The organism is Pseudomonas sp. B21128 (genome assembly GCF_044218865.1).
GTDB classification, from domain to species: Bacteria; Pseudomonadota; Gammaproteobacteria; order Pseudomonadales; family Pseudomonadaceae; genus Aquipseudomonas; species Aquipseudomonas iridis.
The window spans coordinates 345,036-402,706 of sequence record NZ_CP162590.1 but is presented as its reverse complement, the minus strand read 5'-3'; the positions used below and the strand labels follow the sequence as shown (position 1 = coordinate 402,706).

45 protein-coding genes and 2 pseudogenes (2 of these 47 cut by a window edge) are annotated in these 57,671 nt (G+C 56.3%); 31 read left to right on the top strand and 16 right to left on the bottom strand.

Annotated elements, in window-relative coordinates; all coding sequences use genetic code 11:
* Together AB4P91_RS01780 and AB4P91_RS01775 are read left to right on the top strand one after the other, a co-directional pair.
* Window positions 1-711, top strand: the 3' portion of a protein-coding gene (locus AB4P91_RS01780; protein WP_395604197.1) for an NAD-dependent epimerase/dehydratase family protein. Its footprint begins 183 nt before the window's first position; 711 of the gene's 894 nt are visible here — the last part of the coding sequence; the start codon falls outside the window, past its left edge; the stop codon is at window positions 709-711.
* 139 nt (window positions 712-850) lie between these two features.
* A complete protein-coding gene (locus AB4P91_RS01775; RefSeq protein ID WP_047299665.1) occupies window positions 851-1,468 on the top strand; it encodes a Fic family protein in 618 nt (205 codons plus the stop codon).
* A 9-nt stretch (window positions 1,469-1,477) separates the two neighbouring features.
* On the opposite strand, the gene AB4P91_RS01770 is transcribed toward AB4P91_RS01775, so the two are convergent.
* The gene (locus AB4P91_RS01770; RefSeq protein ID WP_273878320.1) at window positions 1,478-1,639 is read right to left on the bottom strand and encodes a hypothetical protein; all 162 of its coding nucleotides are present in this window, start codon (window positions 1,637-1,639) and stop codon (window positions 1,478-1,480) included.
* 350 nt (window positions 1,640-1,989) lie between these two features.
* Here AB4P91_RS01770 and AB4P91_RS01765 point away from each other — a divergent pair, with 350 nt between their 5' ends.
* The 4 genes from AB4P91_RS01765 to AB4P91_RS01750 all read left to right on the top strand — a co-directional run bounded on the left by AB4P91_RS01765 (window position 1,990) and on the right by AB4P91_RS01750 (window position 6,161).
* Window positions 1,990-3,339 (top strand): GntP family permease, encoded by a 1,350-nt coding sequence (locus tag AB4P91_RS01765; protein ID WP_395604196.1) that lies wholly within the window; start codon window positions 1,990-1,992, stop codon window positions 3,337-3,339.
* 15 nt (window positions 3,340-3,354) lie between these two features.
* A complete protein-coding gene (locus AB4P91_RS01760; RefSeq protein ID WP_047299666.1) occupies window positions 3,355-4,215 on the top strand; it encodes a MurR/RpiR family transcriptional regulator in 861 nt (286 codons plus the stop codon).
* A 1-nt stretch (window position 4,216) separates the two neighbouring features.
* A complete protein-coding gene (locus tag AB4P91_RS01755) occupies window positions 4,217-5,674 on the top strand; it encodes an amidohydrolase family protein (RefSeq protein ID WP_395604195.1) in 1,458 nt (485 codons plus the stop codon).
* Between the two features lie 118 nt (window positions 5,675-5,792).
* Window positions 5,793-6,161: a glyoxalase superfamily protein gene (locus AB4P91_RS01750; protein ID WP_395604194.1), complete on the top strand. Its 369-nt coding sequence runs from the start codon at window positions 5,793-5,795 to the stop codon at window positions 6,159-6,161.
* A gap of 254 nt (window positions 6,162-6,415) precedes the next feature.
* On the opposite strand, the gene AB4P91_RS01745 is transcribed toward AB4P91_RS01750, so the two are convergent.
* Entirely contained in the window at window positions 6,416-6,781 is a 366-nt protein-coding gene (locus AB4P91_RS01745) for a DUF6124 family protein (protein ID WP_395604193.1), read from the bottom strand.
* A 512-nt stretch (window positions 6,782-7,293) separates the two neighbouring features.
* On the bottom strand, window positions 7,294-8,310 hold the full coding sequence (locus tag AB4P91_RS01740; RefSeq protein WP_395604192.1) for an AraC family transcriptional regulator: 1,017 nt from the start codon (window positions 8,308-8,310) through the stop codon (window positions 7,294-7,296).
* Window positions 8,311-8,519: 209 nt separating this feature from the next.
* Between AB4P91_RS01740 and AB4P91_RS01735 the strand changes: the two genes are divergently transcribed.
* From AB4P91_RS01735 to AB4P91_RS01710, 6 genes are all read left to right on the top strand, one after another.
* Window positions 8,520-10,115, top strand: coding sequence for an FAD-binding oxidoreductase (locus tag AB4P91_RS01735; RefSeq protein ID WP_395604191.1), 1,596 nt, complete (start codon window positions 8,520-8,522; stop codon window positions 10,113-10,115).
* Between the two features lie 5 nt (window positions 10,116-10,120).
* A complete protein-coding gene (locus tag AB4P91_RS01730; RefSeq protein ID WP_395604190.1) occupies window positions 10,121-11,713 on the top strand; it encodes a glycerol-3-phosphate dehydrogenase/oxidase in 1,593 nt (530 codons plus the stop codon).
* 20 nt (window positions 11,714-11,733) lie between these two features.
* Window positions 11,734-13,302 (top strand): FGGY-family carbohydrate kinase, encoded by a 1,569-nt coding sequence (locus AB4P91_RS01725; RefSeq protein ID WP_150688988.1) that lies wholly within the window; start codon window positions 11,734-11,736, stop codon window positions 13,300-13,302.
* A 239-nt stretch (window positions 13,303-13,541) separates the two neighbouring features.
* A complete protein-coding gene (locus AB4P91_RS01720; protein ID WP_395604189.1) occupies window positions 13,542-14,831 on the top strand; it encodes a phospholipase in 1,290 nt (429 codons plus the stop codon).
* A 48-nt stretch (window positions 14,832-14,879) separates the two neighbouring features.
* Window positions 14,880-16,838 carry a DUF1302 domain-containing protein gene (locus AB4P91_RS01715; protein ID WP_395604188.1) on the top strand — a complete coding sequence of 653 codons (1,959 nt, stop codon included), beginning with the start codon at window positions 14,880-14,882 and terminating at the stop codon, window positions 16,836-16,838.
* 149 nt (window positions 16,839-16,987) lie between these two features.
* Window positions 16,988-18,361 carry a DUF1329 domain-containing protein gene (locus AB4P91_RS01710; RefSeq protein ID WP_395604187.1) on the top strand — a complete coding sequence of 458 codons (1,374 nt, stop codon included), beginning with the start codon at window positions 16,988-16,990 and terminating at the stop codon, window positions 18,359-18,361.
* 198 nt (window positions 18,362-18,559) lie between these two features.
* On the opposite strand, the pseudogene AB4P91_RS01705 reads toward AB4P91_RS01710, so the two are convergent.
* The 6 genes and pseudogenes from AB4P91_RS01705 to AB4P91_RS01680 form a co-directional block, all read right to left on the bottom strand.
* A pseudogene (locus AB4P91_RS01705) lies at window positions 18,560-19,156 on the bottom strand (methyl-accepting chemotaxis protein); the annotation flags it as partial.
* A gap of 309 nt (window positions 19,157-19,465) precedes the next feature.
* Window positions 19,466-20,446: pseudogene (locus AB4P91_RS01700) on the bottom strand (methyl-accepting chemotaxis protein); the annotation flags it as partial.
* Between the two features lie 224 nt (window positions 20,447-20,670).
* Entirely contained in the window at window positions 20,671-21,258 is a 588-nt protein-coding gene (gene rimJ / locus AB4P91_RS01695; RefSeq protein ID WP_395604186.1) for a ribosomal protein S5-alanine N-acetyltransferase, read from the bottom strand.
* A gap of 305 nt (window positions 21,259-21,563) precedes the next feature.
* Complete coding sequence (locus AB4P91_RS01690) at window positions 21,564-21,935, bottom strand: DUF6124 family protein (RefSeq protein ID WP_395604185.1); 372 nt, start codon at window positions 21,933-21,935, stop codon at window positions 21,564-21,566.
* A gap of 254 nt (window positions 21,936-22,189) precedes the next feature.
* Window positions 22,190-23,116 carry a PliI family lysozyme inhibitor of I-type lysozyme gene (locus AB4P91_RS01685; RefSeq protein ID WP_395604184.1) on the bottom strand — a complete coding sequence of 309 codons (927 nt, stop codon included), beginning with the start codon at window positions 23,114-23,116 and terminating at the stop codon, window positions 22,190-22,192.
* A 1,718-nt stretch (window positions 23,117-24,834) separates the two neighbouring features.
* The gene (locus tag AB4P91_RS01680) at window positions 24,835-25,608 is read right to left on the bottom strand and encodes a hypothetical protein (protein ID WP_395604183.1); all 774 of its coding nucleotides are present in this window, start codon (window positions 25,606-25,608) and stop codon (window positions 24,835-24,837) included.
* Window positions 25,609-25,819: 211 nt separating this feature from the next.
* On the opposite strand from AB4P91_RS01680, the gene AB4P91_RS01675 reads away from it, so the two are divergent.
* The 4 genes from AB4P91_RS01675 (at window position 25,820) to AB4P91_RS01660 (ending at window position 28,989) form a co-directional block, all read left to right on the top strand.
* On the top strand, window positions 25,820-27,169 hold the full coding sequence (locus AB4P91_RS01675; RefSeq protein ID WP_395604182.1) for a hypothetical protein: 1,350 nt from the start codon (window positions 25,820-25,822) through the stop codon (window positions 27,167-27,169).
* Window positions 27,170-27,247: 78 nt separating this feature from the next.
* Entirely contained in the window at window positions 27,248-27,427 is a 180-nt protein-coding gene (locus AB4P91_RS01670; protein ID WP_177095231.1) for an AlpA family transcriptional regulator, read from the top strand.
* A 491-nt stretch (window positions 27,428-27,918) separates the two neighbouring features.
* Window positions 27,919-28,587, top strand: coding sequence for an inovirus Gp2 family protein (locus AB4P91_RS01665; protein ID WP_395604181.1), 669 nt, complete (start codon window positions 27,919-27,921; stop codon window positions 28,585-28,587).
* Between the two features lie 246 nt (window positions 28,588-28,833).
* Complete coding sequence (locus AB4P91_RS01660) at window positions 28,834-28,989, top strand: hypothetical protein (RefSeq protein WP_395604180.1); 156 nt, start codon at window positions 28,834-28,836, stop codon at window positions 28,987-28,989.
* 168 nt (window positions 28,990-29,157) lie between these two features.
* Here the strand turns inward: AB4P91_RS01660 and AB4P91_RS01655 are convergent, their stop codons facing one another.
* The gene (locus AB4P91_RS01655; RefSeq protein ID WP_395604179.1) at window positions 29,158-30,231 is read right to left on the bottom strand and encodes a helix-turn-helix transcriptional regulator; all 1,074 of its coding nucleotides are present in this window, start codon (window positions 30,229-30,231) and stop codon (window positions 29,158-29,160) included.
* A gap of 100 nt (window positions 30,232-30,331) precedes the next feature.
* On the opposite strand from AB4P91_RS01655, the gene AB4P91_RS01650 reads away from it, so the two are divergent.
* The 3 genes from AB4P91_RS01650 to AB4P91_RS01640 all read left to right on the top strand — a co-directional run bounded on the left by AB4P91_RS01650 (window position 30,332) and on the right by AB4P91_RS01640 (window position 32,710).
* On the top strand, window positions 30,332-31,213 hold the full coding sequence (locus tag AB4P91_RS01650; RefSeq protein ID WP_395604178.1) for a hypothetical protein: 882 nt from the start codon (window positions 30,332-30,334) through the stop codon (window positions 31,211-31,213).
* A 75-nt stretch (window positions 31,214-31,288) separates the two neighbouring features.
* The gene (locus tag AB4P91_RS01645) at window positions 31,289-31,651 is read left to right on the top strand and encodes a hypothetical protein (RefSeq protein WP_238547530.1); all 363 of its coding nucleotides are present in this window, start codon (window positions 31,289-31,291) and stop codon (window positions 31,649-31,651) included.
* A gap of 81 nt (window positions 31,652-31,732) precedes the next feature.
* Entirely contained in the window at window positions 31,733-32,710 is a 978-nt protein-coding gene (locus AB4P91_RS01640) for a hypothetical protein (protein ID WP_395604177.1), read from the top strand.
* Window positions 32,711-33,048: 338 nt separating this feature from the next.
* On the opposite strand, the gene AB4P91_RS01635 is transcribed toward AB4P91_RS01640, so the two are convergent.
* The 5 genes from AB4P91_RS01635 to AB4P91_RS01615 form a co-directional block, all read right to left on the bottom strand.
* A complete protein-coding gene (locus AB4P91_RS01635) occupies window positions 33,049-33,354 on the bottom strand; it encodes a hypothetical protein (RefSeq protein WP_010463627.1) in 306 nt (101 codons plus the stop codon).
* Window positions 33,355-33,440: 86 nt separating this feature from the next.
* Window positions 33,441-36,626, bottom strand: a complete 3,186-nt coding sequence (locus tag AB4P91_RS01630) for a UvrD-helicase domain-containing protein (protein WP_395604176.1) — start codon at window positions 36,624-36,626, stop codon at window positions 33,441-33,443.
* Window positions 36,627-36,628: 2 nt separating this feature from the next.
* Complete coding sequence (locus tag AB4P91_RS01625) at window positions 36,629-39,244, bottom strand: PD-(D/E)XK nuclease family protein (RefSeq protein ID WP_395604933.1); 2,616 nt, start codon at window positions 39,242-39,244, stop codon at window positions 36,629-36,631.
* Window positions 39,245-39,351: 107 nt separating this feature from the next.
* Window positions 39,352-40,443, bottom strand: a complete 1,092-nt coding sequence (locus AB4P91_RS01620) for a YafY family protein (RefSeq protein WP_275965736.1) — start codon at window positions 40,441-40,443, stop codon at window positions 39,352-39,354.
* Window positions 40,444-40,473: 30 nt separating this feature from the next.
* The gene (locus tag AB4P91_RS01615) at window positions 40,474-41,124 is read right to left on the bottom strand and encodes a hypothetical protein (protein WP_395604175.1); all 651 of its coding nucleotides are present in this window, start codon (window positions 41,122-41,124) and stop codon (window positions 40,474-40,476) included.
* 311 nt (window positions 41,125-41,435) lie between these two features.
* On the opposite strand from AB4P91_RS01615, the gene AB4P91_RS01610 reads away from it, so the two are divergent.
* The 5 genes from AB4P91_RS01610 (at window position 41,436) to AB4P91_RS01590 (ending at window position 48,106) form a co-directional block, all read left to right on the top strand.
* Complete coding sequence (locus AB4P91_RS01610; RefSeq protein WP_395604174.1) at window positions 41,436-42,713, top strand: DUF445 domain-containing protein; 1,278 nt, start codon at window positions 41,436-41,438, stop codon at window positions 42,711-42,713.
* Window positions 42,714-43,290: 577 nt separating this feature from the next.
* On the top strand, window positions 43,291-44,157 hold the full coding sequence (locus AB4P91_RS01605; protein WP_052915314.1) for a GTPase: 867 nt from the start codon (window positions 43,291-43,293) through the stop codon (window positions 44,155-44,157).
* 12 nt (window positions 44,158-44,169) lie between these two features.
* Window positions 44,170-44,625 (top strand): hypothetical protein, encoded by a 456-nt coding sequence (locus tag AB4P91_RS01600; RefSeq protein WP_395604173.1) that lies wholly within the window; start codon window positions 44,170-44,172, stop codon window positions 44,623-44,625.
* 6 nt (window positions 44,626-44,631) lie between these two features.
* On the top strand, window positions 44,632-46,491 hold the full coding sequence (locus AB4P91_RS01595) for a hypothetical protein (RefSeq protein ID WP_177095213.1): 1,860 nt from the start codon (window positions 44,632-44,634) through the stop codon (window positions 46,489-46,491).
* Window positions 46,478-48,106: a GTPase gene (locus AB4P91_RS01590; protein ID WP_177095211.1), complete on the top strand. Its 1,629-nt coding sequence runs from the start codon at window positions 46,478-46,480 to the stop codon at window positions 48,104-48,106. Before AB4P91_RS01595 ends, AB4P91_RS01590 begins: the two co-directional genes overlap by 14 nt.
* Before the next feature lie 155 nt (window positions 48,107-48,261).
* Here the strand turns inward: AB4P91_RS01590 and AB4P91_RS01585 are convergent, their stop codons facing one another.
* A complete protein-coding gene (locus AB4P91_RS01585) occupies window positions 48,262-49,134 on the bottom strand; it encodes a WYL domain-containing protein (protein ID WP_010463608.1) in 873 nt (290 codons plus the stop codon).
* A 119-nt stretch (window positions 49,135-49,253) separates the two neighbouring features.
* Here AB4P91_RS01585 and AB4P91_RS01580 point away from each other — a divergent pair, with 119 nt between their 5' ends.
* The 7 genes from AB4P91_RS01580 to pglX all read left to right on the top strand — a co-directional run.
* The gene (locus AB4P91_RS01580) at window positions 49,254-49,508 is read left to right on the top strand and encodes a hypothetical protein (RefSeq protein ID WP_395604172.1); all 255 of its coding nucleotides are present in this window, start codon (window positions 49,254-49,256) and stop codon (window positions 49,506-49,508) included.
* Between the two features lie 11 nt (window positions 49,509-49,519).
* Window positions 49,520-50,572, top strand: a complete 1,053-nt coding sequence (locus AB4P91_RS01575; RefSeq protein WP_395604171.1) for an ADP-ribosylglycohydrolase family protein — start codon at window positions 49,520-49,522, stop codon at window positions 50,570-50,572.
* Window positions 50,573-50,777: 205 nt separating this feature from the next.
* Window positions 50,778-50,981, top strand: coding sequence for a helix-turn-helix domain-containing protein (locus AB4P91_RS01570; protein ID WP_395604170.1), 204 nt, complete (start codon window positions 50,778-50,780; stop codon window positions 50,979-50,981).
* Entirely contained in the window at window positions 50,974-51,585 is a 612-nt protein-coding gene (locus AB4P91_RS01565) for a DUF1819 family protein (protein WP_395604169.1), read from the top strand. The genes AB4P91_RS01570 and AB4P91_RS01565 overlap by 8 nt, the downstream gene beginning before the upstream one ends.
* Window positions 51,582-52,238: a DUF1788 domain-containing protein gene (locus AB4P91_RS01560; protein ID WP_060765716.1), complete on the top strand. Its 657-nt coding sequence runs from the start codon at window positions 51,582-51,584 to the stop codon at window positions 52,236-52,238. The genes AB4P91_RS01565 and AB4P91_RS01560 overlap by 4 nt, the downstream gene beginning before the upstream one ends.
* An 11-nt stretch (window positions 52,239-52,249) precedes the next feature.
* Window positions 52,250-55,810: a BREX system P-loop protein BrxC gene (gene brxC, locus AB4P91_RS01555; protein ID WP_395604168.1), complete on the top strand. Its 3,561-nt coding sequence runs from the start codon at window positions 52,250-52,252 to the stop codon at window positions 55,808-55,810.
* 71 nt (window positions 55,811-55,881) lie between these two features.
* Window positions 55,882-57,671 carry the 5' portion of a BREX-1 system adenine-specific DNA-methyltransferase PglX gene (pglX, locus tag AB4P91_RS01550; RefSeq protein WP_060765714.1) on the top strand. 7 nt of this gene lie beyond the right edge of the window, so only the first 1,790 of its 1,797 coding nucleotides appear in the window; its start codon is at window positions 55,882-55,884; its stop codon lies beyond the right edge, outside the window.

Here is a 57,671-nt window from a genome sequence, read left to right as displayed (position 1 = left end):
GCCCGCGCTGCCGACGCAGTGATCAACGCCGCCAGCAGCGACCACCGCGCCGCGGTCGAAGCCTTGCTCGACGCTTTGCGCGGCTCCAGCAAAGTGTTCCTGCACACCAGCGGTTCGAGCATCGTCGGTGATGCATCCGGCGGCAAGTCGAGCGACGTCATCTACTACGAAGACAACCTCCCCGAGCCGACCGTCGACAAAGCCGCACGCGTGGCCATCGACAACCTGATCCTCGATGCCGCGAAGGACGGCGTGAATTCGGCCGTCATCTGCAACACCTTGATCTACGGCCACAGCCTGGGCGTCAACCGCGACAGCGTGCAATTGCCGCGCTTGCTGAAACAGGCGCGCAAAAGCGCTGTGGTTCGCCACGTCGGCACGGGTCAGAACATCTGGTCCAACGTACACATCGAAGACGTCGTTGCCCTGTACCTGCTGGCGCTGACCAAAAACGTCCCGGGCACGTTCTACTTTGTCGAAAGTGGCGAAGCGTCGTTCATCGACATGACCACCGCCATGGCACAAGCCCTCAACCTGGGCCAGCCACAAGACTGGCCACTGCAAGACGCCGAAGCCGAGTGGGGCTATGAAATGGCCAACTACGGCCTCGGCTCCAACAGCCGGGTACGCGGCAAACACGCCCGCGAACTGCTGGGCTGGACGCCGAAACGCACATCGGTGGTTGAATGGATTCGTAACGAAATGGTGTGATTGGCGTTTAGGCCCCGCCATGCTTTGTCATCAACCTTCAGAACGGCTGCCATCGGGCAGCCGTTTTTGTTTCAGGCTTTGCTCTTGTATTACGTCAGTCCTATGGTGCTCTGAACATTGCAGTTCAGCAGGTACAAGGATGATTAATCGTTACGACGCAGAAGGGGCTCAGAGCAGCTTTCAGGCCGGTTCGAATGAGCAAGTGCTGAGCAATAAGCTGGGAATTACCGATCCTGAAGACATGGATGATGCAGAACTTGTTCTGCTAGAAAAGCTTTACCAATCTGTACTCATAGAGCATTTGCCTGATCGGCCAATAACTGTCCAGGATTTGAAAGATTGGCATCGACACTGGCTGGGCAATATCTATCCATGGGCTGGCGAGATCCGCGCGGTAAATTTGGGCAAGGATGGCTTCTTCTTCGCCGCTGCGCCGCAGATCGCTCGATTGCTCGATGGATTTGAAAAGGACTGTCTTACCAAATACACACCGTGTAGACCTGATCTGGATGAAAATCTGATTCGGGCCATCGCTGTAACGCACGTGGAGTTCATCCTGATTCATCCTTTTCGCGAAGGTAATGGGCGCCTCTCGCGATTATTGGCGGATGTCATGGCCGTGCAGGCGGGCTACGTGCCGCTTGACTACAGCAGTTGGGAACGAAACAGGGAGGCTTATTTTGCAGCAATCAATCAGGGGCTGAACTGCAACTACGAACCCATGGAGTATTGGGTGCGGCAGGCGTTGTGGACTTGAGATAAAAGGCTATTTGGCCAGGGAAAGGTGCAGAAACTTGCTGGATCTGACTTTGAGCTTGCGCTCGATTGTCTCGACACTTTGACCGGTCTCTATGGCTGTCGAGCTGGCGATCGCGCGGATTAACGTTTCGGCAGTCAGCTTTTTTCTGGTGCGGCGCGCAGTTGTCATGGCGAGGGCTCGATAGAGAACGTCAGGCGAGTATAGCGCTTGCCTCAATTTTCAGAATACCCCTTAAACCTGTGGGAGCTGGCTTGCCAGCGATAGCGGCCGACCAGCCAGCATCGATGTCGAATGTGCAGCCGTCATCGCTGGCAAGCCAGCTCTCACAGGGTTTTGTGTTTGCCGCAAAGCCATGAAAATCCCGCCCCCAATTTTCATTAATCACGACAAGACATATCCATCCGCGACACCTTTTGCCTCTCCGCGAAAATTACTTTCATACGGTTTGAAATCTCGATCTCGAAATGATTTATGAGTTTCACAACCCATTCGAACGTGACCCTTTCGAGGAGTACCGCATGACGCCTTCTTTCGGCTATTGGCTGCTGGTGTATGCCGCCGTGGCCATCATCGCTTTGATCGTGTTGATCGCCCGTTATCGGCTCAATCCGTTCATTGTCATCACGCTGATTTCCATTGGTCTGGCACTGGTGGCGGGCATGCCGCCGTCGGGTGTGGTGGGTGCGTATGAGGCCGGGGTCGGCAAGACGCTCGGGCACATTGCGCTGGTGGTGGCGCTGGGGACGATGCTCGGCAAGATGATGGCCGAGTCTGGTGGCGCGGATCAGATGGCGCGAACGTTGATCGATAAGTTCGGCGAGAAGAACGCGCACTGGGCGATGGTCTGCATCGCGTTTCTGGTCGGGCTGCCGCTGTTCTTCGAAGTCGGTTTTGTGTTGCTGGTGCCGATTGCGTTCACCGTGGCGCGACGGGTGGGTGTCTCGATCCTGATGGTCGGTTTGCCCATGGTTGCCGGCCTCTCGGTGGTGCATGCATTGGTGCCGCCGCACCCGGCCGCCATGCTGGCGGTGCAGGCGTATCAGGCGTCGGTCGGGCAGACCTTGTTGTATGCAATCGCAATCGGGATTCCTACGGCGATCATCGCCGGCCCGCTGTACGCCAAATTCATCGTGCCGCGCATTCAGTTGCCGGCGGATAACCCGCTGGAAAAACAATTCCTCGACCGCGAACCGCGCGACAAACTGCCGAGCTTCGGCATCACCATGGCGACCATTCTGTTGCCGGTGGTGCTGATGCTGATCGGGGGTTGGGCCAACCTGATTTCCACGCCGGGCAGCGGTTTCAATCAGTTCCTGCTGTTCATCGGGAACTCGGTGATTGCGCTGTTGCTGGCGACGTTGCTGAGCTTCTGGACGCTGGGGATTGCCCAGGGTTTCAACCGCGAATCGATCCTCAAGTTCACCAATGAGTGCCTGGCGCCAACCGCCAGCATCACCTTGCTGGTCGGCGCGGGCGGTGGTCTGAACCGGATACTGGTCGACGCTGGCGTCACCGATCAGATCGTCGGCCTCGCTCATGAATTTCATCTGTCGCCGCTGCTCATGTGTTGGCTATTTGCCGCTCTGATGCGTATCGCTACCGGTTCGGCGACCGTGGCGATGACCACCGCGTCCGGCGTGGTCGCGCCTGTGGCCATCGGTCTGGGATATCCCCACCCCGAACTGTTGGTACTGGCGACCGGGGCCGGGTCGGTTATCTTTTCCCACGTCAATGACGGCGGCTTCTGGTTGATCAAGGAATACTTCAACATGACGGTCGCGCAGACGTTCAAGACCTGGACCGTGCTTGAGACGTTGATCTCGCTGGTCGCTTTCGGTCTGACCGTCGGCCTTTCTTACCTGCTGTAACCGGAGCCCGCCGCCATGGACATCCTCTACCAGATCCGCGCCCGTCAGGATTCCTTCAGCGCCGGCGAGGGCCGCATCGCTCGTTTGATGCTCGACGACGTCGGCTTTGCCGCCTCCGCCAGTCTCGAAGAGCTGGCGCAACGAGCGGAAGTCAGCACCGCCACGCTGTCGCGATTTGCCCGCACCGTTGGTTGCCGTGACCTGCGTGATCTGCGCCTGCAACTGGCCCAGGCCAGCGGCGTCGGCAGTCGTTTTCTCGACCCGGCGGGCACGCCTGAACAGTCGGCGTTTTATGGCCAGATTGTCGGCGATATCGAAACCACTCTGCGTCAGCATCTGGCCGGGTTCGACGAATCACGCTTCGCCGATGCGGTAAAACTGCTCGGCCAGGCGCGGATGATCCACGCCTTCGGCATGGGCGGCTGCTCGACCCTGTGCAGCGATGAATTGCAGGTGCGTCTGGTACGGCTCGGCTATCCGATTGCGGTCTGCCATGACGCGGTGATGATGCGCGTCACCGCCGCCAGCCTCAACGCCGAACAGGTCGTCATCGTCTGCTCGCTGACCGGCATCACCCCAGAGCTGCTGGAGACCGTCGAACTGGCGCGCAACTATGGCGCGCGCATCCTCGCCATCACTCGCGCCGATTCGCCACTGGCGGAACTGGCCGACATCGTCCTGCCGCTGCAAGGCGCAGAAACCTCGTTCATCTACAAACCGACGGCGGCGCGTTACGGCATGTTGCTTGCCATCGACGTGCTCGCGACCGAGCTGGCGCTGGCCAGTCCTGAAGACAATCAAGAACGTCTGCGGCGCATCAAACTCGCTCTCGACGAATACCGTGGCGGCGACGATCACCTGCCGCTGGGAGACTGACATGCTGTACGACACCCTGATTCGCAACGCCCTGATCATCGATGGCAGCAACACACCCGGCTATCGCGCTGACGTGGCGATTCTCAACGGTCGAATCGAGCGCATCGGCGACCTGCGCGATGCCCAGGCCACCGAAGAATTCGACGCTGCCGGCCGCGTGCTGGCGCCGGGGTTTATCGACGTGCACACCCACGACGACACCGCGGTCATCCGTCAGCCAGAGATGCTGCCAAAACTCAGCCAAGGCGTGACCACGGTGATTGTCGGTAACTGCGGGATCAGCGCTTCGCCGGTCAGTTTGAAAGGCAATCCGCCGGACCCGATGAACCTGCTCGGCAGCGCAGCGGCGTTTGTTTATCCACGGTTCAGCGATTACCGCGCGGCGGTCGAAGCGGCCAACACTACGTTGAACGTCGCAGCACTGGTCGGTCACACGGCGCTGCGCAGCAATCATCTCGACGACCTGTTTCGCACCGCAACCCCTCCTGAAATCACCGCGATGCGCGAGCAGTTGCGCGAAAGTCTTGAGGCTGGCGCACTTGGTTTGTCCACAGGTCTGGCTTACGCCAGCGCCTATAACGCCTCCACCGATGAAGTCATGCAACTGACCGAAGAACTGAGGGCATTCGGCGCGGTGTACACCACTCATCTACGCAGCGAATTTGCCCCGGTGCTGGAGGCGATGGATGAGGCGTTTCAGATCGGGCGCCACGCCAAATCGCCAGTGATCATTTCCCACCTCAAGTGTGCCGGTGTCGGCAACTGGGGGCGCAGTCCGCAATTGCTTGCTTCGCTGGAGGAGGCGGCGAAAACCCATCCGGTCGGCTGCGATTGCTACCCGTATGCGGCGAGTTCCTCGACGCTGGATCTGAAACAAGTCACCGACGCCCACCGCATCACCATCACGTGGTCGACGCCGCACCCGCAAGTCAGCGGTCGCGACCTGATCGACATCGCCGCCGAATGGAAACTGCCGCTGCTCGACGCCGCCAAACGCCTGCAACCGGCGGGCGCGGTGTATTACGGCATGGACGAGGCGGATGTACGAAGAATCCTCGCGCATCCGCTGTCGATGGTGGGCTCTGACGGACTGCCGGAAGACCCGTTCCCGCATCCACGCCTGTGGGGCGCTTTCCCACGGGTGCTTGGACATTTCAGTCGTGACGTCGGACTGTTTCCGCTGCACACGGCGGTGCACAAGATGACCGGTCTGTCGGCGGCGCGGTTTGGCTTGAAGGAAAGAGGCGAGATTCGCGAAGGCAACTGGGCGGATTTGGTGTTGTTCGATCCGGCGACCGTGCGCGATGTTGCGGATTTCCATGATCCGCAACGGGCGGCGCAGGGGATTGACGGGGTGTGGATCAACGGTGTTTTGAGTTACAGCGATGGTCAGGCAAATGGTCGAAGGGAAGGACGGTTTCTTGCGCGCCAAGGCGATTTGCGCGACGGCTTTCGTTGACGTTTCGCGCAGTGCGTCACAGTAGTGGCACATTGCAACTAAAGAAAACCACCAACAAGCCGAAGTGCTGACATCCAGCCCGGCTACACTCTTGGGCCAACCAGTCAGGGAGCACCCCATGAGCTTCGGCAAAACCACCCCGATCCTGCGGATTTTCGATGAAGTCAAAGCCGTAGAATTCTACGTCGACTTCCTCGGTTTCAAGATCGACTGGCAGCATCGTTTCGAAGCGAACTTCCCGTTGTATCTGCAGGTGTCGCGTGGTGAATGCGTGCTGCATTTATCCGAACACCATGGCGATGCCTCGCCGGGTTCGGCGTTGCGCATCGAGACCGATGAACTTGAGGCATTTCAGCAGCAATTGGTGGCCAAGGAATACAAGTTCTCCCATCCGCAGATTCAGGCGACGCCGTGGGGCAGTCAGGACATGACCATTGCCGATCCGTTTGGGAATCGGTTGGTGTTTACCAATGCGATTAGTGTGTGAGCTTGGAATCCCCTCACCCTAACCCTCTCCCAGAGGGAGAGGGGACTGATTGGGGGATGCTCGCGTATTACGCCGACCTGAATCTGCTTTGCTGAATCCATAATCGACTCGCACGTTCAGGTCGATGTACACCGCCAGACAACTCGGTCGGCCCCCTCTCCCCCCGGGAGAGGGCTGGGGTGAGGGTAAAAAAATCGCAAGCCAAACAAAAAGCCCACTGCCAAACCACTACGGTCTGCCAGCGGGCTTTTTCGCTACTCAGTCGGCACTAATCTGTCCAGTACCCGGTTAACCGCCAACTCTGCCAGCATCACCACTTGCGCGATGCCTTGCAGGGTTTTGCGGTGGGTGCCTTCCACCATGGCTACGTGGTTGTTAAGCATGACGGTGGCCGAGCCGAGCGTTTCACTGGCGTCCACCAGCAGGGATTCGTTATCGGACTCGGGGCTGGCCATATACAGCGCGTTGGGTTTGTAAGGCGCGGCCATGATCTCGGCGGTGGGCGGGCCGAGGTAGTGGTCGAGGGCGCGCTCGGCGGCTTCGTGGAATTTCTTTGAATCGGGAGATTCGTAGGGCGAGGCCGGGTCGGTGACCGGCGGGTTTGGCGTTACTTTGAACATTTACCAGATCCTCATTGGAGGCTGGCCAACGCTTCTCTACTAAAAGAAGTGGAGGCAGCTGTGCGCAGGTTAGTAGACCGGGGATCTGGGAAACCGGCGCGCCCGAAGGCGCCCTGCGCACAGCCACCATAACGTTCAGGCAAGGCCTGTCGATCTGATGAGCTATACGCCCCAAACATGCCGGGCTACTAAACCCGATCACTGGAAATCAGCGACGGAATCAAGTTACCGATAGGCTCCAGGGCGCACAAGCCGGCGGATTCTGGCTTAGGCGTAGGCAGCGGCGCAAGGATTTGTAGGCTCTTGGGCGTAACAGCGGGTGTCTTTAAACGGCTTCGGTATGAGAGGTTTATTGCGCTACAGAAATCGAGGGTTTGCCTATCGGATTGAGGTGCGGCGACGTACGCCTTCGCGAGCAAGCTCGCTCCCACAGTGGATCTGTGTGAACTCAGGTTTTGTGTACGGCACAACTCACTGTGGGAGCGAGCTTGCTCGCGAAGAGGCCAGTGCAATCACCGCCGATGCGTCTGCCGAAACTCCCCGGGCGGCATCCCGCGCCGGCTCTTGAACGTGCGATGAAACGACCTCGGTTCGGTAAACCCCAAATACTGCGCAATGTCCTGAATCGGCAACGTGCTGTTCAACAGATAGTGCTCAGCCAACTCCTGCCGCAGATCATCCAGAATTTGCTGATAAGACGTGCCCGCCTGATGCAATTGCCGCTGCAACGTGCGCACCGACACAGCAAGATGCTCGGCCACCTGCTCCTTGCGCGGCAGGCCCTCCTTGAGCAACTGACGCAAAATGCTCTTCACCTGTTGCGCAAGCGACGCATCCTCCAGTGTCGCCATCAACCCCATCGCATGCTCTTCCAGCGTGCGCAGCAATTGCGCATCGGCCTGACGCAGCGGCAACTGCAAATACGCCGGCGGCACAATCAACGCGGAATACGGCTGATCGAACAGCACCGGGCAATCGAAAAACGCTTCGTACTGCGCCAGCGTCACCTCGTCAGGACACGAATGTTCCAGCCAGACTGCCGCTGGCGACATCTGCGTATCAGCAATCCAGCGCGCATATTGCAGCCACGAACCGAGGACGTTTTCCACCAGATGCCGACGAATCCGTGGGCGCTGATAACGGCAGGTCCAGATCAGGTGTACCTGGCCATCCTGCACCTCGGCGCGGCTGACGCCCATGTCGCCCACCAGTTTCTCGAACGGCATGATGCGGCTCATCGCATCGCCCAGGGTCGCGCAGTTCATGGTGATGTAACCGAGCACACTCCATGAATTGGGCAGCACAAAATTCGCGGCGTTGAGCCCGAACAGCGGATCGCCCGAGTGCTCGCAGAAATAATCGAGCAACTTTTCATGCGCCTCACCCGGCAAGCGCAGGGTGTTGTCGCTCAACTGCTGCGCCTGCAATCCGGCCGCCGCCAACGCAGGCTCGATGGCCATGCCCAGTTGCTCGGCATGGCGCAGGTACTTGAGCAGCGGCGGAACGGAGGTGAAGCCGAGCGATTGCATGATCGTATTCCCTTGATCAAAGCGTGCATGAGCGGATGAATGCCTGAAAGGTAATTTGAAACCACGGCTAAAGTAAATGGCTGACGCTTGCGCGACGTTTGACTCAATTGGCTACACGAACTGGCCGGATACGACCGTGACACTTTTCGGCCGCCGACTAGTATGGACGCCTGAAATATCGCTGATAAGAACCGAAAAAGGACACACGCATGCGACGCTGGAACGGCTGGGGAGATGCAACCACGGTGGTCGAACTGCCGGCCCAGGGCGCGAGTTTTCTCGCCGAACGGTTGGGCGACGGTCGAGCGCTGCCCGATGCGACGCTGGAAACAGCGCTGGCCCGCGTGCCTGAATCACGGTTGCGGGCTCACACGTTGTACAGCGTCGATGCTCATGACCGGTTATTGCACGCTCGCGGCCAGAGCCTGCCGGATTGGCTGGCATTACGCGAAGGCTCGTTGGGCCATTATCCCGATGCGGTGGCATTCCCCGAGACAGCCGAGCAGATTCGCCAATTGCTGGGGCTCGCCCATGAACAGGACCTGTGCCTGATTCCCTACGGCGGCGGCACGTCGGTGGCCGGGCACATCAACCCGCCGGATTCCGCGCGGCCGGTGGTGACGGTGTCGCTGGCGCGGATGAATCGTCTGATCGACCTTGATGAACACAGCTTGTTGGCGACTTTCGGCCCCGGTGCCAGTGGTCCGCAGGTGGAAAGTCAGTTGCGGGCGCGGGGGTACACGCTGGGGCATTTTCCGCAGTCGTGGGAGCTGTCGACGTTGGGCGGTTGGGTTGCCAGCCGTTCCAGCGGCCAGCAATCGCTGCGTTACGGGCGGATCGAGCAATTGTTCGCCGGGGGCATCCTGGAAACGTTCGCCGGCCCTCTGCAAATCCCCACGTTCCCGGCCTCGGCCGCCGGCCCCGATCTGCGTGAAGTGGTGCTGGGCTGTGAGGGCCGTTTCGGGATCATTTCCGAGGTCAAGGTGCGGGTCAGCGCACTGCCCGCCGATGAACGTTTCTACGGCGTTTTTCTGCCGAGCTGGAGCAAAGCGCTGCAAGCCATCCGCCAATTAGCTCAGGCGCGGGTGCCGCTGTCGATGCTGCGCCTGTCCAACGCGGTGGAGACTGAAACGCAACTGGCGTTGGCTGGCCATCCGCAGCAGATCGCCTGGCTGGAAAAGTACCTGAGCTTGCGGGGAGCAGGCGAGGGCAAGTGCCTGCTGACCTTCGGCGTGACCGGCAATCGTCGGCAAAATGCGCTGTCGCTGAAGCAAGCGCGGCAGCATCTCAAAGCCTTTGGCGGCGTATTCACCGGCACCTTGCTCGGCAAGAAATGGGCACAGAATCGCTTCCGTTTCCCCTACCTGCGCGAGAACCTGTGGAACGCCGGTTACGTGGTCGACACCCTCGAAACCGCCACCGACTGGAGCAATGTTGACAACCTGCTCAACCTCATCGAAAACAGCCTGCGTGATGCCTTGGCCGCTGAAGGCGAGCGGGTGCATGTGTTCACTCATCTGTCCCACGTCTACGGCGAGGGTTCGAGCATCTACACCACCTACGTGTTTCGCCCAGCGGCGGATTACCCCGCGACGCTGGCGCGCTGGCAGGCGCTTAAGCACGCGGCCAGCCAGACCATCGTCGACAACCACGGCACCATCAGTCACCAGCACGGCGTGGGCAAGGATCACGCGCCGTACCTGCTGCGCGAGAAAGGTGCGCTGGCGATGGACACCTTGCAGGCGCTGAGCCGGCACTTCGATCCGGCCGGGCGCCTCAACCCCGGCACGCTGTTGCCGGAGTGACGGCCATGACTGCGCACTGGAACGCCGCGTGGCGCCAGCAGGTTTTGCCGACGCTGGCCGATGAAACCTGGGATCTGATTGTCATCGGCGGCGGGATCAGTGGCGCCGGAATCCTGCGTGAAGCCGCGCGCCGTGGCTGGCGCTGCCTGCTGTTGGAGCAGCGCGATTTTGCCTGGGGCACGTCCAGCCGATCGTCGAAAATGGTCCATGGCGGTTTGCGCTACATCGCCAAGGGTCAATGGCGATTGACCCGCGACTCGGTGCGCGAACGTCAGCGCCTGCTCGACGAAGCGCCGGGGCTGGTCGAGCCGATCAGTTTCATGATGCCGCACTATCGCGGCGGCTTTCCCGGGCCACGGGTGTTGGGTGGTTTGCTTTCGGTGTACGACGCCTTGGCCGGGCGGCGTAGCCACCGTTTTCATGACGCGCAGCAACTGCGATATCTAGCGCCGGGGGTGAAGGAAACCGAACTGCTCGGCGGCACCTGTTTTGTCGATGCGCTGACCGATGATGCGCGGCTGGTGATGCGTGTGTTGAGCGAGGCGCGGGCCGACGGTGCGGTGGTGCTAAACGGTTTGCGCGTTGAGCATTTGCTGCGTGAAGACGGGCGCGTGCGCGGGGTTCAGGTTGAGGACTGCGAGGCTGGCGCGTCCCTGCAATTGCGCTGTGGCGTGCTGGCCGTGGCCACCGGCGCCTGGGCTGAACGCCTACGACCCGCCGAGGCACCACGGCAGTTGCGCCCGTTGCGCGGCAGTCATTTGTTGTTGCCGGGCTGGCGTCTGCCGGTGGCGCAGGCGTTCACCTTTTTGCACGAGCGTGATCGGCGACCGGTGTTCGTTTTTCCGTGGGAGGGCGCGACAGTGGTCGGCACCACGGATTTGGATCATCACGAAAATCTGGATCAAAGCGCGAGCATCAGCGCTGAAGAACTCGACTACTTGCTGGCGGCTTGCACGCAACAGTTCCCCGGCGCCGAAGTGATCGCTGCCGATGTGCTGTCGACCTGGTCGGGCGTGCGTCCGGTGGTCGGTGGCGCCGGGGCGAATCAAGACAAACCGTCTAACGAAACCCGTGAGCACGTGCTGTGGCAGGAGCCGGGTTGCGTGACCCTGGCCGGCGGCAAACTGACGACGTTTCGTCCGCAAGCCATCGAAGTACTCAAGGCTTGCGCGGCGATGCTTGATCGGCCGTTTGATGATGACGCCGCGCCGGTATTCGCCGCCGTGCCGCCGCTGGCGATCCCCGGACTGGGCGCGCAGCAGTGGCGGCGTCTGGCCGGGCGGCATGGCCGGGACCTGCCAAGGCTGGCGCAACTGTTCACGGAACTGGGCCACGACACGGTCGGCAACACCGACACCTTGTGGGCTGAACTGGCCTTCGCCTGCGAAGCAGAAATGGTCCTGCACCTCGATGACCTGCTGCTGCGCCGTACCCGATTGGGCCTGTTGCTGCCATGCGGTGGCGAAGATTATTTCGCCGCCATCCGCCAACGCTGTCAGCCGCGATTGGGTTGGAGCGACGAACACTGGCAGCATGAGTTACAGCGTTATCAGGCGTTGTGGCAACGCCATCACGGTTTGCCGGATGCCACGCCTTGATGCCCCTTGAAGAGAGCTCCATGGATAACCACCCGAACAAGCGCTACCTGTTGGCTATCGACAACGGCACCCAAAGCGTGCGCGCGCTGCTCTTCGATTTACAGGGTAATTTGCTCGGTAAGGGCAAAGTCGAGTTGCAGGCCTATTACTCGACACAGCCGGGTTGGGCCGAGCAGGACCCGGAATATTACTGGGCGAAACTCGGCGAGGCCTGCCAGCAAGTCTGGCAACAAACCGGCATTGATCGCTCAGCGATTGCCGGCGTTTCCCTGACCACACAGCGCGGCACGGTGATCAATGTCGATGCCGAAGGCAAACCGTTGCGCCCGGCGATTCTGTGGCTCGATCAACGCCAGAGCGAGGTAGAAGGCGGGATAAAAGGGCCGTGGGGCTGGCTGTTCAAACTGGTCGGCGCGCAGGCTACCGTGGACTATTTTCGCGCCCAGGCCGAGGCCAACTGGATCGCCAAGCATCAACCTGACGTGTGGGCGGCGACTGACAAGTTTTTGCTGCTCTCGGGGTTTCTCACTCATCGCCTGTGCGGGCGATTTGTCGATTCGGTGGGGTGTTGCGTCGGCTACTTGCCGTTCGACTTCAAACGCCTGAAGTGGGCCGCGCCGAGTGACTGGAAATGGCAGGCCCTGGCCGTGCGCCCCGAGCAACTGCCGACCCTGCACAAACCCGGTGAAACCCTCGGCTACATCACCGCGCAAGCCAGCCGCCACACCGGAATTCCCGAAGGGCTGCCGCTGATTGCGGCGGGGGCCGACAAGGCTTGCGAGGTGGTCGGCTCCGGCGTGGTCGATGCGAGCACGGTGTGCCTGTCCTACGGCACCACGGCGACGATCACCAGCACCCGCTCGCGCTATCTGGAAATCGTCCCGCTGATCCCGCCTTATCCGTCGGCGGTGCCTGATCAATTCAACTGCGAGGTGATGATTTATCGCGGTTACTGGATGGTCAGCTGGTTCAAGAACGAGTTCGGTTTGCGCGAGATGCAGCAGGCCAAGGAGCAGGGCATCGAGCCCGAGCAATTGTTCGATGCATTGGTGGATGCGGTGCCACCGGGATCGATGGGTTTGATGCTGCAACCCTACTGGTCGCCAGGCATTCGCGAGCCGGGCGTGGAAGCGAAAGGCGCGATGATCGGCTTCGGCGATGTGCACACCCGCGCACATATTTACCGGGCGATTCTGGAAGGGCTGGCGTACGCCTTGCGCCAGGGCCTGGAGAACATCGAGCGGCGTTCGAAGGTGTCGGTCAAACGGCTGCGTGTTGCTGGCGGCGGTTCGCAAAGTGATGCGGCGATGCAGCTGACGGCGAACATTTTTGGCCTGCCCGCCGAGCGTCCGCACGTGTATGAAGCGTCCGGCCTGGGCGCGGCGATTTGCTGCGCGGTGGGGCTGGGGCTGCATGCGGATTTCCCGACGGCAATCGCGGCGATGACTCGGGTGGGCGCGGTGTTCATGCCGCAACCCGAGGCGCAAAAAATCTACGAGCAACTGTACAAAGAGGTCTACCTGCGCATGTATCGCCAGCTCAAGCCGCTGTACCAAAGCATCCGGAAAATCACCGGTTACCCCGCTTAAGAAAACACTGCAGACCCTGTGGGGGCGAGCGTGCTCGCGAAAGCGGTGTGTCAGTCAATGGCGATTTCAGTGACCCACCGCATTCGCGAGCAAGCTCGCTCCCACAATGGTCACCGGTGGTTTCAGGTCTTGCGATATGGCGCTATCGGAGAGCTTTTCTGGTGAGATTGGACAGTGTCAGCGGCGGGGTCGGTTGTTAGGCTCATCCCCCACGGCATCTCCAATAAGAATCACAAGCAATGAAGCTGACATTCCTCCTGTTGCTGCTTTGTGCAACGGCCCCGAGCGCTTGGGGCTGGTCGAACCATACGGTGGGCAGCTACCTGGCGTTGCAGAATTTGCCGGCGCTGCGTGACGCTTCAGACATTGAAGTCGAGCCGCTGGAGCAGTTTCTTGCGCAGCAATATCCGGCCGTGGTTGCGCTGCTCGAGCAACAGGAACGCTTCGCCCGCGAGCACTTCGCCCAATACCCTCTGCGCCCCGACAATCTGCAATTGCCCGCCGTGCCGGGGGACAACCTGCGCCACGATTTCCTCACCGCGCTGCGCATCAATCCACAGATTCATCTGGCGATGGTGATCCAGCCTTTGCCGGGCAAGGATCTGCCGGAACGCGAACACCTCAACGCCGAGCAAGTCATGGTCGAGCAGACGCTCTCGCCATGGAATCGCCAGCGCTTCATCGTTGTCGCTGAAGGCGAAAAAGTCGCGCCGCTTGCGGTGCTGGCCAGCGCTGCCGACGAACCGGATTACGGTCACGACATCAATCTGTTCAGCGACAATCCGGGCGAAGTCGGCGCGGTATACGGCTTCGGCCCGCAGCCTTTTGGCGATGCGCGGTTTCAGTACAGTTCCCAGGCTCCTTTCCACATGGGCTTCTTCCACGAGAGCCCGGTGGTGTATGCCGCTGCCAGTTTTCTCGAGCGCAGTTGGCCGCACTGGCGCGCGTATCAATACATGGGCCTGGCGCGACTGGCGTTTGCCAGCGGCCATCCTTACTGGGGCTATCGCTTTCTCGGCTGGGGCCTGCACCACGTCCAGGACCTGACCCAGCCGTATCACGCCAAGCCGTTGCCCGGCGTCGATCTTGCCAGCCTTCTGCTGCTGGAAGGTAAGGCGCTGGCCGGTTTTGCGGGCGACAAACAGGCGTCAATCGAGCGTGTTGCGACGCGGCATATGGAGGTCGAGAAATACCAGACGACCTGGCTGCGACGCTTGCTGCGCGCCGGGCAAGCGCATCCGATGCTCGACGCTTACACCGATTTTTCCCAGGACAAACAGTATCCACCGTACTCCGTGGACTACCTGCGCGAGGTGGTCAGCGCCGAGTCTGTTGATGACTCCGCCGCGTTCGATGAAGCCATCGGCCAGTGGCTGGAGGCGGCGCCGGTCACCAATGATTTCAGCAGCGGCAATCAGTTGCGCCGGGAAGATTTCGACCATCCGGCACTCAATCAACAGCTGTTCAGACTGCTCGGCCATTTTGGCGCGCACAGCCGGATTTATGTCAGTGCGGGACTAGCGCCCTAGCCATCGCGGCAGGACCAAAAACAATAAAAATCAGGGAAGGAGGAAGAGATGATCAACACTCGATTGCGCCTGTCTGGTGCGGTGCTACCCGGTGTCGGCCTGGCAGGGCTGCTGCAATTCTGCGCGGTCGACGGGGTGCAGGCCGCCGAGTTCAGTGTGCTGGATAAACAGGTCACCGGTTCGTTTGACACGACCTTGTCTTATGGTCGTTTGTGGCGGGTGCAGGGGCGCGACAAAACCAACGATGACGTCAATACCAACGACGGCAATCGCAACTTCGACACCGGGCTGGTTTCCGAGGTGTACAAAATCACCTCTGAGCTTGAGGCCAACTATCAGAACTACGGCCTGTTCGTGCGCGGCACCGCGTTCTACGACACCCAACTGATGGATAAACGCAACGATTACTACCGCAACAACAATCCGTCACAACCGAGCCAGAGCTACCCGCAGGACGACCGCTTCACCCGCCAGACCCGCGACATCGCCGGCAGCCGGATCGAGATGCTCGACGCTTACGTCCACGGCAGTTGGGACGTCGCGCAGATGCCGGTGACGGCGCGCGTCGGCCGTCAGGTGTTCAACTGGGGCGAGGGGATTTTCTATCGCGGCGGTATCAACACCACCAATCCGGTGGACGCGGCCAAGTACCGTTTGCCCGGCGCCGAGGTCAAGGAAGTGCTGGTGCCGGTGGAGGCGCTGAGCTTCAACATCGGCCTGACTGACAGCCTGACCCTGGAGAGTTTCTACCAGACCAACTGGAAGGAAACCCGCATCGATCCGGTCGGCACGTTCTACTCGCAAACCGATCTGTTCGCCGACGGCGGCAACACCGGCTACAACGATTTCAGCGGCACCGCTCTCGACACGCCCGTGCCAGGATTTGGCAACGTCATCGGTCTGTACAGCGCATTGGGCAACAACCCGTTGCTCGGCCCCGTCCTGCAATCCACCGGGCTGTACGCCAACGGCGTAACCCCGGCATACGGCAACACGCTCAAAGTGGCGTCCGTCGGCAAGGACTACAACGCGCGCAACGACGGCCAGTTTGGTTTTGCCTTTCGCTACATCGCCGAGCAGCTCAACAGCACTGAGTTTGGCCTGTACCTGGTTAATTACCACGCCAAGGAGCCGACCATTGCGGCGGATCTGGGGGGGTACAGCGGCATCGACATGAACGCCCTGACCAACCTGCTGGCCGGTGTCGCCGGCAGTCAGGCCGGGGCACTCGCCAATGGTCTGGCCACAGCGGATGTGATGGGCAACATCCAGGCGCATCGGCGCTATGCCGAAGACATCCGCATGTACGGTTTCAGCTTCAACACCACGTTGGGCGAGGCCTCGGTGTTCGGCGAAGTGGCTTATCGGCCGAACCTGCCCATCGGCGTTGCGGCCACCAACGACCTGATCGGCGATCTGGCCAACGGTGCGGCTGCGGCGGTAACGGGCCAGTCGATCAATGTCGGCGGGCAAATGGTCACCCTCGACAGCCAGATCAACAACGCCGAGCGCGTTGAAGCGTTCAATACCTCGTTGGGCACCATCTACAACTTCGGTCCGACCGGGTCGTTCGACTCGCTGTTCGGCATCTTCGAACTGGCCTCCGAGCACCTGCGCGGCAGCAACCTGCAATACACCGCTTTCGACGGCAGCAATCGTTATTACGCCGGCACCGGTAACTATTCCTATGTGTCCGGCGGTGAGCGTGACGATCAGGTCAACCGCGATTCCTACAGCTACACGGCGATGCTCAACGGCACGTGGAACGACGTGTATGCCGGGGTCAACGTTTCGCCGTACGTCGTCTACAAGGATGATTTCAAGGGCAACAGCTATCAGGCCGGTAACACCATCGAAGGTCGCAAGGCCTACACGCTGGGGATCAAGGCCAACTACCAGAACAAGCTCGAGGCCGAGTTGCAGTACACCGAGTTCTACGGCGGCGGGCAAAACAACGGCATTCGCGATCGCGACAACGTCGGGTTCAACCTCAAGTATTTCCTGTGAGTTTCAGACGCGGTTTCTGGGGCACTCATTTTCCCTGTGGAAGCGGGCTTGCCCGCGATGACGGCAGCACATTCGACATCAATGGTGGCTGACCCACCGCTATCGCTGGCAAGCCAGCTCCCACAGGTTTCTGCATTCTGGAGAAGATCATGTTTCACACTTCAAGGCTGACAAAAACATCACTCGCGTTGTGGCTAAGTTTGGCCGCCGGCACTGCACTGGCCGCCATCACCCCCCAGCAAGCCGAACAACTGAAAACCACCCTGACCCCACTCGGCGCCGAGCGCGCCGGCAACGCAGCCGGTACTATCCCGGCCTGGACCGGCGGCATCACCCAGGCCCCGGCAGGCTACAAACCGGGCCAGCATCACCCCGATCCGTTTGCGGCGGACAAACCGCTGTTCACCATCACCAAAGCCAATCTCGACCAGTACAAATCCCATCTCAGCCCGGGCCAGATTGCGCTCTTCAACAGCTACCCCGACACCTTCCAGATGCCGGTCTATCCTTCGCGTCGATCAGGTTCGGCGCCGCAATGGCTGTACGACAACACTTTGAAAAATGCGACCTCGGCCAAGTTGCTCGACGGTGGCAGCGGGTTCTCCGATGCCTACGGCGGCGTGCCGTTCCCGGTGCCCAGGGATGGCGTCGAAGTGCTGTGGAACCACATCACCCGTTATCGCGGCATCTACGTTGTACGGCGTGCCTCCGAGGCGCCGGTCCAGCGCAACGGCAGCTTCGCGCTGGTGACCTCGCAACAGGAAGCGCTGTTCAACTATTACCGTCCCGGTGGACAGTTCGCCGACCTGAAAAACATCCTCTTCTACTACGTGGCATTTGTGAAAAGCCCGGCACGGCTGGCGGGCGGTGCAGCGCTCGTGCACGAAACCCTGGACCAGCTCAAGGATGCGCGCCAGGCCTGGATCTACGACGCCGGCCAACGCCGCGTGCGCCGCGCGCCGAACCTTGCGTACGACACGCCGATCGCCTCGTCCGATGGCTTGCGCACCGCCGATGACACCGACCTGTTCAACGGTTCCCCGGATCGCTACGACTGGAAGCTCAAGGGCAAGCAGGAAATCTACATTCCCTACAACAACTACAAAGTCGGCAGCCCCGACGTGAAGTACGCGCAACTGCTTACCCCGGGCCACCTCAACCCGCAATTCACCCGCTATGAGCTGCACCGCGTGTGGGTGGTGGAAGGCAACCTCAAACCTGGTTCGCGACACATCTATTCCAAGCGCGTGCTGTTTCTGGATGAGGACAGTTGGGGGGCTGCGCTGGTCGATCAATACGACGGGCGAGGGGAGTTGTGGCGCGTGTCGATGGCCTATCTGAAAAACTTCTACGACCTGCCCACCACCTGGAGCGCCCTCGACGTTTTCCACGACTTGCAGGCACGCCGTTACTACGTGCAGAACCTCGACAACGAAGAATCGGAAACCGTGGACTTCGCCCAACCTGCGCCTGAGGATGCGTACTTCATGCCGTCGGCATTGCGCCAACGTGGCACCCGGTGAGGATCCATTGACTTGTGATCGAACACGGCCCCTGCATGATGCGAGTTTTCCGGGGCATTGAGTTGCAAGGCCTGACGCAATCGCGGGCAAGCCCGCTCCCACACGTTCTGAGTCGAACACAACATCTGTGAACGACTCAAAACCCTGTGGGAGCGGGCTTGCCCGCGATTGGTTTATTGCTTCAGCGCGAAATCAGGATCAAACGCGGAAGTGGCTCACCATCTGCTGCAGCTGACCACCCAACCGTGCCAGTTCAACGCTGGACTTGGCGGTTTCATCACTCGCTGCGGCGGTCTGCTCAGACACGTCACGAACGTTGATGATGCTGCGGCTGATCTCTTCGGCCACGGCGCTTTGCTGTTCGGCAGCGGCGGCGATCTGCTGGTTCATCGACTGGATGTTGGACACCGTACGAGTGATGTTTTCCAGCGATGCACCGGCCTTGCGGGTCAGGGCGACGCTGCTGTCGGTCAGGGCGCGGCTGTTGTTCATCACTGCCGAGACTTGCTGGGTGCCGTTCTGCAAACCGGCGACCAGGCCTTCGATTTCTTCGGTGGATTTCTGCGTGCGCTGAGCCAGGCCACGGACTTCGTCGGCGACCACGGCGAAACCACGACCAGCTTCACCGGCACGTGCCGCTTCAATTGCAGCGTTGAGCGCCAGCAGATTGGTCTGTTCGGCGACGGCTTTGATCACGTCCATGACGCTGCCGATCTTGTCGCTTTCCTGTTGCAGCACGCTCATGGCTTCGGTAGAACGCACCACTTCGCTGGCCAGACGCTCAATCTGTGTGATGGCCTCGTTCACGACCTTGTCGCCTTCACGTGCTTCGCCGTCAGCCGCAGCGGCTGCTTGCGAAGCCTCTTCGGCATTGCGCGCGACTTCCTGCACGGTGGCAGTCATTTCGTGCATGGCGGTGGCGACCTGATCGGTTTCGATCTTCTGGCTGTTCACACCGGCGCTGGTCTGCTCGGTAACGGCCGACAGTTCTTCAGCGGCGCTGGCGATTTGGGTCACGCCGTCGCGGATGCCGCTGATCAAGTCGCGCAGGGTGACGCCCATGCGCGCGATGCCTTGTTGCAGCACACCGAGTTCGTCGCGGCGGGTGATGGTGACGTTTTGGGTCAGGTCGCCGCTGGCGATGCGCTCGACCACGGCCAGGGTTTCTCGCAGTGGGCGGGTGATCTGACGGGTGATGATGACCGCGGCAATCACGCCAACCAGCAGGGCCAGCAGGGTGCTGATCAACTGGAAGGTACGCGCCTGAGCGCTTTCGATGTCGCGACGGTCAAGCTGAATCTGATACAGCTGCTCGCTCAGGGTCACGATGGTGGCGCCCTGATCGGTCATTTCCTTACGCGCCTGCACGGCTTCGCTGTTGGCGTTTTTATAGGCCATCAACGCGCTGCGATAATGGGTCAACGCCGTTTCCAGCTGACGCAGGGCATCTGGCTGAGTATCAGCGAAATGCACGTTCAGCTGTTTGAGGCTGGCGATCGCCACGTCGATTTGGCCGATGGCTTTTTGCTCGGTTTCGGCGTTGGTGGTGGCGGTGTAGCCGCGCACTTCGTAACGGGCGAGGATGAACGCTTCCTTGGCGGCACTGATGGCCTGGAACTGCGCGAAACGCTGCTCGCTCATTTCCATTTGCTGAACGCGCTTGCCGATCGACTCGATCTGGTTGTACGCGCTCTCGGCGTTGACGCTCATGGTGTCGCGCGCGGTGTTGCCGGTGCGATAGGCGTTACGCATTTTGTTCAGGGATGTCTGGTATTCGGCGATGGTCGCCGCCTGCTCCTTGAGCAGTTTGACGTTTTCCGGGCTCTTGAAGCTGCTGATGAGCTTCTGCTGTTGCGCGGCGAAGCCGTCGAGGGTGGTCTGTACATTCTGCGCAGCGGTTTCGTCGCCGTTGGTCAGCATGTATTGCAGGCGCACCACGCGCAGTTTGGTCAGGCCGGAGTTGAGCTGGGTGATGTCGCTCATCCAGTTACTGCGGTCAATCAGGCCGCCCAGGCTGGTCCAGCCGGTCAGGGCCAAAACGCAGGTCAGTGCCAGGACAAGGCCGAAGCCCAGGCCCAGTTTCATGTTCACGCTGATGTTGCCGAACCAGCTATTCATCACAATATCCTCCAGAAACTCGTGTTTCTTGATCGTCGGTAAGCTGGAAGATTGTTGTTTTTTGAGCCAGCAAGGGTGTTAGCAGGTCTGTATCGGCAGCAAACGCGAGAGCTGAAAGGTTTTTTGTCGGACAGAGTTTGTAACAGGCGCTCGCAAGCCACTATTCACCTGTCAGCGAGCGCCCGTGGAGATCACCCCAGCCGCCGTGACCAGCGCTGACCCGGTGCTTCGAAGCCCGGGTTGACCAGCGAAGTCAGCACATGATCCTGCCAACGTCCGGCAATGTTCAGATATGCCTTGGCGTAGCCTTCCTGCTCGAAGCCTAGTCGCTCCAACAACCGTGCACTGCGCTCGTTGCCGGGGATGTAATTGGCCATGATCCGGTGCAGGTTTTGTGTCTCGAACATGTAACCGATGCCGGTCTCCAGCGCTTCTTGCATCAGGCCCTGGCCTTGCTGAGCCTGATCGATGTGGTGCCCCAGATAACACGCCTGAAACGCCCCGCGAATGATGCCGCTGAAATTGCAGGCGCCGATCATCTGCTGGCCGTCCGCGCTCAGCAGCGCGAAATGCATCGCCAACCCGGCGTCAAAGGCACTGGCCTGGATCTCCAGACGACGGCGAATCTGTGCAGTGGAAAAATAGTCGGTCGTACGAATAGGCGACCATGGCGCGAGGTGGCGCTGGTTGCGTTGATAGAAATCGCTTTCCAGTTCTGCCTGATCCGGGGCAAGGATGGCGAGCGTCAGGCGTCGGCAGGGCAGGGTCAACAACGGCATCGATCGCTCCGGGCAGGGGTGTCAAAGGACAGAATTGCCCGGGGCGCCCGAAAATACAAACGGGTTGTGAGTTGCCTGATCCTGTACGGAAAGTTATGGAGGGATCTCAGGTGAGTCGGTTTACTGAAGGCAGCCAAACAACAGGCAAAAAAAGCCCGCGGGAGAGCCGCGGGCGAACCGTAGTTTCTTGAATGAGCGAGCGGACTTTACAACGTTGGTTGAGTCGCAGCAGTGAAGAAAAATTCATCTCGATGAGCTGCCCTGACCCGGTCTGACAAGCGCTCGTTCCGCGCCCATTTGAGCCATCAATGGCGCACTTCAGGGGGCGGTGAAGCGGGCGATCCCTGCTGCACAACTTGATCCCGTGCCCGGCAAACCACAATCTCGGCCAATGCGCTCAATTGCTTGATGGCCACCGCAATATGGCGCTGGGAGCCGTCGCACTCATCGGCAAAGTTTGCGCTGATGAGCGCGAGGGATTCGAGAAGGTCACTGGCATGTGTGAGCAGGGTCATCGTGTCGACATCTTCGCGCACGCTGAACATTTGCTTGAGTGGCACGGTACGGCGGGGTTTGCGTTGGTTTGAGCCGGTGACGCTGGCGTGGGTTTTCTGGCCGGGCGTTTGCGCGTCGGCCGGGGCCGGACCGACAAGCGTGAGTCGGGTGATTTTTTTCATGACGTAGCTCCGTGGAGTGAACGATCTCTGCGGATGCGGCCTGGCAAACCGCCCGCTGGATGGCAGCGAAGCGTGAGGGTAGCGCCGTGGAAATTGGTGCACCAGTTCATGAAAGTCGACGCGTGTTGAAGGAAATTTCCTAGGACGTGAAATGTAGGAAGTGAGAGCAATGAATGGATAACTGCCGGGGGCTGTGAGTTTAGAAACGCTCGTTGCAGCGAGCTCTTTCTTGTCGACTGGAAAGAGCGCCTGACTCAATACTCCGTCACCTTATCCTCACGCAAAATCCACCCGGCCTCTCCCGCCACCAACTTGTACTGAACCTGCCGCATCTTCCCCGTCCGGCCCGCACCCGCGTCGGCGTTGTTGTAAACCGGGAAGCGCTGCACCAGCGTGTTCTCCACTACGGCAAATGAGTCTTCACCCTGATATCCGTCGGCGATTTTCGGGTTCTCGCTGATGGGCGGCAGATAGATTTCGCTCAGGGATTTTTTGTTGTTGGCGGAGTAGGCGATCAGTTCGCCCGGCATACCGCGCCCGGGTGTGCGAGTGAAGACGTAGATCTCAGGCGAACCGTCGTTATTCAGATCGCCAATCTCGGCGCGGACGATATTGCCGTTGAGCGGACGGGTCTGCACCGTGTTGTCGATTTCCAGGCCCTTGGGTTCGATACGCACGATGGATTTGCCATCGACCTGATCCGCTTTTACATGAAAATGGATGCCCTGCAGCTCCAGGTTCTGGTCGAATGCCGCGTTGTTATCCACAGCGTCGCCGTTGGCGAGGCTCAGTGAAATCGCGTAATCGGCCACTTCATTGCGCCGGGCAGCATTGCGCATCAGATAGACCTGCACCGTGTACTCGCCATCGGCGGGCAGCGAGCCGAGAAAGTGATTACCCATCATCGAGCCGTTGAACAAAGCGTAATCGGAGTTTTTGGCGGTGATGTTGAAGTAGGCAGACGTGTTGGTGGGCTTGAAGTCCACGGTCAGTATCTGCCCAGCCTTGGCGTTGAGTTTGTACTCAGCCGTTTTATAGCCCTTGATCGACTGTTTGAACTGCACACTGCCATAGCCGCTTTTGTAGTTGACCTGCTGGATTCTTGGCGAGATGTCGGTAGTCGCGGCGTGGGCAGACAGTGAAAGTAGGGCCGCCAGTGCGGCGCCGAGCCAGATGTTCATGAGATTCCTTGGGTTATTGCCTGTGTGCTCCGAAGCATAGATCCGGGGCGGCACGCGCGTCCAACCGGGCTGGTGATCAAATCCCGATCTCCAGATGCGACAAAGCCCGCACTGGGCGGGCTTTCTCGTTGAATTGGTGGGCCGGGGTAATCTGAACAGGTTTCATAATTTGTTGATTTTAAAGAAATAAAACAAATTGATATTCTTTGAGGAATACTATTTGGAATACCGATCTTAAGGACATTGATAACCCAGGGCGGCTGTGAAAGGTGACTGAGGCGCGGCCCCACCGACAAGCTCCTCTCAGCTAACAGCTGTTTCTTTTCCACAGGGCTCGAACACCGGCGAGGTCCGTTGAACAAATTTTAACCTGAGCCTTGGGGAAGGTTGTCAGCGCCACCTCCAGTCCAGAGGTCCGCTCCCCAGGATCAGTACCCGGAGTCTGCGAATCAGTTGTTCAGAATCGCTGTGCGCAGTAGTGCGATTTTAAGTACGCCTTAATTGATAGTGCTGAGACACTTAGGCTTGTGAATAACATATCAAAGTGGATCTTCATCTAACAGTAATGATGAGTCGTTCGCGCTCTAGAAAACAGCGCTCAAGCTGCCAGATACAGATGATCTAGAAACTTTGAAGTATTGTGAAGCATTGGTTTTTCAAGGACGCTCCTCATGCGGTAGGTACGATCTTACTTAGCACACCTACGAATAGCTTTACACAGTTGCCGGGCTGGTGACTTCGATACTCAAAAAATACTCTTCAAGCCTGCAGAGTCCAAGAAGGATTTAGTCCTCATTTACCGTTCTCTGGAATTGTTCCTGCCGGTACAAACGACCAAGGGTGGGTACCCCACTAGACCTAAACAGCCTGTATGAAAAGCAGGTTCGGAAATTATGATCGAAACTCAGCAGTACATGATTCATATGGTAAATAATATATAAATTGCCCTGAGTTCATGGAGCTGATCCGCAAGTGGATCGCATCAGTAGCCCCGTACTGAAGGAGTTTCCTGCAGCAACATCTGAAGTTGGCGCAAATCGACGCACCGATGAACTTGACTACCTATTCCAGGGCAGCAGAGTTAAGGCAGAAATGCTGCCACTTCACAGGTATCAAGTTGTAATCAATGGTCAGCCTTAGGAGTGGCGTCTGCAGGTGCTGGGTGACGTAGTAAATCTTGGCCTTAGTGTATCAAAGTTATCCGAGTCCTATCGTCAGGAGTGGGGTGCTGGCTAGCACGATAGACTGTTGAAAATGGCCAGCATGATTTCGATATTTTTCCGAAAAACTAAACTCTCACCGGTGTACTACAGGCGGAAGTTCGAGAGCGGGAGTTGAACTGTTCTCATCCTCACGATCAGCACTATGTCACCTGTCTGAACTATCAGCCTTTCACTATTCCTCGTGCCTTAGATCAAATACCAAATCTCGCCATGATCCTGGCATTTTGAAGGTTGCTATGATCTAAATTTCCGCAGTACTTAGTTTAACTTTCGCGCCATGGACTGCTTCGTTTTGAGTAAAAAATGGTTAGCTCGGCTAGTTGTCAGGTTGCTGTTTAATGCTTTTCAGGTTTGCTTCTAGTATGTAGTCATGCATCTGCATCTATAGTTCTATCTCTTGCAGCTTTAAATAGCAACACCTGGAGTTGGATTCATAATGATCGCGAAGTTATTGAGGTTGCTATGGAGGTTGCGGTATTTCTCTGAAAAGGGATTTTATATTTTTTCTGAATGATCTTCTGGTTTGGTTCGGGGCGGCTGATGAGATGTCGTCGCGGATTCTTGTTGGCGCTTTTTTGTTAATTCAGGTATTGAGGAGATGATGTCTATGATCTCTTCATCGCTCTTGTCCTTGTCCTTGTCCTTGTCCTTGTCCTTTACCTGGCTCTGGATTTTTGGTTTTATTAGTTTTCTATATTTTCTTATGTCCTCGGCGTCAAAAATGGAGTTTGTGCTTAGTAATGTTGTTTTTCTTATATTAAAAAGTTCTTCGATTTTTTCTTTTGGTGGGGTTGGAAGTGTTTGATGGTCAGGCGCCAGGGTTTCAATCTGAAGTTTTAGTTTGCATATTTCGGTTAGGGTTTCGCTTAGTTTTGAAGCGAGTATGGACGCTGCGTTCCGCTCGTTTCGTAGGCTTTTAAGATTGTCCTCATTCAGAGTCCTTGCTTGAGTCTTGTATTGCTCTTTTAGTTCGAATCCGCTCTGGATTAACCATTCCAGGGTTTCAGTAATAGTGGCTTTTCTTGATGATGCCAAATTTTTCAGCTTTCGCTTTGATAGAAGTGAAATTATGAAGTTGTTCGCTTGTCGCCCGTCTTTGCTTTCCCGGAGTTTTTTCTGGCGCCAAGCACCTTTCATGTTCTTCAGAAGCTCTCTTTTTTCGCTATTCTCAGGCCAGTTTCCAGACCATCTTACAAGTTCGTCGTAGGTGGTTTGTTTGGAGATGTCTGCCCCTTTACCATTCAAGTATCGAATGGCCCATTGCTGCATGTCTGGGTTGTTCCTTTCTATCCATTCAAGTCTTTTTTTTGGCTTTTCCAAGGCATTCCCCCGCTAATGCATTTATTGCAGTAAAAGTTGTTTTTACGTTGAACGTTACGGAGTGACGTTACGGAGTAGCATACGCTTCTCTGATTGTACTTGAAATAGGGTGTTTTTCTGCGATGTAATGGCTGCTTTTCTAGAGGGGTGAAGGGTAGTGGTGCACTGCGTCCTGTTGGGTCTTGGATTGGCTGGGATCAGCCCAGAAGCGAAGTTTGTCCTCGTAAGGCTGGTGCAGTTGTACGGGCTGGGCGAGTCGATCACGATCGGGGTTAAGGAGTTAGCAAAGGTGTCAGGTGCCACGGATCGTGTGGTATCTGGCGCTCTGTCTGAATTAGTGGCAGAAGATCTTTTGATCTGCACCCCTATCGTCATCGGGCGGGGACGTCCTAAGAGCGAGTATCGAGCTTCGAGTAAGTTAGCCCGATTGCTGGAAAACTGGAACGAAACATCTAATGTGATAAATCGATCGAGAATCGATCATTTGCTGCATGCTGCGGAAGAGCGTAAGGGCAGTCTTAGTGTCTGTAATCGATTGCTACTATCCACCCTGCTTCTTTACGCCGATCAATTTGGGATTGTACGAGAAGTCGGAGTATCCAAGCTATCCAAGGTAACCGGCCTAAATCGAGAGAGAATAAAGGCGCAGGTTCACAAGCTTATCGCTCTGAGGGTAATGAGAGGGGTGATTCCTGGGGTTACAATGTCTGTTGTATTGGGTGTTTCAAAGTCGGTTTATTTTATTAATTTTGATCATAATGTTTTCCCAGAAGGCAGTTCGGGAACGATTGTGCTGACTGCCATTTCGAACGCCAGTGGGGGTGTCGGGGAGTGTAATGAGGTCGGAGCTCTCATTGAGTCGGCTAAAATAGGTAAGTGGCTTAGGTTTGAGAGGTATAAGAAATTTTTTGGAATGCTGCCGGATAGCGATCGATTTAATGCTTTGGCAAGATTGTTTTCTTCTTTCGCCAAGAATGGCGAATCCCCAAGAGTGCTCCAAGTTAGATTGGAGGAATACGCGTCGATGCTGCTGTCCAAGCATTGGAAAGCTTTTGAGGTAGGTGAGTTTAGGTCTGATGATGAATTGCTGATGCGTATTAAGAAGGGTTTCAGTAAGGGGGTGGGGTTAGGGCAAGATCTGGAAATTGACAACCTGCTAGGTGAGCTGTTTTTTGAGTTTATTTATGAAGTTGTTGTTCTGATGGCTCGTCGCGTCCAAGGTGTGATATTAAGTGCTAAGGGGTTTCCGTACGAAATTGCTGGGCTGCAGATTCTGCCGAGTTTTGACCTCGGTGGATATTTTGGTCTGTTCTCTTTTGGTCGGTCGTTGTTAATTGTTCCCCATCAAGAGTTTCGAGCGGGGGAGTGTTATGTCATGAATAGGAACATCCATGGCGAGCCTGTGTGTGAGAGGTTTTCTGACGAGGTGGAACTCTCCGAAGAGGATCGTTATCGTTTTGGTCTGCTTACTAAGGTTCATACTCCTACGCGCTATCGATATCGAGGGTAAGACATTCGGCAGGTTGGTGGTGGGCAGTAAAACTTTATCGGCTTCCCAGATCCTGTGTACGGATTTGAGGAGTTGGTCATGCGCATACTACGAATGAAAATGGTTGTTGAGATAACAGGTCTGGCCCGGTCGACGGTATATAAGTACATTGCAGAAGGGATATTCCCTAAGCCCATTACGCTGGGCGGTCGAAGTGTCGGGTGGGTAGAGTCTGAAGTTTTTGCGTGGATTCAGGCTAGGGTAGCAGAACGCAATTAGTTAGGGTTGATTAGCATGCTTGCGATATCTGGTCTTGCTTTTTAGATTTCATTTGCTTTCAATGAAAACATCATGCCCGGTTGATTTCCGGGCATGATGTTTTTTTGCCGGACCTTTTGGTTGTGTTGGTTTCCTTGGTCCTGAACAGGAATGTTTAACTTCCCCTTGTGTTTCAAGTGATGAGTTTTTCGGTGCGGGTAATATGCTTTAGTGTTTGAAGTATTGCCTTCTAATAACTCAAATCTACCGTTTATGTAGAATATGATGCATAGTGAGCCATAAGGTTAAGGGCATAGATACCCCTTCAAAGGGTATCTGTGATGGTTGCCTGATCAATGCCTAGTAACTGGCAATATGGCATAGGTAAACGTCATTGGTGTTGTTAGATGTGTGAGCGACTCATTGAAGTCTGGCTCAATGGGCTATGTAGAGCGTGTAAATAACTACCGAGCTGACTGAAGATATGATCTTCAGTAAAGTAGGTAGTAACCATGCTTCGTTTCTCCGAAAATCGTAATCTTCGTTTGTACTCAGCAGCTACGTTTCAAGGCCTGCCGATAATGGTTGAAAAAGGACCTTTTATACTTGGGTACCTTGAAGCGCTGAATCGCACCATTAACCTTGCCCTTGATCAGTATCCTAGGGTGATTGCATTCAGGGTGGATTTACGTCTTGCGCGTCTGATGGGGTTTACAGATGACGCTTTGTCAAATCGTGTGATCAGTAGGTTCATCGAGTCGTTCAAAGCAAAAATTGAGCATAACCGTGATAAGGCGCGTGAGCAGTACAAATACGCCCATGACTGCAGGGTGCGTTACGTCTGGGCGAGGGAGGTGGGCTGTGGAGGGCGACCGCATTACCACCTGTTGATTTTGCTGAATAGAGACGCCTACTACACAGTAGGGCGATTGCAGCCACAGAGACCCAACATGATCAGCCGTATGCAAGAAGCTTGGGCCAGTGCACTGAAGTGCGAGGTTGAGCAAGTGCGGGGCTTGGTACATATCCCGCCTAACGCAGAATTCCGAGTAGATCGGAATGTTCGGCCAGGGAATGTGGATCAGTTGCCTGAACTGTTTCGACGCGCGAGCTACCTCTGCAAAGCTGCGACAAAGCGTTATGGTGATGGATCCCATGGCTTCGGATGCAGCCGGGGGTAAGCTAATGGTTTAGCTGATCATCACCATGGTGGCGTTCGATCCAGTTTTGTTTGTTTTCCTCACGGCCCCGGCGTCAGTGAAAGCATGCGCGCGTTGTTAGTGTGTCCAGAATGGCGAAATATCCTGAAGACATGTCCACTGGATGTGGTCAGGCGCGGAGCCAGCCGGTCACGGATGACCAACCTGACGGGCCTCGGATCGACGTCGGACAAATGAGCATCGAAATGGAACTCACCGGCACACGCAGTGCAGCGTCGCATCCGTCTGCAGCAGATCGAATGGTTGATCGCCTATGGGGGCCACACCTATAGCCAAGGCGCGGGGGAGTACTTCTTCGACTGGGCGCATTTCCAGCAGATGCTGCTCGACCTGACGGCCATGGAGCGGCAATTGGTCGACTAGGAACGGAATAGCTACGTGGTGGTGAAGGATAATGAAAATCTTCACCGTAAGGTATCGCTAGGGGGCGATACCACCATTTCAGTTCCCTGGCCGAGTCAGGGAACCATCCTAATTGGTGATGTGGTTGAAACCCTCAGCCAACATTACATCAAATCTGTGGCCAGGCAATTAATCGCCAGCGTATACACTCGCTGCGCGACGAAGAGTATCGCGCACGTGCGCTCGGATTAACGGGGGCTCGAGCACTTCAATATCCCCAGCATTGCTGAGCAGGAACAGGCGTAGGCCTTGGGTGTCGTGGAGAGTGCAACTCAAGTCCCACTTGTCATCGGCGTATTGCACTACGACCTGGTCTTCAGCCAACGGGTTCTCGGTAAGCCGATTTTGCAGGTTGGGGCCAAGACGTAGTTTGAGTTGTACGGGGTCATCGCCGTGTATTGTCATTAGGTGCTTTTGGGCTTCAAGCGAATTGACGTCGTAGTTTTCCGGGTCAGCTATTTTTAGCCAACTCGCTTTGACCTCTGCCATTCGATGCAGCATGAGGGCGCACATCGTCTTGGGACCGTTGCTGCTGTACTTGCCGCGGCGGGTGTTTGGTGAAGGCGTATGCCCCTCCGGCCATTGCTCCTCGAGCACGTATGCCGACAGATAGACGTTTGAATCCTGATATGAGAGGGCCAAGGGTTTGAGTAAGTAGATGCATTCGACGCCGCTGGCGTCTCTTGGCAGGTAGGTCACCTCAAGCGAAGCATCGTCCAGAATGGCCTGTTGGATTCTGGTTAGGTGTGCAGGATCATATTTACCTGGCCTGAGCAGCGTAAATCGGGTCCCAGTAGTGATTCGCTTTGTCCACACATGTGTTCGCGTGGAGCGCTTCGTCATTTCCGTGGTTGCGTATTCGCGTAGATCGACAAGTTGTTCTGTGTGGGCCTTGAAGCCGAAGCGCTCTGCGTGGTCGAAAATAGCTGCCAACGTCATTGCCTCTGTGGGGGAAAGCGTCAAGTCGAAGCTGCCACGACCGGATTTCCAGTATTTTGATTTTTTATCCGAGCCAGCTTCACCTTTGGCTACAAACTCGGCTGCGGTCAGAGCCTGGAGGTCACGCAGTGTGGTTTTTATATGGAGACTGGAATCATCGAACCACCGACATAGTTCACTGTGGATATCCGCCGTCGACATAGACTTGCCATAGCGTTGGAGGATTTTGCGCAAAGTGGTGCGGCGTCGGTGATGATTGATCATGGCAGAAGCTCAGGGACAAAAAGTGGGTTTATCTGCTGGGACTATGTTCTGGCTGGCAAGCAATCCTGCGACTACAAGCGCCAGCCCACAGGAGCATTTCATGAACAGCCAAACCTATCTAGCCCTTCCCCACGTTTCTGGATTCATCCGCTGGCTGGCCTCTGAGCTCAATTCTGAGTCGTGTTTCAAGCACCAGTACGTCAATCGTCGTAGCGGTGAGAAATGGACATGCAGCAGCCTGTATAACGCCTTCGAAAACTACCGTTGGAATCACCCGGGTAATGCCCGCTTGGGATTCAATCCAGGCGTATGTTCCAGCAGCAACGGGATCGCTTTGTCCGCCTTGCGTCAGGATCTGGTAAGCGCTACTGGGAGCGACTCACACACTCTTGAGGCAGCCGTCGACGTCATGCGCTGGGGCGGCGTTATAGCCCGCAATGCGGACTGGCTGAAGGCGAATAATGTGGGGCTTGGCCGAATGCTGCAAGGCGTACAAGCTGCGATAGTTGCCGGCGACGATCAGGCACCTGTCTTGCGTTCGAAAAGCCTTCGCTTCAATTCTGGGATGACCAAAGTTTACTCCTTGCTCTGCAAGGACTTCATCATCTACGACAGCCGTGTTGCGGCAGGACTGGGCTGGTTGGTCGTGAAGCATTGCCAAGCGCATGGGCTGTCCAAGGTACCTGAAGCGCTGTGCTTCCCTTGGGCAGCTGCCAAGGAAGGAGAAAATACGCTCGCTCCCAAGCGCCGCGACCCTGGTACCGGCGGGCTTAAGTTCAAGGGCTTGCGCTCAGGTCACCATCACGCAATGTGGAATATGCGCGCCAGTTGGGTATTGAGTGCGGTCCTGGCGCATCCAGACGCCGCCGGCAGCCGTTTCCATGTGGTTCCCTCTCCGAATGACCCGCTGCGCGCACTGGAGGCTGCACTCTTCATGATTGGCTACGACTTGGGCGATCAGCGTCCAGCTTTTGCGGCTTAAAACCTGGTCGACAACTTCCTCCCCTTTGCTTGGCGGGGAGGTCATTCTGAATGAGTGAGGTACAGGATGCGTGACATGAATCCGTTGCAGGCTTTGATTATGCAGCTCGCCGCTGACGGAATCAGCGCTGGTGACTTGAGAAAGGCCGTGATGCAGGCATACCCAAATCTTTGTGATGCGAAGTATCAATCCACGCTATTTGGCCTGCAGGAGGCCGATAGCCTTATGGGCCAGGAAGTGGGCGGCGAGTGGTGCTTCACAGCAATCGATAAAACTGACCCGGACTACCCTCACCCGGAGTACAGCGCTGAATTCGCCGAGAAGATCTTGGCCGCATCATGCGGGGAGTTTGTAGAGATCAGCGCAGATGATTTGCTGGCTCAACTGGACGAGATGCTGGCAGAGGCACGCGCCAAGAAACCGGACACAGGACCATAAAACACCCAGCAGCCCAGTATTCAATACGGATGCGGTGTTTAACGAGCATCAACTGTGTATCAGTCTGCAAGGGGTGTCTTGATGGACATCAAGTCCGATTTTGTGTCCGTTGAACGTGATGAGTTCGATGGTCTCACCACGATTCAGCACCTGCGTCACTGCCAGTATCGTTCTGGAAAGAATGAAATCACCTTCTCGTGGCGCCGCAATATTCGTCCTGCTTCAGACCGCATGATTCTTGATGTTGAGATAAAGACCTCGCGCCCGGGCGGCTGGCTGCCCTCTCAATTGACCTTGTTGGTCGATGGTCGGCGGATCGAGTTGAAGTACCTGACAGGCAAAAGCAGCGAATTTCGAGGGGGGAGCTTTTTCGAAATCGGTATGTTTTTCATCGAGCCATCTGAAAAGGTTCTTCGCTGTCTGTGTGATGCCAAAGTACTGAAGCTCAAGCTTCAATCTGACGAGAAAAATGAGCACACGGTTCTTCCGGACGAGTTTTGTGCCCAACTACAGTTGCAGGCTCAGCAGTTCTATAACAACGCTTTCGATGGTGACGAGTATTTGTCAGCCGTCAGTGGCGTAGCCGTACGGACAGAAGACACAACGTTCGCTGAACAGAATGCCAGCCGCGAGTCGCGCTATCGGCAATTGTGTAAATATCGACTGCTCTGGGCTGTACTCTGGGGCAGTTTTTTTGGTGGGCTGTGCGTGCTTGGCGCGTTGGAGATCATCACGTTCTCGGTCAAGTCGACGGACCAGTTGATCATCGCTGGAGTGCTCAGCGCCTCAAGCTGGCTAATTCCCCATCTTCAGATCCTTTGGATCGAACACCAGAAAAACAAAGAGTGTCCCAGTTGTCACCGTAGAGCGATAAAGATGGTTCGCTATTATGAGGCGGTTTATCAAGTCCGATCCGTGGAGCGTCTTGTCATCGACAGATTGACAGGGCAGCGCAAGTCACGGCAGGTGACCGTGACGGACCATGAGGTGACGCAGGATTTCGAGTGCAAGGACTGTCGGCATCTATGGACGCGAAGCCATCTTGCTCGAGGTTTCTAAGACATTCTGTCAATGAACGGCATCGCTAGGCTCGGATCTGATTTCGGCTAACGACTCATCTTGTCGCTCCCTGCTGTAGTCTGGAGTGAGTGCCCACAGAATGAGGAGTTTCTATGGTCAGGCCAGTGCGTCCTTTCACCATGCGTTGCAAAGATTGTGGTTGGAGCCAAACGGTTGTCCCGCTCAGTGATGTCTTGCGATTCGAAGACTGTCCTGAGGTTTGCCCGCGTTGTAAAAGTCGGGATGTAAAGATGGAACAAGCCACGGCCCTGGAAGTGGCCGTGGCAAAAGTAAAGCGATTATTTGGTTAGTCCTGAGCCTGAAACTTTGCCTAGCAGCTATAGCGCACCATTCAGTTCTTTTACTTTGTATACGCCAGGCTTGACTCGCAGGTACTTTGCTTCGGCACCCTGTTCGACATTGTAGCCGCCGACTCCCGTCTGCTCGTCCTGCGCGTAGTTGGCGATGGTCGTCCCGATCGTCGATTCCATAAAGAACTCGAATCCGATCCGATATTTTTCAACCAGCTTCTGCTCTACAGAGCACATGACCCGACGACGTTCGCTAGTCAGTTCCTGCACTTCAAAGGGTTCGCTCAGCGCACCGTTGTGCACTTCCAGCAGGATTGATTCATACAGCGTCATGGTTTTTTTCCTAGTGATGTCAGCGGCCGAGATCAACCCGACCGCCGTGATTGGTCGTTTACGCGAATGTGGAATCACGCCGGCGGCTAAAAAACCTGAATCGCTCCCGCGGCCACCGGCAGAAAGAGCCATGCGGCGATGACAGGCCGCCCCGATGCCGCCTCAATCGCTTGGGCGTAAGCATCAAGCTGACCCGCATGTTCCTCGGCCAATCGCCTCCACTGGGCTTCGGGCGCCGGGTTGGATTTGTGGTCAATGAGCACCCAGCCATCTTTTGTGTCCAGCAGAAGATCGATCCGACCATTGAGTACCTGACCCGAGCGCAGCAACTGTTGCACCGGGTATTCAGCCATGGCTTTGGCCGCTGGCCAGTGGGATTCGATCCAGGCGTGCAAGGCCAATTGCTGTGCGATGACCTGACTGGCATTTACGTGCTCGTGCACTGCGTGGCTCTGCAACAGGTCCTGCACTTCGTCTAAGGTGAGGGGGCAGTTGGGGTCAGTGAATGAAAGGCACAAACTGGCATGAATGGCCGTTCCCAATGCACTCATTTCCGGGCTGCCTTGGAATGCGATCCGAGTGCCGATCCGGCATGTATTGCGGCCTGCGGTGCTGGCGCGAGCGCCACCGTTGGACGGTTGAAAGCCCAGTGGCAAACGAGACTGGATCACTTGTACCGGGGCAAACCAGTGCAGATTCTGTTCAATTACCGCCACTGGCACAGGTGAATCACTGGCAGTGAGCGTTTGGCAATCGGCGCGCAGTTCTTTTCCATTCGGCAGTTTCAAAGTCGACAGCCCGGGAGGTGTCATCAACCAGGGTGCCTGGACAGTGTCGAGCCACTCTCCTGTGATTTTTCTACTCGAACGGGCAATGACCAGCAGGTCTCGGGCGCGGGTCATGCTCACATAGAGCAGGCGTTTTGCTTCTTCAAAGGCTTCAGCCCGGCACGCCAGGCCTATGGCGGTTTGTTCGAACGTTTCGCTCAACGGAACCGTTTTCTGTTTGCCCAGCGGCCATGGCCAGTAGCGGATAAAGCGGTCATGCAACGGTTTATGTGGATCGAATGCGCTATTGGACTGAGCCGAGACTGACCATAACCGGTCGCTGATATCGCGTGCCAGATCCATCAAAATCACGACCGGCCATTCCAGACCTTTACTGGCGTGATGAGTCATCACTTGAACGGCATCCAGCGCAGGAGTGGCCAGTGCATCGTTTTTGGCGTTGGCGATTTCGTCCAGCCACAACAACAGCCCGGAGATGGATGCCGCCCCTAATCCATTTCGGCAGAGATCCTCATATTGCTGCGCGAGATCGATCAATGCATCCAGGTTGGCCAAGCGCTTTTGCGCCAGCGCTGTCGAGGTTGACCAGACGCTGACACGTGTTGGTAAATCGCACTCGGCGATCAGCCGTTGTAATGCCTCTACCGGTGTGAGCACTGGCAGATCTGTGCGCAGTTGTGCAACGGCCGCCACAAGTGGGTGTTGCGAATACTCGCCGAGGCTCAGTTCACGCCACTGCGCTTTGGGGTGTCCGGCATTGAGGTAGCGCAGGCGCTCGGCAACCCAGCTTTCCGGTCCTTCGGTTTCGGTTAACGAGATGATCTGTGCTGTTGCCAGGGTATCGGCCGGGTCGTTCAATCGGCGCAAACACGCCAGTGCCAGAGTTGCCTCTGCGGTTGCCAGCAGTCCTGGTTGTGCTGTGGAACAGGGGATGCCCAGAGTAGCGAGGGCTGCTGTTACTTTCGCGACGTTACTGTGGGAGTAGCAAAGCACAGTGATATCGCCCAAACGCACCGCTCGGGCTTCCTGGCGGGTTTTATCGAATACCTGATAACGGCTAGCCAGCAGTTGGCCAATCCCCTCGGCCAATGCGTTGACTTGCAATTCGGCATTTTTGCCGTCCAGTACCCAATTGGCGAAGGCAGGGCCAGGTAGTTGATCCGTACGGGTTGGTATCAGCTCAACGTCCTTTGTTTCCAGGCTATTGGCGAAGGCCTTGTTGAATACATCATTCGCCAGTTCGACCAGTTCGGTACGTGAGCGCCAAGAGTGAGGCAATACCTCTTTTTTGCCACCCATATCGGGCAATGCCTTGAGGATGGCTTGCATCAGCGCACAGTCGCTGCCCCGAAAACCATAAATCGCCTGCTTGATATCCCCGACCCAGTAAACCTTTTTGGCAAAGCGTGAAAGCTTGAGAAAAATCGCCAGCTGCATCGGGCTGGTGTCCTGGAATTCGTCGACCATGATTAAATCGAGCTCATCCTCGAGCACCTGCGCAACGGCTGGGTTGTCCAGCAACTTGAGCAAGGCGTGTTCCTGGTCGGCAAAGTCCAGTACGCCAAACTCACGTTTGCTGTGTTCGTACACTTTCAATACATCAATGGCCAGGCCGAAAACCTGTTCGAGGTAGGCGCGGATATCGCGATGCAGATCCGGGTGTTCGGCATAGCGGCCAATGGTTTCAGACAGGGTTGTTACCAATGGTTTGAGCTTGGCCTCAGGGGCTTCCTTCGCCAGTTTCGCCCAATCACTCCAGCGGGCGTTGTCATGCTGCAGTTCATACTGGAAGCGGGTGAGCAACGCTATGTAGCCTTCAGTGTTCTTTTTGTCGCTGTTAGCTGCCTGTAACAGAGCCAGCACCTCGGGAATGCTGTGCAGCAACTCTCCACTCAAGTCGGTTTTGGTCGGTTTGGGGAAATGCTTCAGCATGTCGTCGGCATTTTGGGTAGCAAAACCACGAGACAGTTCGAGATCAATGTCATTGGTACGCAACTGATTCAAAAGCTTGCGCAGCTCATCGCGCCAATTGGTATTGGCAAAGTCGCCCTGTTGATAAGTGTCTTCAAGTCCCAGGCGTCGGGCGACAGCGAGTAGATTATCCAGGCGCTCACCATCAAGGACCCGGTCAACCGCCTTGTTCAGCAGCAGGGCTGCCTGGTTTTCTTCCAGCACACGTTGCTCGGGCGGCATGCCGGCTTCGAATGCAAAGCGTTCAAGCAATTGCCCGCAAATACTGTTGACGGTACCGATACGGGCCTGGCCCATGGCGGTGGCCAGGTTTATTTGACCCTGCTTTAGAAGGTGACTACGGACCCGCTCGCGCAGCTCGGCAGCTGCTTTTCGGGTAAAGGTCGTGGCGATCACCCCCGAAGGCTGGACCTGCTGATCGAGCAACTCCTGGTGCAGTATTTCAGTAAGCCGGTGGGTTTTGCCGCTGCCGGCGCCAGCACTGATAAAAGTGATGTGTGCGGTGGTCTGCATTGTCATTGCTCCCAACCGGCCAAGGCCAGGTAGTCGTTGTAGGCTTCATTAAGGTATTCCATCGGCATCGCCTGATCGGGAGGGATCGAGTCCTCATCCTCTTCAATACTTTGCAGGGCAACCTCAAACAGCCCCTCTGCCTGTTGCGCCTGCCGCCACTTCCAGGCATCGGTAAAGCTGAGCCACAGTTTTGGCGTTGAGCTTGGCGGATTGGCAGGCACCTGCTCCGAATCTCTGAAGGTTTGGTCATCCGGGGTTAGCAGGCGCGCGGACTCAAGGATGAAATAGGCCAAGGAAGGCCATGAACCGCTGTCCTGACGAAGCAACTCGGCATAAATCGCCAACTGCAGATGGCGGTTTGCCTTGAGCTGCTCCGGGTATTTCTTGCCCCCCGACCACTTCATGTCGACGATGGCTCGATGTCCTAGCGCAGTGGTCAATACCAGGTCAGCAGAGCCGCCCAATGCGCCACCCTCGAAACGACCGACCAGCGCCTGTTCAGACGTTACGACCGTGATGCCAGCATTGAGAAAGTGCGTTCGCAGTCGATTCAAAGCACGCAGCGCACGATGGCGCAGTGTTGCCAGGTCGGCACCGCGTCCCTCCATCAACAACACCGCCCCTTCTTCACGTACCACACGGGGGAAATGGGTCGAGAACCAGCTGTTGAAATCTGTGGTGCTCATGCTCAGCGCGTCCGGCCGAGTGAAAAAGTGCTCAGCCAGGCGATGGGTCAACGAACCATAGAGCAAAAAACCGTCGCTCAGGCTCTGGCTTTTGGACGCCTGAATCTTGGCTGCGTATTGCAGCAACCATTGATAAGGGTTGAACAGCAGCAGGTTGAGGCTCGAGAAAGACGCTTTCTCAGGCGTATCGATCGGGATGTCGGGTGGCAGGCGCCACCAGCGTTTGCGCAGTGGCAGTGGCGCCGATGCTTGGGCTTGGCAAAGCGGGCCGGGGGTATGCAGAAGCTCCTCGAGAATATGCACCTTTGGCTGCTGCACAACGGCTTCGATCATTTGCCAGAGCGGGTGGCTTTCCTCCCGTGGTGGCGCGAGTACCAGTATCAGCCGGCAGTTTGCTGCCAGGACTGGTCGCAGCCAGTCACGGGCTGCTTGAGTCAGCAGTGTGGCACCGTCCGGTACCACCACCCCGGCATCGGCCAATTGAATGCGTTCGGCCTTGGACCAGGGCGATAGGGGCGGTAACACCGGCATGCTCAGGTGCCACCAGATCACTGTGTCGGCTTGCTCAATGGCCGCACCTGGACGCGAGACGCTCAAGTGGGCGCCGACTTGTGCGGCCAGCAATGGATTATCCACGCCGCTGGCTGTGGCTTGCTCGATGACCTGCTGCAACTGCCGCGGTTTTAACCGCTCCACACCTTGTAGATGCAAGGTCTTGAGGGAGTCTAGTGCCGCTTCACACTGAGCATAACCTGCCTGAGCCGCGAATCTATGCGCGGGCTCTTGGTGCCCCAGGCGTGCTTTAAAAAACTTCAACAACCGTTCGATACGTACCAGCACCTCACTGGGCGCCACACCGTCGTCAGTCGTAAAAGTGGGCATATTCAGCCACTCGTCAATCGAGGCAAGTACGTCGGGCGCATCTGCAGCGTAATGCGCTGCGATTTCCTCCAGTGCATCCTCCCACTTGCTCCCGACGAGGCCGGGTGAGCTTGCTATTTTGGTTGCCAAGCGCCGACGTGCAAACAAACGAATCGGGCATATCGAGTGGGTCAAAAACTGCAGGAGTGCCGGGTAGTTGGCTGGTGCCCAAAGCAGCTCCATGGCCAGTGGCAATACCTGCAGGGCAGGGCGCAGATTGCTGCTGCCATTGAGGCCATGGCGAGCCTGGCCGGCACCGATAAAATGACCATCAAGACAACCACCCACGCCACCCGTCACCAGCAAGGTGGGGGTATCCTGGCCCAGTGAGCGGCTCAGCCAGCTGGCGGCCAATGCTCGAGTTTGCGCTTGAACAACTTGCACTGTGCCATCTTCTTGCCATTGAATGGGCGTGACCTCTAGACCGGCAATGCTCTGGCGCAATTGCATTTGCAACTGCCCCAGAAAACCTTGAGCCGTACCCTCCGGTATCTCCAGGCGCCCGTTAGGCAGGTGATTCAGCACCATTTGCCAGGCAAGTGGATAACACTCGAAAGCGTCAGCCAAAAGCACGGTCTTGATCGGGGGGCGACGAGAGTCCAACGCCTTGGCAACATTCTCCAAGCGCTGTCCCATGGAAGGGGCGACCTGCACGCGAGCTTGAGTCTCGATCTCGGCAAGGTCTTTCAGACGTTGGCTGGCGTCGGCACCGACGCACCCATCCCAACCGTGCAAATACAAATCATCCCGCCAGGCCAGCAATGCAGCAGCCACCCCCAATTCATCGGCGGAAAAACTGGCATGATAGAAGCGCAGTGGGTTATTGCAGTGCGCCAGGCAATCGCGGTACGTGGCTGTACGTTGTGCCGCACAAGGCTGACGTGCCACTAGGCCCAGCTGGGTCTCCAGGATATCCAGCAGTCCCTGTGGCCCGACGGTCAACGCCCCTAATCGATTACTGGCTCGGGTTGCCCGCTGACCATCGAGTTGCATGCCGAACGTGATAAGCATTTCTGACACGTTGACGCTCCTTGTGAACGCTGGTGGTTCAACGCACCGTGATTGGCACGTTGTTGCATAAGGAAAAATAGACTGCTGATCAGCGACGTGGCGCTACCCTACGAACCTAGTGCGACGGTTTGTGTCGCGCCTGCCAGGTTTTGTAGCGAAACCACGGTACCTATTGCATCCGCCACTGAATCCAGTGGCCGGTAGGCTGCCGCCGCACGATGCAGTGTTTTGCCAATCTGAGCCCGCAGCTCGGGCGGCTGCTCCACCACCATTGAGTCGCCCAGGGACAAAATCCACCAGTGCAACTGCCAGGTGTTGCTCAGTGTCGAGCGTACTCGAAAGCCATCCTCCAACGGCTCCAGCGTCATATCGGCACTCAATGGTGTCTCACGAATCAGCCGCGTCTGATGCTCACTAACCCAAGCTTGAAACTGAATCTTTTCGGGGGTGCCGAACTGCAAGGCGTCACTGGCCAGGTACGCACACAAGTCAAATGCCTGTAATCCCTCTACGGGTTTATCGAGCTGATCGACATTGCGAAAACGATGCACCGCAAACTGGCGCACATCGGTATACGGATGTGCTGTGGCGATCAAATAGGTCACCAACCCACGCTGCACCATGGCTAATGGATTGAGTGTCAGTTCACTGAGTTTGTCGGTGTGTGCCGAGTAATACTGACATTGCACTTGACGCTCATTAATCAGTGCCCTCTGCAATGTTTCCAGCAATAGTGGGTCGATATCCGGCGCCTGCAGGTTTAGGTCCGGTCGCACACTGGCGACCTTCTCCAGCCAACGGGCAGCCGGGTTATCGTCCTCCAATCCCTTGAGCTTCTGCCGCGCATGCACGAAGCGCGGCTCCAGCACACTGAGCATGCTAGAGGGCAACAACGGGCGGATCGCGTCTGCAACCAGTGTCAGGCTCAAGGCTTCGGTCAGCGTTATGCCTTGCAGTTCCACATTTACGCCAGGAGTCCAGTACCAGGCTTGTGGCGTGATGTTTTCGCTGCACTGCAACGGGAAAACCAGCGACAGATCAATCAAGTCACGTTCAACGGTGCGCCGGCTAATCTTGAAGCCGGAAGACTCCAGTCGTGCCAGCAACTCGGTGACTGTAATACCTGATTCACGTTTGGGCAGGTGTTTGAGCAGTTCCCACTGGCGGCTGACAGTGGAGTGCGATTTGGCTGACGGCACGCGATTTTCCTTGTGCAGGCGAGAGGCAAGTTATGACTTGATTACCGGATAACAGGCATCGCCCCAAAGTGTTTTCGGGTTGTCGAGCATAAGCAGAATCACCAGGGGCACGAGCTTTGCCAGCAGGTTGGAGCAATCACGCAATTGTGTGCGATTGACGCTGCCGTCCCAGGTGGCTCCGCCATGAATCATTTGGTTGCGAAGGGTATAGATGCGGTTAAACATCACTCCTAGCACTTTTGCTGTATCGCGGCCAGCCAGTGCTGCATGTGCGCTACGTTTGCCGTTGAGCAAGCGCTCCTCCCACATGGCTTCAGTGATCTTGCCGTTCTGGAAGTCCCAGAAGCTTTGAAAAACGTAAGGGTTGTCTAGCAGTGCACGTATGCTCCCGGAGAACTCTGACCAAACCATTTTTTCGATTAGATGCTCGGTGTCCAGCGTACAAAGTTTTTGCAGGAAAGCCTTGAATGCCTCCTGTTCGGACAATCGATGCTGCTCATCAATATCGGTGGCATAGGCAGCGTTGAAAGCGATCCAGAGGAAGATGAAGCGCCCGTCAACGTCCTCTGCCTGTTCCGCACGATTGAGCCAGCTCAGGGCTCGGTGAACCCGTAGCGCAAGGTTGGGGTGGTGCGCGTCGCGTTCGTTACGGTGGCGTGTCTTGAGTGACTGGTAATCCATTCCAGGTGCTTCCTTTGGCTGAGGGGATCCGCGGGACCTTGAGGATCATGGTTTTATCGGCGGATGAGGGGCGGGATTGAGCATTCAATGAGCCCCTGCGACACATTATGACGCGATATGGCGTTAAGCTATCACGTAATAAAGTTCTGTATCTATTCACTGATACGTTATAGGGCATGTGTTTTGGATAACGCATTGTGTGTCCATCCAGCGCAGGCTCATATCTAGGCCCGAGACAAAAAATTGAGGCCAATGGTCGCGGAAGCGGGTGACGAAGACCTCCATTGCTTACTTACATTTAAGGTTTTTTGATGTTGAAACTCGATTCGCCGTTGGCGCGGATGAAGGCAATAGCGTCTGGGTTGTTCTTGTTGGCGGCAGCGCTCTATGTCGCAGCCTTGATGTTGATCCACTCCCATCCCGTGTTGGGGGGGTATATGAAAGCCTTCTCCGAGGCTGCGATGGTTGGCGCTATCGCCGACTGGTTTGCCGTTACTGCCCTGTTCCGACGCCCCTTGGGATTGCCTATTCCTCACACGGCCATCATCCCGCGCAACAAGGCGCGTATTGGCGCCAACCTGGGGGACTTTATTTGTACTCACTTTCTTTCACGTGAGCAGGTACTTCAGAAGGTCAGCGAATTTGATACTGCCAGGCGGTTGGCGCAATGGCTGTCGAAGGAAGACAACGCCGCAGTCTTGTCGGGTTTAGCCGTCAAGCTGGCTGGGCATGGTATTGGCGCCCTGCGTGACGAGCGTGTGCGCCAGTTTGTACGCAGCACTGCTCTGGCGCGCCTGGAAGAAGTTGATTTGGCAAAAATGAGTGGTCAGTTGCTGGAGGTGCTCACCGATGATGGGAGGGCACAGGAGGTACTCGACGCCGTATTGAATCAAGTCGATATTTCACTGCAAGGCGAAGCGACAAAAAAACGCATCGCCGACGTTCTGGCCACGGAGTTCGAGTTCTTGCGGTTCAACGTTTTCGGCAAGGAACTGCCTCTGCACAACGTTGCCGGCAACTGGTCATCGGCAAAGTTGGTCGAGCGAATCTCTGACGTGATCAGCGAGGTCAACCACGACACTGAACACCCGTTGCGCAAACATTTCGACCAGCAGTTGGTAGCCTTGGTGCATAAGCTCAAGGAGGAGCCAGCTTTTCGTTTGCGTGCGGCACAACTGCGCGCTCAACTCGTTCAGCACCCGGCACTGCACAGCTACCTGACTGACATGGTCGACGATGTAGTGAACTGGTTCGAGGAAGACATTACTCGAAGCGATTCCACAACGCGCCAGCGCTTGGAGGAGGGTACTCGCAAGCTTGGTGAAGCATTGAGCGAAGACGCTTTGATGCAGGGCTGGATAAACGACCAGATTCTGGCAATGGCGGGCCCATTGGTTGAGCGCTATCGCTCAGAGATCGGCCGCTACATCGCTCAACGCATCGAAGCCTGGAACGAGAAGGAACTGGTGGAGCAACTGGAGTCACACGTGGGCAAAGACCTTCAGTTTATTCGTATCAACGGAACATTGGTGGGAGGGCTGGTGGGGGTGATCATTCATCTTGGGACTGAGTTTGCATTACAGATGTGAGAAGCACTTTGAATCGTGGTCCTCAGGAGAGTGTAAATCCCCAGTGAGCTTGCCGCTTAAAGATTTCCAGGCGAAGGCCGACAAAACAAAAGGCTGAGGCGACCAACGACTGAACCTTCAATGAAGTTATCAGCCTGTCCGTCACAGCGGGTTCGGCGATTTAAAATGGATTTTCTTGGGGCGACGCAATTTGTCGCGAGGCATGGTCATGCTCAAACCAGCCAATAAACAGGAGTATGGATCATGCTGAAAAACTTTCTCGCCGCAGTTGGCCTCGTCGTTATCGCCAAGAAAGGGTACGAGGTGTATCGGTCTTACAAGTCAATGGAGGCGGAAAACGAGTTTTTGCGAAAGGGGCAGGGGCCTGTTTAGTGTCCATCCCATCGCCTTATTGCTGCTTGTAGATCTGCGTTTGATTGACAGGTTACCAATGCATGGCAAAGTGATATCGCTTGAAGGATGATCCGGGTTGCAGGTGTTCAGGCGCTAGTGTGCGCGCTGAACGTTATGACTTGGGGGCAACTTGTGTTTGATCCCGGATGCGCCAGCGCTTCCGACACTGCAATAAGGACATTTCATGCCAGCTGAAAATTGGCTGATTCAGCTCAATCGCGAGTCAGCTGAATTCGCGCGTTTGTATCAGGAGCGTCAAGAGGGAAAGACCGTCGACCGGACTTTGCGTATAGCGGTCTGTGGTCTGATGAACGCTGGCAAGAGCGCACTGCTCAATGCATTGACCGGCCATCTTGAAAACGAATTCTTCGAAACCAAAGCAGTGCGCTCGACTAAGACGGTGCAAACCTTAACCCATGGAGGGATTACTTACGTAGACACTCCGGGTATTGACGCCAATAACGAGGATGACCAGCACGCCTGGCGTGGCTTGGCGACTGCCGACATTATCCTGTTCGCCCACAACCTGGGCACGGGCACTCTGGAAACCGTAGAAATCAACTTCCTTAAGGAATTGAAACGGCGGCGTCCTGATATCGAAGACAGCTTACTGGTCGTTCTGACCCATGCCGAAAGTGCGTCGGAGCAAAGGCAGGATCGCCTGGACGCAATCAGCGCCATCCTCTCGGCGTTGTTCAAGGCACCTCGCACGTTGATCCCGACCTCGTTCACGACATACCGCAAAGGCGTGTTGGAGCAAAAGCCCGCCCTTATCGAACATAGTGGTATCAACCTGCTGCACCAGCACTTGAAGGCATTTGTCGAGCGCACCGAAAGCGAACTGCACGCCGTGCGCCGTACGCGAGATCAGCAGCGTCTGGGTAAGTTGGAGGCCATTGTCGATAAGGCCATCGCCAAGCGTGAACGCGCACTGGCTGCCGTCGAAGCCAAACAATCACAAGCTTTTCTAGTGTTGAGCCAGAGTGTGAATCAGTTGGTCAGCACGACCCGAGAACGCATCAGTCGCTACGAAACCCTTGAATCCGATTGAGAGAGCATTGCTATGTGGTGGTTTTTGGTGGTACCCGTGATCGGCGCCGTGGCTGCGGCCCTCACTAGCTCCGACGATGAAGAAAAAGAAGAGGCTGAACGCCGGGCACGCATTCAGGCCCGTGAGGCCGAAGCACAGGCCATTGCTCGTCGCAAACAGGCAGACCTGGAAAAACGTAAGGCTCAACTGGTTGCCGACGTTGATGGCCAACTGAACGATTTGTTTGCGACGCACCCCGCCGTGCTCTATCGAGCCGACGAGGGCGCGTTGCACGTCAGCGTTGACAGCCTTCGTGCCTTTGCAATCAAGAAGGTGCCGAGCAAACCAAAAACCATGTTGAAGCACCTGGAGGCAATTGCCCCCGGTGTAACCTTCAGCCCGATCTGGGTCAAGCAAGCTGTCCAGGCGCACGCGCTTCAGAAAGAAATCACGGGCCTTCAGCGCCTGAAAGAAGAATTGCTGGGATAAGTCACGATGACAGACCGCCACGCCAACAGAAATGATTTGTTAAATGTCTTCGCCGGGATTGCCGGTGAGTTCGATCAGGTCAAACGCCAGATCGATCGCCGGGAAAATGTCCTCAAGGCTCAGCTGAAGAAGCTTGACGACGCGCGCAAGACTTCGCCTTGGCGTGAAAGCCCGCTTGAGCAGCGTCACCCGTTGCAGGATATGGCTGAGCGCTGTCAGCAGGGGCTCGACAGTCAGCTTGATGCCTGGATCAGGAATGTCGAAAACTATGAGCGCAATACTTCGTTTCGCAAGGACTTCGATGACTCGCTACTGATCTTTGTCTACGGCAAGGTCAAAGCTGGAAAATCCTCCCTGGGGAATTATCTCGCCTACGGGAACTCTGCTCCGGACGCGGCCTTGATCGACAGCGCTTCCCCTCGCCCCGAGTTTTTCTGGCGCGAAAGTACCGGGACTGCAGAAACCATGTCCGCAGAGTTGATGAGCAAGCAGCGATGCTTTGGCGTCGACGTGGTGGAAGCGACCAGCTCTATCCAGGGTTTCAGGTTGCCGGGCATGACCTGGGTCGATTCCCCGGGGGTTCACTCGGTCAACAGCGTCAACGGCCGGTTGGCCGACGACTATGTCGCGTGTGCCGACCTGATCGTATTCCTGAGCAACTCTAGCAGTCCTGGCCGGCACTCCGATATGAATGAGGTCGTCGGGCTGCTCCAGAAAAAGAAAAACCTCATGGTGCTTATCACTGGCAGCGATGTGATTGAGGAGGATGTTGATGACTTGGGTAACTTGGTTAACCAACGGGTAATGAAGGCGCGATCCGATCGTGATGACCAGATTGGTTACGTCGGGTCGGAGCTGGCCAAGATTGACCCATCAGCACAATCGCTCCTGAATCAAATCAATATTCACTCGATTTCGGTGCGTTATGCCGAGGAAGGTGGCCCCCAGGAGCAGGCGCAACGCTGGCAGGACAGTGGGCTGGCCGACTTCGCCGCAGATATTGGCAACATAGCCCGTTCCAGTGGGCTCGCCCTCAAGCGCCAGACACCCTTGAAGAATCTGCAGGCGTTCTGCATCAAGCTGGCCGAATCGACGGATCAGCTGGAAAAAGAGCTGGTTGATATCAGAACAGGGCTGAGCGCCGCGCGTAAGGACCTGAAGCTGAGCGTCGATCATATTCTGAGCCAGCTCAGAAAAGAATTACCGGGTCAGATCGAAAAGTATGCCGATCAATATGCGATGAACGACCAGGCTTTTTCTGAAGCCTGCCGTAAATTGCTCGATCATGCTTTCCAGCATTACGCCAGCGAACTGTGTGATTCGATTGGCCAGAAATTCGAAAACATTGAAATTCAGGACCAAGCGGTTGGACCTGTCGCCCGAGAAGCCCCTCAGTTTTCAGAGCGCGTTGAAAAGATCAAATTCGACTCCCGCCGCAATGAGTCATTCGGCAGGGCCGGCGGGGCAGGATTCGGTGCCTGGGGGGGCGCTGAAGGTGGGGCAGCTCTAGGCACTTTGATTATGCCAGGTGTGGGGACGGTCATCGGTGGCCTGATCGGTGGCGCACTTGGAGCCTGGGCGGGAAACAAGGCTGGGGGCGCAGCGGGCGAATACTTCAATACCACTGAAGAAATCGAAGTGGCTGTGGGCGACAACCGCGACGAAGTTTCACTGGGGACCCGCGAACAGTTGCTTGAGCTTGCCGAGAACCGGCTGAATGTCCTGTATGAGCAACTGGACCAATTGTGCTTTATCGACATTGCCGACTGGTTGAAAAACTTCCACAGCGCATTAAAAGAGATGCGCCAGCACACGCTTACTCAAATTCAGGAAATCGAAAAGGAGCTGTCCCATGGCATTGCCTGACTTCGCACGGGTTATCCACACCTATGAACGGGTCAGCACCCCGCTGGGCCGTTGGCTGTCCGAACAACAACGTGATGAGCTGGGAGCCCGGTTGCAGACCAAGGCTGAGCAGTTACACCCTCGAATCATGGTCTACGGCAACTACAACGCTGGCAAAAGTACCCTGCTCAATGCCTTGATGGGGCGGGCAGATGCCAAGATGGCGGATCGACCGGAAACGGCCGCGGTAACTGAGTACCGCTGGGGCAATTACACGCTGCTCGACACACCTGGCATCGACGCGCCGATCGAGCATGAAGAGGTGGCTGAGAACCAGCTGCAAAATAGCGAAGTTGTGTTGTTCGTGGTCGCTGCAGGCGGTGCCACCGACGAAGCGAAAACCTGGGAGCGGCTGGTCGATATCGTCGCTTCAGAGCGCCGGTTAATGCTCATCGTCAACAACAAGGCAGGTATTACGGTCGGCGATCGCGATTATGTCGGCATCACCGATCGCCTGCGCATTCATCTGCAGCGTGCGGCGAGTGAGCGCGGTATTGAAAACATTCTGGACAAGGTCCCGGTGCAATGGGTCAATGCCAGAAGCGCCCTCAAAGGACGACTCGAAGACAAGGCGCCGCTGGTAAGCGCCAGCGGCATTCTTGACTTGGAGGAGGCGCTGGGTGACTTCCTTGAGCAAAGCGACACCGGGACAATCTTCGCGGCTTGTCGCAAAGACCTGGTGGTTGCGATCGAACAAGCCAATTTGCGGTTGGTGCAGGCCGGCAATGACCGTCAGGCTGAAGCGCTGACGAAAGCCAAACTGCAGATTGAAAACGAGCGCAGCCGTCTGACTGCATGCCTAAACGATCACCTGGATCGCGATTGTCGTAGCGCAAAGCAGGCAATTGTCAGTCTGATTACTTCAGTAGCAGAAGGACAAGTCAGGGGTGACACCAACCAGGCGATGGAAGAGGGGGCGGCAGAAGTTGTCCAGTCTCTGGGCGACAAACTGATGCGCACGCTGGAGTACGAGCTGCCCAAGACTCAGCAGAGCCTGGGTGAAATCGGTGAGAAACTGGCCGAGTCCACTCTCCGACACGCTGACGCCATGCTGAATGCGGATCTGGATGCGCCGCAGGATGCTGGTGAAAGCATCCTGTCGCCAGCCATCAAGGATGCCTTGAAGAAAGTCCCCATGGGTAATGTCAAGGACATGACTGAACAGGGAGTGAAAGCGGCACTGGAGCTAGGAAAAGAGTTTCTGCCCAAACTGTTCAAAGGTATTGGCCCCAAGACCATGGGACGCTGGGCCAGTACAGCGGGTCGCTGGGCGGGGCCTTTGGTACAGGTCGGCGTGGCGTTGTACGACATCTACCAGGCTATTCGTACAGAGAATGCGGAGAAGGCAGCGCAAGCTCGTCGTACCAAAGCCATCGACGACTCTGCCAGTTCGTTTGTCCACGATTTGCGTCAGGCCTACCAGTTCCAAATCACTCTGGTGGTTGAGCAGGTGTTCAAACCTATGGATGAGTGGATCGACGCGCAAAGCCAGGCTCTGGTGCAACAAGACAAGGCCGCAGAGAACGATAGAATTCTGTTCGAACAGGCACTGATTGAACTGCGCCCGCAAGACTGATCTGGTCCTTAACGCATCTCATCTCAACATTCGCTCCGGACATAGGACGGGGCGAATGCTTCCAGAGAGCCCAGAGTCACGCCTATTATTCTTCCATCTCGGAGGTTCAATTAATTCGTGATGCAGTGCGTCACGAATTAAAATGCCGGGTTGAGTCACTCATAAAGCCAAGGCTTCAACTCATCCAGATTCCTCACCACGATCTGCTGCGCCGCCGCTTTGGGGTCGAGCTTTTTCGGATCGATTTGAAAACGCTGCAACACATACTTGACCAAGGCGCGGCGTGTCGGAATGACCAGCACACCATCCTCCATGCCGAAATCGGCTTCGATGATTGCCTTCTGTTCTGGCTTGAGCCTTGAGTCGGGTTCGATGATCACGGCTACCTTGGTGTTCCAGTCTTCATCCTCGTCGATGAGGTTCTCGGTCTTGCGTTCGAACTCCGGTTGGCCGCGCAGACGACTCAGCACAAAATCCCGGTATTCACGATTCTTCTCGCAATACGCCCGCACATGCCAACGCATACCGGTGTAAATCAGTGTGTGTGGTGCAATCAAGCGAGTTTCTGGAGCCGGGTTAGCGAGTGAAACGTATGCGACTTCAATAACCTCGCTGTCGCGGCATGCCTTAAGCAATGGACGCAATACTTCAGGTCGAATCGTCCGGTCCGGCACCTCCAGAACCATGGTGTGGGCATACGCCAAGGCCAAACCTTCCACATGCGGTGCACGGGAATGGGTCTGGTTCAGCAGGTGCAGATAAGCGCTGGCGCTGTCGTCGATGAACAATGGCTTGAACTGTTTGCTGGGGACGTAGCCCTTCAGCTGCTTGTCATATGTAAGGTTTTTAGGCGCATGTTCGGTGATGTAAGTGTTGATGTCCTTGGACGCCTGCTGACGACTGATCCCGAAGCTTTGGATCAGGTGCACTGTGGTCAGCCGGCCTTCCCACCAGGCGACAGTCTCGATCAGACGATAGCGAAGTGCCAGATCCCAGCGAACTTGCTTGATGTCTTGTTTGCGTTTCATGACCGCTCCATGTGCGTGAATACTTTACCTGTATAAGTCTACATTCTAGACCTGTCGTATAACACTACATATCTTGTGTCTGTCTTCGAGATTTATCGAACTCACGGAAGGAAGTGGACATGAGTATGTCGGAAGCGGTTTCGACAGGTGCTTTGCTGATGATGGGGGCAATCCTGCTGGTGCTTCTGCTGCAGTACCTGAGGTTGCGTGAACTCTGGCAAATGGCTCTTGGATATCAAAAGAACGCGCGTTGGGCACGGATCTGCGAAATGGAGAACCGGGAGCTGCGCTCGGCTCTACGCGCTGAGAAAGCGCACATCGAGCAGTTGCAAAGAAAGCTCGTGATTTTGCAAGAATTGATACCAGCAGTGTGAAGGAGAAGGATATGAACAGACTTGAAAGGATCAAAGGCTGCCTTCTGGGTGGTGCCGTCGGAGATGCGTTGGGCGCCGCGGTAGAGTTCCTCGATTGGCCTGCAATCGAAGCTAAATTCGGTCCACAGGGAATCGTTGATTTTTCCCCAACTTTCGGTATCACCGGTGCCATCACCGACGACACGCAGATGATGCTCTTCACGGCCGAAGGCTTGCTGCGGGCTTATGTGTGCGGCAGTTCGCGAGGGATTTGCCACGTTCCCAGCATTATCCATCATGCGTTGCTGCGCTGGTTGATGACCCAGGATTACCCTACGGCGATTCCGGTCAGCACGGACGGGTGGCTGATCGAGCAGCCAGAACTTTGGTCTCGGCGTGCCCCTGGCACTACCTGCCTCAATGCACTCAAAGTCAGTCCACGTCTAGGCGCAGTCGCCGAAAACAACAGTAAAGGCTGTGGCGCTGTGATGCGCGTAGCGCCCTGTGCATTCTTTGCCAACGCCTTCGACTACGCTGCCCAGTCCGGGCGCCTGACTCACGGGCACCCCAGCGGTTACCTTGCGGCAGGGCTATTCGCTGACATCCTGCAGCGGATGGTTGACCGGCAAGACAGCCTCGAACACGCAATCACCGAAAGCCTGGCCAAATACGGGCAAGAGCCCGGTATGGAAGAAACCCGCAGTCTTATCGAACGTGTGCTGTTTTTCTTCTATGAAGGCTACCAGCCCACCCCGCAACGCATCGACGAACTCGGTGGCGGTTGGGTCGCTGAAGAGTCGCTGGCAATTGGTCTTTGGTGCGCCCTGACGGCGAGCTCGTTTGAGGAGGGCGTGATCACGGCAGTGAATCACGGTGGCGATAGCGACAGCACCGGGCTGATAGCCGGGCACCTGTTGGGTGCTCAGTATGGTGCGGCGGCGATTCCAGTTCGATGGTTTGGACAGTTGGAATTGCGTGAGGTGATCGAGCAAATGGCCGAGGATATCGAACGCGTTCCGCGCGATTACTGTGGGTATGGTGGGGAGTTCGATCAGTTGATCGAGCAGATGTATCCCAGCGGGTGAGGGAGCTGATGGCGACGCATTTTTATTTCGCCACTGAGCTATTCGCTGCGTAGGCTTACCAAAGCAAGCTCGCTAGGCTGCCCTTTGAAGCCATCTTGAAGTGGCACAGGCATTTGTCAGGCATTAATCCTGAGAATCAGCTTTAACCTTATTAGAACCGACAAAAACGGCTAATATCAGCGGATTTTTATGAGCAGATTTAGCTATGACAGATCGCTGGCTCAGTGTTGATGAAATTGCCGGACACCTCGGCGTCAGCAAGGACACCGTTTATGCATGGATCGCCAAACGCAGCATGCCAGCTCACAAGGTCGGTCGGTTGTGGAAGTTCCAGAAGGTTGAGGTGGATACCTGGGTCAAAGCTGGCGGAGCCAGTGACGAATCACAACAGGTGCAAAGCGATGGCTGAGCGTTATCGTCTTTCTTTCACCACGGGCGGCCTGTTTTTGCAGGAAGCACCGCTGGTTGTGGAGCGCTATTTAGCGCTGTGTGATTGGAAGCAAACACGGGAGCAGGTGCGTGGTGAGAACCTGTTGCAAGTTCGTACATCAGCTGCAGCGACACGTATCAGTAAGGAATTGATCGCGCGTCTGGAGCTGTTGGATCCAGAGGAACTGGAGTTCTTGGTGGATGGCAGCCTGCGCGAGCAAGGCTACCTCCTGTGGGCTGCAGCTTGCCGGCGCTATACCTTCATCCGCGACTTCGCTCGCGAAGTTCTGCGCGAGCATTTCCTGCTTATGCGCCGCCAACTTACGACAAGCGATTACGATGCCTTCTGCAATGCCAAAGCTTTGTGGCATGCCGAGCTGGATGAATTGGCTGCGTCCACGCAAAGCAAGTTGCGGCAAAACCTGTTCCGCATGTTGCGGGATGCCGACTTGATCAGCGCACAGCACCAGATCCAGCCTGTGTTGATAAGTCCAGCGCTGGCCCATTTACTGGCTCGCCACGATAACGAGCAATTGCTGATATTCCCGGCAACTGACCATGAACTTGAAAGGTGGCTGCAATGAGCCAAAAAATCAGTCAGCAGCCGCTGGCAGCCCGCTTTGAACACCTCTTGAACGTCATGAGCGGTCAGCGCTTTCTGGAAATGAAGGGGCTAAATAATGATCTGCCGTTCTACATCTGCGAATTCAAGGCGGCTGAAGCCTTTGAGATACAACGCATGCAGCGGCAACTGGTCAACACGTTGGCCGGTCTGCGTATCGATTGTTTGCAGGGGCGTGGTGTGAAGGTATTGGAAGTCAGCCTGTACGATCTGACCATCGACCTGCTAAAGGCTCGTGAGGGCAGTGACGAAGGTGTCAGCTTGTGGGAGCAGATCCGGGCGGTTGAGCCCGATGTGGATAAAGAAGGTCTGCTGGAGCTTTTGCAGGGTGTATTGGATATCAAGGAACACCTGGTCCCGGCTATTGGCGAACGTATTGCCCAGGCAGATTACGACGTGCTTTTCCTTTCCGGCATCGGTGAAGTGTTCCCCTATATTCGCTCGCACAACGTGCTCAACAATCTGCAAAGCACGGCCAAGGACAAACCCACGGTGATGTTCTTCCCCGGTGAGTATCGGCATTCGCTGGAGCAGGGCGCGTCTCTGGAGCTGTTTGGCTTGCTGCACGATGACAAGTACTACCGCGCATTCAATATTTTCGAGTCTCAGGTGTAAGGAAGCAGTCAATGGAACTCAATGGCATTTTCAAAAACTCCGTCGGCCGACCGATTGAAGGCGTCATCAAAGCTGACGACGAGACCAGCCTGTACAACGAGCTGAGCGAATACGTACTCACTAACGAAGTTGCTAAGCGGCTGGATCCCTTCCTGGATGCCTACACCGACTATCACCATGCCAACGGCGTTTGGGTATCCGGTTTCTTTGGCTCGGGTAAGTCGCACCTGCTGAAAATGCTTGCCTTGCTGCTGGAAAACCGCAAGGTCGATGGCAGTACCGCACTGGATATCTTCCTACCCAAGATCAAAACCGACGACGAGTTACTACGCGCCAAGTTTAAAAAAGCCGTCGCAATTCCATCGAAAAGTATCCTATTTAACATTGACCAGAAAGCCGACATCATCAGCAAGACTCAAATCGACGCCTTGCTCTCGGTATTCGTCAAAGTCTTTAACGAGATGTGCGGTTACTACGGTAAGCAGGGCTATATCGCCCAGTTTGAGCGTGATCTGGATAGTCGTGAATTGTTTCGTCCGTTCAAGGAAGCCTACCAGAGCATCGCGAACAAGTCCTGGGAGCGTGGTCGCGAACAGGCGCTGCTGGAGGCCGGTAACATTGCCAAAGCCTACGCTCAGATCACTGGCGAAGACCTGGCACTAGCTAAAGGAATCCTCGACAAATACCGCGCCCAACACAGCGTTTCCATTGAAGACTTCGGCAACCAGGTCAAGGAATGGCTGGACAAACAGCCGTCCAACTTCCGCCTGAACTTCTTTGTCGATGAAGTCGGCCAGTACATTGCCGATAACACCAAACTCATGACTAATCTACAGACTGTGGCTGAAAGCCTGGCCACCAAGTGCCTAGGGCGGGCGTGGATTATCGTCACAGCACAGGAGGATATGGACTCCGTGATGGGTGATATGAGCAAGCAGCAAAGCAACGACTTCTCTCGTGTCCAGGCGCGCTTTGCCAATCGCCTCAAACTTACCAGTGCCGACGTAGCTGAAGTGATCCAGAAGCGCTTGTTGACCAAGAACGATACCGGTACGGATCTGCTGAAAACCGTCTACGAACAACAGTTCAATAACTTCAAAACTCTCTTCGAGTTTGCCGACGGCGGCCAGCACTATCAGAACTTCCGCGATCTAGAGCACTTCACCTACTGCTACCCATTCGTGCCGTACCAGTTCCCGCTGTTCCAGTCGGCTATTCGTGGAATATCCATGCACAACGGCTTTGAGGGCAAGGCCAACTCGGTGGGCGAACGCTCCATGCTCGGTGTATTCCGCGAAGTGGCCATGGCTATCGACAACGAGCCAGTGGGCCGGCTGGCCACCTTCGATCGCATGTTCGAAGGCATTCGCGGCGCGCTGAAAAGCGCTATTCAAAGCGCCATCAACAATGCCGAACGGCACCTTGGCGACCCATACGCGGTGCGCGTGCTCAAAGCATTGTTCTTGGTCAAGTACGTCAAGGAGTTCAAGGCCACTCTGCGCAATCTCAATGTGCTGATGCTGGAGCGTTTTGGCGAAGACATTCCAGCCCAACGCAAGAAGCTGGAAGCGGCGCTCAACTTGCTGGAGCAGCAAACTTACATCCAACGCAATGGCGAGCTCTACGAGTACCTGACCGACGAAGAGAAGGACATCGAAGAAGAGATCAAAAACACTGAGATCGAATCCGCCGATGTTATCAAGGAACTGGAAACCTTACTTTTCGACGGTGTGATCAAACAGCGCAAAATTCGCTATGAAAACGGCCAGGACTACGCCTATACGCGCAGAATGGACGACCGTTCGCTCAGCCGCGAGTTTGAGTTGGCCATCCACATTGTCACTCCGCTAAGTGACAACTTCGATAACCTCACCGTGCAGCGCATGCAGAGCATGGGACGCGATGAGCTGCGCGTAGTGCTGCCGGCTGATGCCCGGTTCATGCAGGATCTCACCCTGCACAAGCGCACTGAGAAATACATCCGACAGAACAGCAGCACCCAGCAGGAAGCAGTCAAACGCATTATCGATGCCAAGGGCTTTCAGAATACGGAGCGTTTGGCCGAACTGCAGGATCGTGCCAGAGAGCTGCTCGGCAAAGCGCACTTGATCATCAACGCTGCCGATGTGGATGCCAGCAGCAACGACGGTCAGGCCCGTATTCTCAAAGGCATCTATCAGCTGATCGAAACTACTTATCCGAACCTACGCATGCTGCGCGATGTGCCGTTCAACGAGAACGACATCGGCAAGTACCTGCGCCAGGCACAAGACGGCCTGCTTGGCAACGACGCCACCAGTCTGACCGAACCAGAGCAGGAGCTGCTGGCTTATATTCAGAGTAACGCCCGCGGCGGTGTGCGCACCACGGTCAAAACTCTACTTGAGCGCTTCGAACGCAAAAACTACGGTTGGTACTACGCGGCCATCCTCTGCAACCTCGCATTGCTTTGCGCACGTAGTAAGGTGGAAGTACGGCAAGACAGCAACCCACTGGAAGGCGACAACCTGGAGCGCAGTCTGCGTAACACCAACGCTCACACCACATTGGTGCTGGAGCCGCAAATCGAGTTCAGCGCCTCCCAGGTGCGCCATCTAAAAGAATTCTTTGCCGATTTTTTCGACCGTCCCGCCAGCTGCAACGAAGCCCGCGCTCTGGCACGTGAAACCATCGACGCCATCAAAGAGCTGGAGATTGATTTAGCCGACCTGCATGGGCAAAAAGCCTTGTATGGTTTCCTCAGCGTGCTGGATGGTGTGATGGCTACCCTAAAGGAAATCGCCGGCAAAAACGCCAGCTGGTTCCTTACCGACCTGTCCCGCGCCTCCGATGCCATGCTCGACACCAAAGAGCAGATCATTGAGCCGCTGCGTCGCTTCATGGGTAGCCCGCAAAAAACTATTTACGATCAGGCTCGCCAACTGGTGCAGGAGCAGGAAGACAATTTCGCCTATGTCGCCACGAGTGAGGTTGAAGCCATCAAGGCATTACTCACCGAGAATAAACCCTGGCAAGGTAACCGCCTACAGCAGGCCAAACCGCAACTGGAGGCCCTGCAAAAAGCCATTGCCAATCAGCTAGCCAGTGAAAAGGCCACTGCAGTCAGCCGTCTTGCTGAGTTGGAGCTGCGCCTGCAGGGTGGTAACGAGTACAGCAGCCTTAAGCCCGAGCAGCAGGCTCAGCTCGCAGCGCCGTTTATTGAAGCTCGGCAGTCAATGCAAGGACAGAAGCGAATCGCCATGATCCGCGATCAGCTGCGTGCTTTTGAGGACAATCAATACGCGCAGTTACTGCTCAAATTGGAGCAACTGTCTCGTCCGCAACCGGTATCTGCTCCAGTTCCGCCCATTTCTCCGCAGCCATCGGGAAATCAGGGCATCGACTGTCCGCCACCACAAAGCGCAGAACCACCCCGAGTGGTCGAACCACCGCGCCTGGTGTCCGCGCGTACCATTAAGGTGGCTTACAGCAAACCTTGGCTGGCCAATGAAACCGAGCTGGATGACTACCTGCAGCAGCAGCGCGAAGCTTGGCTGAAAGAGATCCAAGCAGGCAACCGCGTACAGATTTGAAACGGACAAGTGCCCCGATCATTTTTGTGAAAAAAAATAAATGATTGAGCTGGCCCATAAAGAGACGAATGATGGAAACCACCAAACTCAAGAAGTTCGCACAGCACGCCCGCCGTCTGTTGCTGGAGCAAGTCGGCGCCAAGCTCGCCTTGGTACTCGATGTCAGCAGCGCCGCCCGCCGCGAGAATCCGCAGGCCGTGGCCCAGTTGGAAAAGCAGATTGCTGCATTCAGCCGCGAGCAGCTCATCGACAAGGTGGCCTACACTTGGTTCAATCGCTTCTGCGCCCTGCGCTTTATGGATGTGAATGCCTATACGCGCATCCGCGTGGTATCGCCCGCTGACGAAGGCCAGTTCCAGCCGGAAATACTGGCTGAAGCCAAAGCTGGCCACATCGATGAAGATCGCGTGCCCGAAAAAATCAGCCGGCAGATCCAAGCCCTGCTCAGTGGCACCGCGCCTAGCCACGACCCGCAGCAAGAGGCCTACCGCCTGCTAGTGGTGGCCGAGTGCAATAGCTTCCACAGTTCCATGCCTTACCTATTCGAGCGCATCGCGGATTACACCGAGCTGCTGATGCCTGATGACCTGCTCTCGGGCAATTCTGTTCTGGCCTACACCCGTGAAGCCCTTACGCCAGACGCTTGCACGGATGTTGAGGTGATTGGCTGGCTCTACCAGTTTTACATCTCTGAGAAAAAGAACGCTGTGTTTGAAGGGTTGAAAAAGAACCAGAAGATCACGCCTGAAAATATCCCCGCCGCCACCCAGCTATTCACCCCGCACTGGATTGTGCGTTACCTAGTGGAAAATTCCCTAGGACGTCTGTGGATGCTCAACCACCCTAGCTCATCACTGGTCGGGCAGATGGACTACTACATCAAACCCGAGGCTCTCGAAACCGACTGTTTCAAGATCACGCGGCCCGAAGACATCAAAGTCTGCGACCCGGCCTGCGGCTCTGGCCACATGCTCACCTATGCCTTCGACCTGCTTTATGCAATCTACGAAGAAGTTGGGACGGACCCGAGTGAGATCCCCGAGAAAATCCTTACCCACAACCTCTACGGCATCGAGCTAGATGAGCGAGCAGGGGAGCTGGCCGCTTTTGCCCTGACCATGAAAGCCCGCGCCAAACAGCGCCGCTTTTTCAACAAGGCCATCAAGCCAAACATCTGCGTGCTGGAAAAGGTGGCGTTCAGTCACGATGAGCTGGATGAATACATTACAGCCGTGGGGCGCGACCTGTTCACCATCGACCTGCGCGAAACCCTCAAACAGTTCGAGGAAGCCGACAACTTTGGCTCGCTGATTCGCCCTAATCTCACCAGCGTGCAGAACGTATTGCCGGTACTGGAAGCTAAGGACATGGTGGGCAACCTGTTCCTTGCCGGAACCCACGCCAAGGTGCTGCAGGTGCTGCGCATGGCCGATTACCTGAGCCCGCGCTACGCGGTGGTGATCGCCAACCCGCCGTATATGGGCGGCAAGGGCATGAATGGGCGGCTGGGCGCCTGGGCCAAGGAAAACTATCCCAGCAGCAAATCCGATCTGTTTGCCATGTTTATCGAACGCAATCTTGATCTGGCCGTGCCAGCAGGTGCAGTGGCCATGATCACCATGCAAAGCTGGATGTTTCTGTCCTCGTTCGAGTTACTGCGTGCTCGCATTCTGGGACAGCACACCATCCTGTCCATGGCGCATTTGGGGGCACGAGCATTTGACAGTGTCGGTGGCGAGGTGGTCTCCACCACAGCCTTTGTGCTGGAGAACCAGCACAAGCCTGAATACAAAGGTGCGTTTGTGCGCCTAATTGATGGAAATTCTGAAGCGGAGAAGGCGGTAATGCTCAAAGAGGCCAT

What these genes read in the sequence shown, in the direction of transcription:
- rimJ (WP_395604186.1), bottom strand. Translation starts at nt 21,258, where the DNA reads ATGCCGTTGTTGACCCTGCCCTGCCGACGCCTGACGCTCGCCATCCTT.
- AB4P91_RS01755 (WP_395604195.1), top strand. Translation starts at nt 4,217, where the DNA reads ATGCTGTACGACACCCTGATTCGCAACGCCCTGATCATCGATGGCAGC.
- AB4P91_RS01745 (WP_395604193.1), bottom strand. Translation starts at nt 6,781, where the DNA reads ATGTTCAAAGTAACGCCAAACCCGCCGGTCACCGACCCGGCCTCGCCC.
- AB4P91_RS01565 (WP_395604169.1), top strand. Translation starts at nt 50,974, where the DNA reads ATGGCTGAGCGTTATCGTCTTTCTTTCACCACGGGCGGCCTGTTTTTG.
- AB4P91_RS01735 (WP_395604191.1), top strand. Translation starts at nt 8,520, where the DNA reads ATGCGACGCTGGAACGGCTGGGGAGATGCAACCACGGTGGTCGAACTG.
- AB4P91_RS01665 (WP_395604181.1), top strand. Translation starts at nt 27,919, where the DNA reads ATGCTTCGTTTCTCCGAAAATCGTAATCTTCGTTTGTACTCAGCAGCT.
- AB4P91_RS01600 (WP_395604173.1), top strand. Translation starts at nt 44,170, where the DNA reads ATGTGGTGGTTTTTGGTGGTACCCGTGATCGGCGCCGTGGCTGCGGCC.
- AB4P91_RS01585 (WP_010463608.1), bottom strand. Translation starts at nt 49,134, where the DNA reads ATGAAACGCAAACAAGACATCAAGCAAGTTCGCTGGGATCTGGCACTT.
- AB4P91_RS01670 (WP_177095231.1), top strand. Translation starts at nt 27,248, where the DNA reads ATGCGCATACTACGAATGAAAATGGTTGTTGAGATAACAGGTCTGGCC.
- AB4P91_RS01590 (WP_177095211.1), top strand. Translation starts at nt 46,478, where the DNA reads ATGGCATTGCCTGACTTCGCACGGGTTATCCACACCTATGAACGGGTC.
- AB4P91_RS01715 (WP_395604188.1), top strand. Translation starts at nt 14,880, where the DNA reads ATGATCAACACTCGATTGCGCCTGTCTGGTGCGGTGCTACCCGGTGTC.
- AB4P91_RS01655 (WP_395604179.1), bottom strand. Translation starts at nt 30,231, where the DNA reads ATGATCAATCATCACCGACGCCGCACCACTTTGCGCAAAATCCTCCAA.
- AB4P91_RS01580 (WP_395604172.1), top strand. Translation starts at nt 49,254, where the DNA reads ATGAGTATGTCGGAAGCGGTTTCGACAGGTGCTTTGCTGATGATGGGG.
- AB4P91_RS01570 (WP_395604170.1), top strand. Translation starts at nt 50,778, where the DNA reads ATGACAGATCGCTGGCTCAGTGTTGATGAAATTGCCGGACACCTCGGC.
- AB4P91_RS01765 (WP_395604196.1), top strand. Translation starts at nt 1,990, where the DNA reads ATGACGCCTTCTTTCGGCTATTGGCTGCTGGTGTATGCCGCCGTGGCC.
- AB4P91_RS01725 (WP_150688988.1), top strand. Translation starts at nt 11,734, where the DNA reads ATGGATAACCACCCGAACAAGCGCTACCTGTTGGCTATCGACAACGGC.
- AB4P91_RS01595 (WP_177095213.1), top strand. Translation starts at nt 44,632, where the DNA reads ATGACAGACCGCCACGCCAACAGAAATGATTTGTTAAATGTCTTCGCC.
- AB4P91_RS01650 (WP_395604178.1), top strand. Translation starts at nt 30,332, where the DNA reads ATGAACAGCCAAACCTATCTAGCCCTTCCCCACGTTTCTGGATTCATC.
- AB4P91_RS01685 (WP_395604184.1), bottom strand. Translation starts at nt 23,116, where the DNA reads ATGAACATCTGGCTCGGCGCCGCACTGGCGGCCCTACTTTCACTGTCT.
- AB4P91_RS01645 (WP_238547530.1), top strand. Translation starts at nt 31,289, where the DNA reads ATGAATCCGTTGCAGGCTTTGATTATGCAGCTCGCCGCTGACGGAATC.
- AB4P91_RS01640 (WP_395604177.1), top strand. Translation starts at nt 31,733, where the DNA reads ATGGACATCAAGTCCGATTTTGTGTCCGTTGAACGTGATGAGTTCGAT.
- AB4P91_RS01680 (WP_395604183.1), bottom strand. Translation starts at nt 25,608, where the DNA reads ATGCAGCAATGGGCCATTCGATACTTGAATGGTAAAGGGGCAGACATC.
- AB4P91_RS01760 (WP_047299666.1), top strand. Translation starts at nt 3,355, where the DNA reads ATGGACATCCTCTACCAGATCCGCGCCCGTCAGGATTCCTTCAGCGCC.
- AB4P91_RS01690 (WP_395604185.1), bottom strand. Translation starts at nt 21,935, where the DNA reads ATGAAAAAAATCACCCGACTCACGCTTGTCGGTCCGGCCCCGGCCGAC.
- AB4P91_RS01775 (WP_047299665.1), top strand. Translation starts at nt 851, where the DNA reads ATGATTAATCGTTACGACGCAGAAGGGGCTCAGAGCAGCTTTCAGGCC.
- AB4P91_RS01575 (WP_395604171.1), top strand. Translation starts at nt 49,520, where the DNA reads ATGAACAGACTTGAAAGGATCAAAGGCTGCCTTCTGGGTGGTGCCGTC.
- AB4P91_RS01740 (WP_395604192.1), bottom strand. Translation starts at nt 8,310, where the DNA reads ATGCAATCGCTCGGCTTCACCTCCGTTCCGCCGCTGCTCAAGTACCTG.
- AB4P91_RS01615 (WP_395604175.1), bottom strand. Translation starts at nt 41,124, where the DNA reads ATGGATTACCAGTCACTCAAGACACGCCACCGTAACGAACGCGACGCG.
- AB4P91_RS01710 (WP_395604187.1), top strand. Translation starts at nt 16,988, where the DNA reads ATGTTTCACACTTCAAGGCTGACAAAAACATCACTCGCGTTGTGGCTA.
- AB4P91_RS01605 (WP_052915314.1), top strand. Translation starts at nt 43,291, where the DNA reads ATGCCAGCTGAAAATTGGCTGATTCAGCTCAATCGCGAGTCAGCTGAA.
- AB4P91_RS01730 (WP_395604190.1), top strand. Translation starts at nt 10,121, where the DNA reads ATGACTGCGCACTGGAACGCCGCGTGGCGCCAGCAGGTTTTGCCGACG.
- AB4P91_RS01750 (WP_395604194.1), top strand. Translation starts at nt 5,793, where the DNA reads ATGAGCTTCGGCAAAACCACCCCGATCCTGCGGATTTTCGATGAAGTC.
- AB4P91_RS01770 (WP_273878320.1), bottom strand. Translation starts at nt 1,639, where the DNA reads ATGACAACTGCGCGCCGCACCAGAAAAAAGCTGACTGCCGAAACGTTA.
- AB4P91_RS01720 (WP_395604189.1), top strand. Translation starts at nt 13,542, where the DNA reads ATGAAGCTGACATTCCTCCTGTTGCTGCTTTGTGCAACGGCCCCGAGC.
- AB4P91_RS01630 (WP_395604176.1), bottom strand. Translation starts at nt 36,626, where the DNA reads ATGCAGACCACCGCACACATCACTTTTATCAGTGCTGGCGCCGGCAGC.
- AB4P91_RS01635 (WP_010463627.1), bottom strand. Translation starts at nt 33,354, where the DNA reads ATGACGCTGTATGAATCAATCCTGCTGGAAGTGCACAACGGTGCGCTG.
- AB4P91_RS01560 (WP_060765716.1), top strand. Translation starts at nt 51,582, where the DNA reads ATGAGCCAAAAAATCAGTCAGCAGCCGCTGGCAGCCCGCTTTGAACAC.
- AB4P91_RS01625 (WP_395604933.1), bottom strand. Translation starts at nt 39,244, where the DNA reads ATGCTTATCACGTTCGGCATGCAACTCGATGGTCAGCGGGCAACCCGA.
- brxC (WP_395604168.1), top strand. Translation starts at nt 52,250, where the DNA reads ATGGAACTCAATGGCATTTTCAAAAACTCCGTCGGCCGACCGATTGAA.
- AB4P91_RS01610 (WP_395604174.1), top strand. Translation starts at nt 41,436, where the DNA reads ATGTTGAAACTCGATTCGCCGTTGGCGCGGATGAAGGCAATAGCGTCT.